At 65.3% G+C, this 47,702-nt stretch carries 50 protein-coding genes, 1 tRNA gene and 2 pseudogenes; 26 read left to right on the top strand and 27 right to left on the bottom strand.

Going from position 1 to position 47,702, the window contains the following annotated elements:
* Window positions 1–168 precede the first annotated feature (168 nt).
* From MMB92_RS28420 to MMB92_RS28440, 5 genes are all read right to left on the bottom strand, one after another.
* Complete coding sequence (locus MMB92_RS28420) at window positions 169–1,395, bottom strand: alpha/beta fold hydrolase (protein ID WP_080330750.1); 1,227 nt, start codon at window positions 1,393–1,395, stop codon at window positions 169–171.
* Window positions 1,392–1,805 carry a helix-turn-helix domain-containing protein gene (locus MMB92_RS28425; protein ID WP_212150781.1) on the bottom strand — a complete coding sequence of 138 codons (414 nt, stop codon included), beginning with the start codon at window positions 1,803–1,805 and terminating at the stop codon, window positions 1,392–1,394. The genes MMB92_RS28420 and MMB92_RS28425 overlap by 4 nt, the downstream gene beginning before the upstream one ends.
* 255 nt (window positions 1,806–2,060) lie before the next feature.
* Complete coding sequence (locus MMB92_RS28430) at window positions 2,061–3,365, bottom strand: MFS transporter (protein ID WP_006489648.1); 1,305 nt, start codon at window positions 3,363–3,365, stop codon at window positions 2,061–2,063.
* A gap of 145 nt (window positions 3,366–3,510) precedes the next feature.
* Entirely contained in the window at window positions 3,511–4,269 is a 759-nt protein-coding gene (locus MMB92_RS28435) for an SDR family oxidoreductase (protein WP_048985777.1), read from the bottom strand.
* Between the two features lie 87 nt (window positions 4,270–4,356).
* A complete protein-coding gene (locus MMB92_RS28440; protein WP_062911232.1) occupies window positions 4,357–5,796 on the bottom strand; it encodes an aldehyde dehydrogenase family protein in 1,440 nt (479 codons plus the stop codon).
* Between the two features lie 335 nt (window positions 5,797–6,131).
* On the opposite strand from MMB92_RS28440, the gene ppa reads away from it, so the two are divergent.
* Entirely contained in the window at window positions 6,132–6,659 is a 528-nt protein-coding gene (gene ppa / locus MMB92_RS28445; protein ID WP_006489643.1) for an inorganic diphosphatase, read from the top strand.
* A 54-nt stretch (window positions 6,660–6,713) separates the two neighbouring features.
* On the opposite strand, the gene MMB92_RS28450 is transcribed toward ppa, so the two are convergent.
* Together MMB92_RS28450 and MMB92_RS28455 are read right to left on the bottom strand one after the other, a co-directional pair.
* The gene (locus tag MMB92_RS28450) at window positions 6,714–7,571 is read right to left on the bottom strand and encodes a GIY-YIG nuclease family protein (RefSeq protein ID WP_277563104.1); all 858 of its coding nucleotides are present in this window, start codon (window positions 7,569–7,571) and stop codon (window positions 6,714–6,716) included.
* A gap of 49 nt (window positions 7,572–7,620) precedes the next feature.
* Complete coding sequence (locus MMB92_RS28455) at window positions 7,621–8,655, bottom strand: AraC family transcriptional regulator (RefSeq protein ID WP_062884379.1); 1,035 nt, start codon at window positions 8,653–8,655, stop codon at window positions 7,621–7,623.
* Window positions 8,656–8,806: 151 nt separating this feature from the next.
* Between MMB92_RS28455 and MMB92_RS28465 the strand changes: the two are divergent.
* Window positions 8,807–11,043 (top strand): annotated as a pseudogene (locus MMB92_RS28465) (glycoside hydrolase family 3 C-terminal domain-containing protein).
* A 71-nt stretch (window positions 11,044–11,114) separates the two neighbouring features.
* Here MMB92_RS28465 and MMB92_RS28470 read toward each other — a convergent pair.
* Window positions 11,115–12,293: a GNAT family N-acetyltransferase gene (locus MMB92_RS28470; RefSeq protein ID WP_006489664.1), complete on the bottom strand. Its 1,179-nt coding sequence runs from the start codon at window positions 12,291–12,293 to the stop codon at window positions 11,115–11,117.
* Window positions 12,294–12,402: 109 nt separating this feature from the next.
* On the opposite strand from MMB92_RS28470, the gene MMB92_RS28475 reads away from it, so the two are divergent.
* Together MMB92_RS28475 and MMB92_RS28480 are read left to right on the top strand one after the other, a co-directional pair.
* On the top strand, window positions 12,403–14,121 hold the full coding sequence (locus MMB92_RS28475) for an NAD+ synthase (RefSeq protein ID WP_006489649.1): 1,719 nt from the start codon (window positions 12,403–12,405) through the stop codon (window positions 14,119–14,121).
* 83 nt (window positions 14,122–14,204) lie between these two features.
* Window positions 14,205–14,543 (top strand): P-II family nitrogen regulator, encoded by a 339-nt coding sequence (locus MMB92_RS28480; RefSeq protein ID WP_006398637.1) that lies wholly within the window; start codon window positions 14,205–14,207, stop codon window positions 14,541–14,543.
* 145 nt (window positions 14,544–14,688) lie between these two features.
* Here MMB92_RS28480 and MMB92_RS28485 read toward each other — a convergent pair whose 3' ends face one another.
* Complete coding sequence (locus MMB92_RS28485; protein WP_006491862.1) at window positions 14,689–15,765, bottom strand: porin; 1,077 nt, start codon at window positions 15,763–15,765, stop codon at window positions 14,689–14,691.
* Between the two features lie 547 nt (window positions 15,766–16,312).
* A complete protein-coding gene (locus tag MMB92_RS28490) occupies window positions 16,313–17,239 on the bottom strand; it encodes a LysR family transcriptional regulator (protein ID WP_012492810.1) in 927 nt (308 codons plus the stop codon).
* 134 nt (window positions 17,240–17,373) lie between these two features.
* On the opposite strand from MMB92_RS28490, the gene MMB92_RS28495 reads away from it, so the two are divergent.
* The gene (locus tag MMB92_RS28495) at window positions 17,374–17,871 is read left to right on the top strand and encodes a GNAT family N-acetyltransferase (protein ID WP_006489651.1); all 498 of its coding nucleotides are present in this window, start codon (window positions 17,374–17,376) and stop codon (window positions 17,869–17,871) included.
* A 66-nt stretch (window positions 17,872–17,937) separates the two neighbouring features.
* Here MMB92_RS28495 and MMB92_RS28500 read toward each other — a convergent pair whose 3' ends face one another.
* From MMB92_RS28500 to MMB92_RS28515, 4 genes are all read right to left on the bottom strand, one after another.
* On the bottom strand, window positions 17,938–18,717 hold the full coding sequence (locus MMB92_RS28500) for an ABC transporter ATP-binding protein (protein WP_006489654.1): 780 nt from the start codon (window positions 18,715–18,717) through the stop codon (window positions 17,938–17,940).
* Window positions 18,718–18,735: 18 nt separating this feature from the next.
* Window positions 18,736–19,449 (bottom strand): ABC transporter permease, encoded by a 714-nt coding sequence (locus MMB92_RS28505; RefSeq protein WP_006489646.1) that lies wholly within the window; start codon window positions 19,447–19,449, stop codon window positions 18,736–18,738.
* Window positions 19,446–20,135, bottom strand: coding sequence for a histidine ABC transporter permease HisQ (gene hisQ / locus MMB92_RS28510; RefSeq protein WP_034201477.1), 690 nt, complete (start codon window positions 20,133–20,135; stop codon window positions 19,446–19,448). Before hisQ ends, MMB92_RS28505 begins: the two co-directional genes overlap by 4 nt.
* 229 nt (window positions 20,136–20,364) lie before the next feature.
* Window positions 20,365–21,147 (bottom strand): ABC transporter substrate-binding protein, encoded by a 783-nt coding sequence (locus MMB92_RS28515; RefSeq protein WP_012492809.1) that lies wholly within the window; start codon window positions 21,145–21,147, stop codon window positions 20,365–20,367.
* Between the two features lie 366 nt (window positions 21,148–21,513).
* Here MMB92_RS28515 and MMB92_RS28520 point away from each other — a divergent pair, with 366 nt between their 5' ends.
* On the top strand, window positions 21,514–22,218 hold the full coding sequence (locus MMB92_RS28520) for a pirin family protein (RefSeq protein ID WP_006497153.1): 705 nt from the start codon (window positions 21,514–21,516) through the stop codon (window positions 22,216–22,218).
* Window positions 22,219–22,287: 69 nt separating this feature from the next.
* On the opposite strand, the gene MMB92_RS28525 is transcribed toward MMB92_RS28520, so the two are convergent.
* Window positions 22,288–22,842, bottom strand: coding sequence for a periplasmic heavy metal sensor (locus tag MMB92_RS28525; RefSeq protein ID WP_277563107.1), 555 nt, complete (start codon window positions 22,840–22,842; stop codon window positions 22,288–22,290).
* A 224-nt stretch (window positions 22,843–23,066) separates the two neighbouring features.
* Between MMB92_RS28525 and MMB92_RS28530 the strand changes: the two genes are divergently transcribed.
* The gene (locus tag MMB92_RS28530; RefSeq protein WP_006493394.1) at window positions 23,067–23,792 is read left to right on the top strand and encodes a response regulator; all 726 of its coding nucleotides are present in this window, start codon (window positions 23,067–23,069) and stop codon (window positions 23,790–23,792) included.
* Window positions 23,776–25,092, top strand: coding sequence for an ATP-binding protein (locus MMB92_RS28535; protein WP_277563108.1), 1,317 nt, complete (start codon window positions 23,776–23,778; stop codon window positions 25,090–25,092). The genes MMB92_RS28530 and MMB92_RS28535 overlap by 17 nt, the downstream gene beginning before the upstream one ends.
* Window positions 25,093–25,134: 42 nt before the next feature.
* Here the strand turns inward: MMB92_RS28535 and MMB92_RS28540 are convergent, their stop codons facing one another.
* On the bottom strand, window positions 25,135–25,401 hold the full coding sequence (locus tag MMB92_RS28540; protein WP_011545926.1) for a hypothetical protein: 267 nt from the start codon (window positions 25,399–25,401) through the stop codon (window positions 25,135–25,137).
* Between the two features lie 502 nt (window positions 25,402–25,903).
* Here MMB92_RS28540 and MMB92_RS28545 point away from each other — a divergent pair.
* The gene (locus tag MMB92_RS28545; RefSeq protein WP_006497150.1) at window positions 25,904–27,661 is read left to right on the top strand and encodes an ABC transporter permease subunit; all 1,758 of its coding nucleotides are present in this window, start codon (window positions 25,904–25,906) and stop codon (window positions 27,659–27,661) included.
* Window positions 27,662–27,683: 22 nt separating this feature from the next.
* Window positions 27,684–29,021 (top strand): nitrate/sulfonate/bicarbonate ABC transporter ATP-binding protein, encoded by a 1,338-nt coding sequence (locus MMB92_RS28550; protein WP_277563109.1) that lies wholly within the window; start codon window positions 27,684–27,686, stop codon window positions 29,019–29,021.
* A 64-nt stretch (window positions 29,022–29,085) separates the two neighbouring features.
* Here the strand turns inward: MMB92_RS28550 and MMB92_RS28555 are convergent, their stop codons facing one another.
* Together MMB92_RS28555 and MMB92_RS28560 are read right to left on the bottom strand one after the other, a co-directional pair.
* The gene (locus MMB92_RS28555) at window positions 29,086–29,580 is read right to left on the bottom strand and encodes a hypothetical protein (RefSeq protein WP_058901690.1); all 495 of its coding nucleotides are present in this window, start codon (window positions 29,578–29,580) and stop codon (window positions 29,086–29,088) included.
* A complete protein-coding gene (locus MMB92_RS28560) occupies window positions 29,577–30,128 on the bottom strand; it encodes a hypothetical protein (protein ID WP_006497146.1) in 552 nt (183 codons plus the stop codon). The genes MMB92_RS28555 and MMB92_RS28560 overlap by 4 nt, the downstream gene beginning before the upstream one ends.
* A 288-nt stretch (window positions 30,129–30,416) precedes the next feature.
* Here MMB92_RS28560 and MMB92_RS28565 point away from each other — a divergent pair, with 288 nt between their 5' ends.
* The 3 genes from MMB92_RS28565 to MMB92_RS28575 all read left to right on the top strand — a co-directional run bounded on the left by MMB92_RS28565 (window position 30,417) and on the right by MMB92_RS28575 (window position 32,772).
* Window positions 30,417–30,626 (top strand): hypothetical protein, encoded by a 210-nt coding sequence (locus MMB92_RS28565; protein ID WP_006487640.1) that lies wholly within the window; start codon window positions 30,417–30,419, stop codon window positions 30,624–30,626.
* Between the two features lie 138 nt (window positions 30,627–30,764).
* Window positions 30,765–32,186 carry an alpha,alpha-trehalose-phosphate synthase (UDP-forming) gene (gene otsA / locus MMB92_RS28570; RefSeq protein WP_006497145.1) on the top strand — a complete coding sequence of 474 codons (1,422 nt, stop codon included), beginning with the start codon at window positions 30,765–30,767 and terminating at the stop codon, window positions 32,184–32,186.
* Window positions 32,179–32,772, top strand: a complete 594-nt coding sequence (locus MMB92_RS28575) for an AAA family ATPase (RefSeq protein WP_080330753.1) — start codon at window positions 32,179–32,181, stop codon at window positions 32,770–32,772. Before otsA ends, MMB92_RS28575 begins: the two co-directional genes overlap by 8 nt.
* Before the next feature lie 30 nt (window positions 32,773–32,802).
* Here the strand turns inward: MMB92_RS28575 and MMB92_RS28580 are convergent, their stop codons facing one another.
* The gene (locus MMB92_RS28580; protein ID WP_006487638.1) at window positions 32,803–34,170 is read right to left on the bottom strand and encodes an MFS transporter; all 1,368 of its coding nucleotides are present in this window, start codon (window positions 34,168–34,170) and stop codon (window positions 32,803–32,805) included.
* A gap of 185 nt (window positions 34,171–34,355) precedes the next feature.
* A complete protein-coding gene (locus MMB92_RS28585; protein ID WP_006487642.1) occupies window positions 34,356–34,736 on the bottom strand; it encodes a DUF5594 family protein in 381 nt (126 codons plus the stop codon).
* A gap of 117 nt (window positions 34,737–34,853) precedes the next feature.
* On the opposite strand from MMB92_RS28585, the gene MMB92_RS28590 reads away from it, so the two are divergent.
* Window positions 34,854–35,258 carry a hypothetical protein gene (locus MMB92_RS28590; RefSeq protein WP_043206388.1) on the top strand — a complete coding sequence of 135 codons (405 nt, stop codon included), beginning with the start codon at window positions 34,854–34,856 and terminating at the stop codon, window positions 35,256–35,258.
* A 198-nt stretch (window positions 35,259–35,456) separates the two neighbouring features.
* On the opposite strand, the gene MMB92_RS28595 is transcribed toward MMB92_RS28590, so the two are convergent.
* Window positions 35,457–35,783: a hypothetical protein gene (locus MMB92_RS28595; protein WP_006478153.1), complete on the bottom strand. Its 327-nt coding sequence runs from the start codon at window positions 35,781–35,783 to the stop codon at window positions 35,457–35,459.
* Between the two features lie 143 nt (window positions 35,784–35,926).
* Here MMB92_RS28595 and eco point away from each other — a divergent pair, with 143 nt between their 5' ends.
* Complete coding sequence (gene eco, locus MMB92_RS28600) at window positions 35,927–36,427, top strand: serine protease inhibitor ecotin (RefSeq protein ID WP_006497142.1); 501 nt, start codon at window positions 35,927–35,929, stop codon at window positions 36,425–36,427.
* A gap of 20 nt (window positions 36,428–36,447) precedes the next feature.
* On the opposite strand, the gene MMB92_RS28605 is transcribed toward eco, so the two are convergent.
* Entirely contained in the window at window positions 36,448–37,071 is a 624-nt protein-coding gene (locus MMB92_RS28605; protein WP_006487662.1) for a TetR/AcrR family transcriptional regulator, read from the bottom strand.
* Between the two features lie 115 nt (window positions 37,072–37,186).
* Here MMB92_RS28605 and MMB92_RS28610 point away from each other — a divergent pair, with 115 nt between their 5' ends.
* Window positions 37,187–37,927 (top strand): SDR family NAD(P)-dependent oxidoreductase, encoded by a 741-nt coding sequence (locus MMB92_RS28610; protein WP_006487647.1) that lies wholly within the window; start codon window positions 37,187–37,189, stop codon window positions 37,925–37,927.
* A gap of 53 nt (window positions 37,928–37,980) precedes the next feature.
* On the opposite strand, the gene MMB92_RS28615 is transcribed toward MMB92_RS28610, so the two are convergent.
* On the bottom strand, window positions 37,981–38,313 hold the full coding sequence (locus tag MMB92_RS28615; protein ID WP_006487649.1) for a hypothetical protein: 333 nt from the start codon (window positions 38,311–38,313) through the stop codon (window positions 37,981–37,983).
* A 224-nt stretch (window positions 38,314–38,537) separates the two neighbouring features.
* A tRNA-Met gene (locus MMB92_RS28620) sits at window positions 38,538–38,614 on the bottom strand.
* Window positions 38,615–38,788: 174 nt separating this feature from the next.
* Between MMB92_RS28620 and MMB92_RS28625 the strand changes: the two genes are divergently transcribed.
* From MMB92_RS28625 to MMB92_RS28655, 7 genes are all read left to right on the top strand, one after another.
* Window positions 38,789–39,370 carry a sigma-70 family RNA polymerase sigma factor gene (locus MMB92_RS28625; protein ID WP_006487651.1) on the top strand — a complete coding sequence of 194 codons (582 nt, stop codon included), beginning with the start codon at window positions 38,789–38,791 and terminating at the stop codon, window positions 39,368–39,370.
* 12 nt (window positions 39,371–39,382) lie between these two features.
* On the top strand, window positions 39,383–39,691 hold the full coding sequence (locus tag MMB92_RS28630; RefSeq protein WP_006487637.1) for a hypothetical protein: 309 nt from the start codon (window positions 39,383–39,385) through the stop codon (window positions 39,689–39,691).
* A gap of 2 nt (window positions 39,692–39,693) precedes the next feature.
* The gene (locus MMB92_RS28635) at window positions 39,694–39,990 is read left to right on the top strand and encodes a 4Fe-4S binding protein (RefSeq protein ID WP_077055717.1); all 297 of its coding nucleotides are present in this window, start codon (window positions 39,694–39,696) and stop codon (window positions 39,988–39,990) included.
* Window positions 39,991–40,096: 106 nt separating this feature from the next.
* Window positions 40,097–40,813 (top strand): class I SAM-dependent methyltransferase, encoded by a 717-nt coding sequence (locus tag MMB92_RS28640; protein WP_006487657.1) that lies wholly within the window; start codon window positions 40,097–40,099, stop codon window positions 40,811–40,813.
* A gap of 570 nt (window positions 40,814–41,383) precedes the next feature.
* Window positions 41,384–42,124 carry a TIGR04255 family protein gene (locus MMB92_RS28645; protein WP_208090275.1) on the top strand — a complete coding sequence of 247 codons (741 nt, stop codon included), beginning with the start codon at window positions 41,384–41,386 and terminating at the stop codon, window positions 42,122–42,124.
* Window positions 42,121–42,567 carry a hypothetical protein gene (locus MMB92_RS28650; RefSeq protein ID WP_154817281.1) on the top strand — a complete coding sequence of 149 codons (447 nt, stop codon included), beginning with the start codon at window positions 42,121–42,123 and terminating at the stop codon, window positions 42,565–42,567. Before MMB92_RS28645 ends, MMB92_RS28650 begins: the two co-directional genes overlap by 4 nt.
* Complete coding sequence (locus tag MMB92_RS28655) at window positions 42,497–43,030, top strand: hypothetical protein (protein WP_154817282.1); 534 nt, start codon at window positions 42,497–42,499, stop codon at window positions 43,028–43,030. Before MMB92_RS28650 ends, MMB92_RS28655 begins: the two co-directional genes overlap by 71 nt.
* A 433-nt stretch (window positions 43,031–43,463) precedes the next feature.
* On the opposite strand, the gene MMB92_RS28660 is transcribed toward MMB92_RS28655, so the two are convergent.
* Window positions 43,464–43,661: a hypothetical protein gene (locus MMB92_RS28660; protein WP_059696412.1), complete on the bottom strand. Its 198-nt coding sequence runs from the start codon at window positions 43,659–43,661 to the stop codon at window positions 43,464–43,466.
* A 72-nt stretch (window positions 43,662–43,733) separates the two neighbouring features.
* Window positions 43,734–43,970, bottom strand: coding sequence for a hypothetical protein (locus tag MMB92_RS28665; RefSeq protein ID WP_062884386.1), 237 nt, complete (start codon window positions 43,968–43,970; stop codon window positions 43,734–43,736).
* Window positions 43,971–44,225: 255 nt separating this feature from the next.
* Here MMB92_RS28665 and MMB92_RS28670 point away from each other — a divergent pair.
* The 3 genes and pseudogenes from MMB92_RS28670 to MMB92_RS28680 form a co-directional block, all read left to right on the top strand.
* Window positions 44,226–44,372 (top strand): annotated as a pseudogene (locus tag MMB92_RS28670) (DUF159 family protein); the annotation flags it as partial.
* Between the two features lie 279 nt (window positions 44,373–44,651).
* Complete coding sequence (locus MMB92_RS28675; protein ID WP_080465502.1) at window positions 44,652–46,391, top strand: retron Ec67 family RNA-directed DNA polymerase/endonuclease; 1,740 nt, start codon at window positions 44,652–44,654, stop codon at window positions 46,389–46,391.
* 321 nt (window positions 46,392–46,712) lie between these two features.
* Window positions 46,713–46,949, top strand: a complete 237-nt coding sequence (locus tag MMB92_RS28680) for an excisionase (RefSeq protein WP_062884757.1) — start codon at window positions 46,713–46,715, stop codon at window positions 46,947–46,949.
* Between the two features lie 36 nt (window positions 46,950–46,985).
* On the opposite strand, the gene MMB92_RS28685 is transcribed toward MMB92_RS28680, so the two are convergent.
* Window positions 46,986–47,702, bottom strand: a 717-nt coding sequence (locus tag MMB92_RS28685; RefSeq protein ID WP_208090896.1) for a hypothetical protein, incomplete at its 5' end; no start/stop codon positions are given.

The following is a 47,702-nucleotide window of genomic DNA, read 5'->3' on the forward strand; positions in this document are numbered from 1 at the left end:
TAGCCGGTCCAGCAGCCCAGTGCCTGAAGTGCCTTGCGATCGAGCAATTCTTCCTCCGACATCCTCAAAATCAGGTGTCAGATTATGCAATCGCTCGAAAACCCTCCACGGTTTCCTGCGATGAACCTTTTTTTTGCCCGTAGCGAGGCGCGGGCGGCCCGCGGCGCGTTACGCGCCGAGCCTGCGCAGCAGGTCGTCCTCGCTCGGGACGAACCAGACCGATTTTCCGCGATTGCACTCGCGAACGAGCGCGCGCAGCGCTTCGCTGCGCGCGAGCCGGCGGTCGATGTCGCCGACCACGCCGAGCCGGACGCCGTAGTTGGTCAGCTTTTGCAGCACGGCGCCGGCCAGCCCGCTGTCGAGCCGGTAGAAGTCGTCGTGCAGCATGTCCGCGGCGACCGCGATCCAGTCGGCTTCATGCTCGTGCGCGAGCGCGACGAGATCGAGCGCGTCGCTTTCCCGTTGCACGAGGCCGGCGGAAGGATCGCGGACCAGCACGCGGCTGCCGGCGGCCTGAACGATTCGATGGGGCATGTCGAGCGTGTCCGTCGATGAGAGAAAAGTGCGCAGGGTGTCGCGTTGCCCGCGGATGAAGTGAGGCTGTTCGGGAAGAAACCGCACCTGCGCGTGCGGCACGAGGCGCGTCAGGCGATCCCGCGTGTCGCGGGAATCGAGCATCACGTCGCGGCCTCCGACGATCGCCAGCACGGGCATCGACAACGTGCGGAGCATGGTGTCGTCGAATACCGGAACCGGCTCGATGCGCGGCCGAAAGCCGCGATCGATGGCGCGCATCAGGGCGAGCGCGTCCCGTTCGGCCGGCGTCGATGCGGGTGGCAGGCGACCCAGCACGCGCCGCCGCACGCATGCACGCCCGGCATCGCCGAGCAGCATCAGCGGCAGCGCCCACCACAGAAACGGCTTCTGCCTGCCGATGCCGGACGGGCAGAGCAGCGCGAGCCGGGTGACGCGCGGCGGCCGCCGCAACGCGAAGTCGAGCGCCGTTCGCGCACCGAGCGAGATGCCGACGAACGCGGCGCGCGACACCTGCAGGCCGTCGAGCACGTCGTCGAGCCACTGCGCATAGGCGTCGCCTGCGAGCGGCGGCCGCGCCGGCGCGCTCGGTCCCGCTTCGCCGATCACGTCGATCGCGTAGAGCCGGAAGTGCGTCGACCAGTCGGCCGCGTGATGCTGCCAGCTTGCCGCCGTCGTCTGTGCGCCGTGGATCAGCACGACCGGCGGCGCGTGTTCGGGGCCGCAGACGATGACGTGCGTCGCGCCATGACGCGTTTGCACGGTGACGCGCCGATGCCCGGCCGGCCAGTGCGACAGCGCGGCCGCGTACGCGGCGCGAATCGCACGGGCATGGCGGGGCGACTTGAAGATTGCGCTCATGTCCCGCTTTGCTGGAGCAGCATGTCGAGCGACGACATCAGCGCGGCCGTGTCCGCCGGTGTCGCGGTCACGATGATCTTGACCACGCTCGAGGCGGGATCGAACGTGACGTCGATTCGCACGGGGTCGACGTACGATGCGCGGCCTGACGCCATTGCGTGCAGCGACCGCGACAGGTACTGGTGCAGCGACTGCGACGCATCGGGAATGTCGACGATGCTGGTGACACGCACCGCACGCGGCGCGGGCGAGGCCGGCTCCGTCCGGGCGAACGCGGCGAGGTCCGCGTCGACGATGCGGTATGCACGGCCGACCCGCGTCGCGCGCAGCTTGCCGTCGCGAATGAACCGCAGGACGGTCTTCGGATGGACGCGCAGGCGGGCGGCGGTGTCTTCGACGGTGTGGAACATGAATTGTAGGGTAGGAGATTCCTTTGACTGTCTTTATTGTTCCATATAAAAAGGACTATAAGGGAACAATTTTGTCATTAATGGGATGTCGCCGGATGGGCGAGACGTTCAGCCGATCCGGGGTGTGCCTGTCCGGAATCGAAAACGCCCCGGCGACCGGCAATGCCGGACGGCGGGGCGTATCGGGGAAAAACGGGCCGGAAATCGGCCGGCGTGTTCGATCGATCCGGGCGCGCGTTTACGCGCCGCGCGTCGTCACTTGTCGACGAGCCGTTTCGGCACCGACAGCGCCAGCAGCCCGCCGAGCACGAGGAACCCGGCCAGCATGTACATGCCCGCATCGTTGGCGCCCGTCACCTGCTTGAGCCAGCCCATCAGGTACGGACTCAGGAAGCCGGCGAGGTTGCCGATCGAGTTGATCATCGCGATGCCGGCGGCGGCCGCCGCGCCGCCGAGGAACGCGGTCGGCAGGCTCCAGAACAGCGGTAGCGTCGTCAGGATGCCGATCGTCGCGAGCGTGAGGCCGAGCATCGCGAGCGCCGTCTGGTGCGCCCAGATCACCGACAGCACGAGGCCGATCGCGCCGATCGCGGCCGGAATCGCGAGGTGCCAGCGGCGTTCGCGGTGCTTGTCCGCGCTGCGCGCGATCAGGATCATCGCGACCACCGCGGCCGCATACGGAATCGCGGACAGCAGGCCGATCATGAACGTGTCGGTCACGCCCGTCGCCTTGATGATCGTCGGCAACCAGAAGCCGACGCCGTACAGTCCCATCACGAACGAGAAATAGATCAACGCCATCAGCCACACGCGCGGGCTCGACATCACGGCGCCGAGCGGCAGGTCCTCCTTGGTGGCTTCCTCCGCGTCGACGTTGCGGGCGAGCAGCGCCTTTTCTTCGTCGGTCAGCCACGTCGCCTTCGCGATCCGCTCGTCGAGCGTGAAGAACACGAGCACGCCGGCGAGCACCGACGGGATGCCTTCGAGCAGGAACAGCCATTGCCAGCCGTGCCAGCCGCTGACGCCGTCGAACGCCTTCAGGATGAAGCCCGAGATCGGCCCGCCGATCACGCCGGACAGCGCGACGGCCGTCATGAAGAACGTCGTCATCCGGCCGCGCCGGTGCGCGGGATACCAGTAGGTGAGATAGAGGATCACGCCGGGGAAGAAGCCCGCTTCGGCGACGCCGAGCAGGAAGCGCATCACGTAGAACATCGCGGGCGTCGTGACGAACATCGTCAGGATCGAGATCACGCCCCACGTCGCCATGATGCGGGCGATCCACACGCGGGCGCCCACCCGGTGCAGGATGATGTTGCTCGGCACCTCGAACAGGAAATAGCCGAAGAAGAAGATCCCCGCGCCGAGCCCGTACACGGTATCGCTCAGGTGCAGGTCGCTCGCCATCTGCAGCTTCGCGAACCCGACGTTCACGCGATCGAGATACGCGACCACGTAGCACAGCAGCAGGAGCGGCACGAGCCGCCACGACACCTTGCGGTAGGTTGCTTCCTCGAATGCGCCGGACGAGCCCGGCAGCGACTGCGTCGATGTTGCCATGTTGTCTCCTGTCGATCCGGGTGAGCGCTTGCGCGATTGCCTGGATCGGATGCACCGCTGTCCTTGTAGTGGCCGGATCGGGCGCGGTGATGCCCGATCCGGTTTCGTGCGAAGCAATACGGGGCGATCGTGCGGCCGGGTACGACTAGATGCAGCGTCCGCCGTCGACTTCGAGGCAGACGCCGGTGATGAATTCCGCTTCGTCGGATGCCAGGTAAAGCGCGGCGTTCGCGATGTCCTGCGGCGTCGAGAAGCGGCCGAGCGGGATCGTCGCGAGGAAGCGGCGGCGATTGTCCGGGGTGTCCTCGCAGCCCATGAACTCGGTCATCAGCGCGGTTTCGCCGAGCACCGGGTTGATGCAGTTCACGCGGATGCGGTCGGCGCCGAGCTCGGCCGCGAGCGATTTGCTCGCGGTGATCATCGCACCCTTCGTGCTGTTGTACCAGACGAGGCCCGGGCGCGGCCGCACGCCGGCCGTCGACGCGACGTTCACGAACACGCCGCCGCCCTGGGCGCGGAAATACGGGACGAAGGTTTGCACACACCAGAACAGGCTTTTCATGTTGACCGCGTACACGCGGTCGAATTCGGCTTCCGTCACGTCGAGCACGGGCTTGTTGCGGTGCGTGGTACCGGCGTTGTTCACGACGATCTGCACCGCGTGGAAATCGTCGAGCGCGGCCTGCAGCAGCGTGCGCCAGTCGTCCTCTTTCGACACGTCGCCGGCCACCGCGATCGCCTTGCCGCCCGCGAGCGCGATCTCGCTCGCGACGCGCTCGGCCGCCGCGCCGTTCAGGTCGTTGACGACGACGTTCGCGCCTTCGCGCGCGTATGTCTTCGCGATGCCTTCGCCGAACCCCGAGCCGCCGCCCGTGACGATGGCCGTCTTGCCGGTCAACCGCATGGTGTGTGTCTCCTGTGCAGGTAGTGCGAGTCGTCGTGTGTCGGCGGGCGGCCGGGTGCTAGCGGCCGCCCGTCGCGTGCCGTGCGTTCAGCCGTGCCGGATCGCGATCGTCTTCAGCGCGGTGAAGCCGTACAGCGCCTCGAAGCCTTTCTCGCGGCCATGGCCCGAATGGCCGACGCCGCCGAACGGCAGCTCGACGCCGCCGCCCGCGCCATAGTTGTTGATGAACACCTGACCCGCGCGCAGGCGCCGCGCAAGACGCATCTGGCGCGCGCCGTCGCGCGTCCAGATGCCCGCGACGAGGCCGTACGGCGTGCCGTTCGCGAGCGCGACGGCTTCGTCCTCGTCGACGAAACGCATCGCCGCGAGCACCGGGCCGAACACTTCCTCCTGCGCGAGCCGGTGCGACGGCGGCACGTCGCGCAACAGCGCGGGCGCCTGATAGAAGCCGCTTTCGGGCGCATCGGCGACGACCTGCCCGTGCGCGGCCATCGGAATGCCGTCGTGCTGCGCGTCGGACAGGAAATCCCACACGCGTTGCTGCTGCTTCGCGTTGATCAGCGGGCCGCAATCGAGATCGGCGCGGCTCGGGCCGACGCGCAGCCCGTTGAACGCGGTGGCGAGACGCTCGACGAGCGGCTCGTACACCGCGCGCTCGATCAGCACGCGGCTGCCGGCCGAGCAGGTCTGCCCGCCGTTCTGCACGATCGCGGACACGAGCACGGGCAGCGCGGCGTCGAGGTCGGCATCGGCGAACACGATTTGCGGCGACTTGCCACCGAGTTCGAGCGTGACCGGCACGTGGTTCTCGGCGGCCATCTGCGTGACCAGCTTGCCGGTGGCCGGCGAACCCGTAAACGAGATGTGGTCGATGCCCGGATGGCGGGCGAGCGCGGCGCCCGCTTCATGGCCGTAGCCGGTGACGATGTTGAGCGCGCCGGCCGGCAGCCCGGCCTCGACGGCGAGTTCGGCGACGCGTAGCACGGACAGGCACGCGTCCTCGGCCGGCTTGACCACGCACGCGTTGCCGGCCGCGAGCGCCGCGCCGACGCTGCGCCCGAAGATCTGCATCGGGTAGTTCCACGGCACGATGTGGCCCGTGACGCCGTGCGGTTCGCGCACCGTCAGCACCGTGTAGCCGGCCTGGTAGGGGAGGGTTTCGCCGTGCAGCTTGTCGGCCGCGCCCGCGTAGAACTCGAAGTAGCGTGCGAGCGCGGCTGCATCGGCGCGCGCCTGCTTCAGCGGCTTGCCGGTATCGCGCGCCTCGATCGCGGCGAGTTCCTCGATCGAATCGGTCACGCGCGCCGACAGCCGCATCAGCACGCGGCCGCGCTCGGCGGCGCTCGCGGCGCCCCACGGGCCTGCGAATGCGTCGCGGGCCGCGGCGACCGCGCGCTCGATGTCGGGCGCGGTGCCGCGCGCGATCGTCGCGAACGGCTGGCCGTCGGACGGATCGACGACCGGGATGGTTTCCAGTTGCGCGGGCAACGTCCATTCGCCCGCGATGAAATGCCTCGCTTCTTCCATGTCTCCTCCTGTCGACCCGAGTTAGCGCTTCAGCGGTTACTCGGGTCCCATGCATCGCGGTCGACCCGAGTTAGCGCTTCAGCGGTTACTCGGGTCCCATGCATCGCGGTCGACCCGAGTTAGCGCTTCAGCGCTTGCTCGGGTTCCATACCTTGTGATTGACGTGCAACGCAGCCGGCCCGACGCCCGGACATCCGGAACGATTATCGCGCCGATCGTCATCCGGACGCCACCGGTCGATTGGCTATAATGGCGCATTCCTTTTGGGGGACGCCCGCGGCGGCATCGGCCGCGGCGCCCTGTCCCGAATTCCCATCGACCTACAGAGAGTGCTCATGAGCTTCAATCATGTTCCGGCCGGCAAGGACCTGCCGCAAGATTTCAACGTGATCATCGAGATTCCCGCGCAAAGCGATCCGGTGAAGTACGAGGCGGACAAGGAACTGGGCCTCCTCGTCGTCGACCGCTTCATCGGCACGGGCATGCGCTACCCGGTGAACTACGGCTACATCCCGCAGACGCTGTCGGGCGACGGCGATCCGGTCGACGTGCTGGTGATCACGCCGTTCCCGCTGCTGGCCGGCTCGATCGTGCGTTCGCGCGTGCTCGGCATGCTGCAGATGACCGACGAGTCGGGCGTCGACGCGAAGCTGGTCGCGGTGCCGCACGACAAGATCTGCCCGATGACGGCGAACCTGAAGACGATCGACGACGTGCCCGAGTACCTGAAGGACCAGATCAAGCACTTCTTCGAGCAATACAAGGCGCTCGAGAAGGGCAAGTGGGTGAAGGTCGAAGGTTGGGCCGGCATCGAAGCCGCGCACAAGGAAATCACCGACGGCGCCGCGAACTACAAGAAGTAAGCGGCGTGCCGGCCGACGGCCGGTTCGTACGGAACGCAAACCGCGCGTGTCTCCTCAGGAGGCCGCGCGGTTTTGTTTTGCGCGTGCGGTTTTCCGGCGGGCCGGCGGGGACGCAGGCAGGGGCGGGGTGACCGGTGCATTCTTCGCGCGTTTCGCGCGCGGCGGGGCAACGGACGGAGCGCTCGCAGCGGCGGCTTTCTTGGCCGCTGGACGGCGCCGGGCCGGTGCGGAAGCGGCCTCGTCGCGTACGCTCGCGGTCGGCTTGCCGGCAGTGGCCGGTACCTTCCTTTTCGACGACGCGGAAGCGGGCGAGCCGGTTTTCTTTACCGGTGAGCCACGCGACGAGGTCTTTTTTGCAGCAGCGTTGCCGTCGGGTTTTGCACGTTTCGCGTCCGGTGCGGCTTGATTTGATTGCGTCGACTTCGACTTCGACTTCGACGCTGGTGTGCCCTTTGCGGGCTTCGCCGTCGTCGCGGCCGTTGCAGACCCTGCAACTTTCCCGGCCTTCGGCTTTTTCCCGGCGACCTGTTCCGTTGCCGCAGTCTTCGCCGCATCGTCGGTGTTTTCCGTCGGCTCTTTCTTCCGCCCGCGCGCCGTGGCCTTCGTCCCGGCCGTATCTCCGCGCTCGTCGAGTGCGACCGCCGCCGGCAACACCGATTCCAGCGTACGCAAACCCGCCGCCAGCTCGCGCTTTTTCGCGGGCGTGAGCCGCTTCACCCAGTATTCGGCGCGCGACGCGCTCGACCGGTCGGGCAGTGGAAACGACGCGAGCACCGCGCGCGGCTTGCGCGAGCGCGTGTAGCGCGCGCCCTTGCCGGACGCGTGTTCGTCGAAGCGCGCGGCGACATCGGTCGTGATGCCCGTGTAGACGCTGTCGTCGGCGCATTCGATCAGATACAGAAACCAGGACATGGCGGAGCGGCGGGATGCGAAGCCGCCAGTGTCTCAGAAAAAAACGGCGTCAACGCCACCGGTCGCCGTGCCCGTCGCGAAAGCGGCTCGGCGCCGCGCCGAGTTCGCGCGTGAAGAAGCGCGTGAACGCGCTCGTCGAACGGAAGCCGACGCGCACGCCGATCTCGCCGATCGGCAACTGCGTATTGAGCAGCAGGTCGCGCGCCTCGCCGAGCCGCGCCTGCGCGACGAGCGCATGGAACCCGACGGCTTCGCGATGCAGCCGCCGGCGCAGCGTCCAGCGCGACATCGCGAAGCGCGTGCACACGTGCTGCATCAGCGTATCGGTCGGCACGTCGGCGTCGTCGGCGGTGCGCAGCCAGTCGCGCACGCATTGCTCGACCGACGAGCCGAACGTCGAGCGGGCGCGCACGCGCTCGCGCGCGGCATCGGCGGCATGGCGCTGGATGCCGGCCAGCGGTGCGTTGTAGCGCTCGAACGGCGTGTCGATGTGCGCGGAGCGCAGCACGATGCGGTTGTGCGCGGCATCGAACGAGACCGGCGCACCGAGCATGTCGCGCAGCGCGGCAACGGGCGCGAACGCGCGGCCGGCGAATTCGGCGTCGTCGATGCGCACCTGCGGGTCGTACAGGCGCGCGAGCGCCGCGAGGATCGCGAGGTTCGCGAACGCGCTGCCCGCGTGCCGGCCGTCTCCTTCGTTCACGTACTCGAGCGCGATCGCGTCGCCGTTCTCGTGCGCGAACACCCAGTCGACGTTGCCGATCAGCTCGCGATAGCGCAGGTAGCCGTGCAACGCGTCGCGCAGCGTCGCCGCGTTGCAGGTGATGCCGGCGAGCTCGGGAAACGGCACGAGCCACGGCACGACCTCCGGCGGCGGGCGATGCCACGACAGCGGCCAGCCGCTCGTCAACTGCATCGCGGCCACGTGCCGGTCGCCCGCGATGCGGCGCGTGTCGTCGGCGAGTTCGGCCGGCCCGATGCCGAGCGTCTCGTAAAGCGGTGCGGGATCGATGCCGTTCGCACGCGCGTCTTCGCACAGCCAGCGGTAGATCCGGACCGATACCGATTTCTGTTGCAACTCCATGTCTGTCTCCCTGTCGTCATGCCGTTCGGGTTTGTCCCCGCTGCGAGAGGTCAACGCATGCTCCTGCCGGTCAAGCGTGGTGACCGGTTGATTTTTAGACTCGGACGCTGGAGTGAGGCGACAAGTACAACAGAACGATTCTGGAGGATCAATGAAAACTTCGCTGTTCCGGTGTTCGACGATTGCGTCCGCGTGCGCGCTCACGGTCCTGCTCGCGTCGTGCGGTGGCGACGACATCCATGCGCCGACCGACCCCGACGCGGCAGCCGACCAGCGCTCGTCGCGCAACTGACGACCGACGAGAAACTGCAGCTCGTGCATGGCACCGGCATGCCCGCGCTCAGCCTGGGCGGCCCGTTTCCGGCCGACGCACTGAACGGCGCGAGCTACATCCCGGGCGTGCCGCGGCTCGGCATTCCGGCCGTCAGCAGCGCCGATTCGGCAGGTGGCGTGAACGTGAAGAATGCGCGCGTGACCGCGCTGCCCGCGCCCGTCGCGCTCGCGGCGACGTGGGACCCGGCGCTCGCGGGCACCTACGGCACGCGCATCGCGCTCGAACTGCGCGCGCTCGGTTTCGCGGAAGGGCTCGGCGGCGGCGTGAACCTCGCGCGCGAGCCGCGCAACGGCCGCACCTTCGAATACATGGGCGAGGACCCGGTGCTCGCGGGCACGCTGAGCGCCGCGCGCACGCAGGCCACGCAGGCGCAGAAGGTGATCGCGACGATCAAGCATTTCGCGTTCAACGACCAGGAAACCAACCGGATGACGGTCGATTCGGTCGTCGACGAGCGGACCATGCGCGAGGCCGAGCTGCTCGCATTCGAGATCGGCGTGAAGGACGGCCAGCCGGGCAACGTGATGTGCGCGTACAACAAGCTGAACGGCGTGTATGCGTGCGAGAACCCGTATTTGCTGACGACGGTGCTGAAGAACGAGTGGGGCTTCAAGGGCGTCGTGCAGTCGGACTGGGGCGCGACGCATTCGACGGTCGCGGCCGTGCAGGCCGGGCTCGACGAGGAGCAGCCGGGCGCGGCCGACGACGGCAACGCGCCGCTCGGCTCGTATTTCAATTCGAAGCTGCGCGCGGCGCTGCAGGCCGGCAGCGTGTCGGTCGCGCGGCTGAACGACATGGTGCAGCGCAAGCTGCGCACGCTGATCCGCATCGGCGTGATGGATGCGCCGCCGAAGCCGGGCGGCGCGATCGACGAGGCTGCCGGCAATGCCGACGCGCTCGCGATCGCGCGGCAAGCGGCGGTGCTGCTGAAGAACGCGGCCGCGCCGGGCGACACGCAGCCGGTGCTGCCGCTGGCCGCCGGCACGCTCAAGTCGGTCGTCGTGATCGGCGGGCATGCGGACGCGGGCGTGCTGTCGGGCGGCGGCTCGGGTGCGGTGCCGGCGATCGACGGCAACGCGGTGACGACCTGCCAGCAACCGGCCGACACGCTGTTCGGCGGGTGCGCGACCTGGTACAAGTCCGCGCCGCTCGCGGCGATCCGCGCGAAGGCGCCGAATGCATCGGTCAGCTATCTCGACGGCACCGACGCGAACGCCGCGGCCAGCGCGGCCGCGCAGGCCGATGTCGCGATCGTGTTCGCCACGCAGTGGCAGACGGAGGGGCTCGACCTCGCGAGCCTGTCGCTGCCCGATGCGAAGGCGGACCCGTCCAACCAGCAATACGACCAGAACGCGCTGATCGCCGCGGTCGCCGCGAAGGCCAAGCGCGTGATCGTCGTGCTCGAGAACGGCAGCCCGGTGCTGATGCCGTGGCTCGCGAACGTGCACGGCGTGCTGGACGCGTGGTATCCGGGCGCGCAGGGCGGCCAGGCGATCGCCGACCTGCTGTTCGGCGACGCGAACCCGTCGGGCCGGCTGCCGCTGACGTTCCCGAAGCAGGAGGCCGACCTGCCGCAGCCGACGATCGATCCGTCGAACCTGCGGAACGTCTATGCGGAAGGGCTCGCGTACGGCTATCGCTGGTTCGACGCGAAGGCGATCGAGCCGCTGTTCCCGTTCGGCTACGGGCTGTCGTACACGACGTATGCGTTGTCGGCGATGTCCGCGCAGGCCGACGCAGCGGGCAACGTGACGGTCGGCGTGACGGTGACGAACACGGGCGCGCGCGCCGGTACGCAAACGGTGCAGATCTACGCGGCGCTGCCCGCGTCGCTCGGCGAGCCGCCGAAGCGGCTCGTCGGCTGGACCAAGGTCGCGCTGCAGCCGGGCGAGGCGCGCACGGTCAGCATCGCGGTGCCGGCGCAGCGCTTCGCGGTGTGGGATGCGAGCGCGCACGCATGGCGGATCGGCGCGGGCACGTATGGGCTGTCGGCGGCCGCGTCGTCGCGTGACCCGCAGGCGCTGTCGCAGACGGTGACGCTCGCCGCGCACTGAACCGGCGACGATCGTGCCGTATGCGGCGAGGCCATGCGTGGCTTCGCCGCATGCCGGCGCGCCGGATCGCGCTAGCCGGTGCTGCGCCGGAACGGATCGTGTTCGCGCAGTTCGTCGACGTATGCGTGGATATGCGCGGTCTCGCGTTCGAGAAAGCGCGCGACCGCGTCGGAAAACGCCGGATGCGCGAGCCAGTGCGCGGAATGCGTGACGGTCGGCAGGAAACCGCGCGCAAGCTTGTGCTCGCCCTGCGCGCCGCCCTCGAACGTGTCGAGCCCGGCCTCGATGCAGAATTCGAGCAACTGGTAATAGGCCGTTTCGAAATGCAGGCAGGGCACGTGCTCGATCGCGCCCCAGTAGCGTCCGTACAGCGTGCCGCCGCCGTGTTCGCCGCGCCGGTACACGGCAAGCGCGCTCGCGATCGGCTGGCCGTCGGCTTCCGCGATCACGAGCAGCAGGTTCTCGGGCATCGTCGCGCCGATCGTGCGGAAGAAGTCGAGGTTCAGGTACGGGCTCGAATAGTGCTCGCGGTAGGTCTGCCGGTAGCAGCGCGAGAAGAAGCGCCAGTCGGCATCGGTGATGCGGTCGCCGGTGAGCCGCCGGAAGGTCACGCCCGCGTCGTGCACCTTGCGCCGCTCCGCGCGGATGTTCTTGCGCTTCTTCTGCTCGAGCGTGCCGAGGAAATCATCGAAGTGCCGGTAGCCGTCGTTGAGCCAGTGGAATTGCACGCCCTCGCGCAGCATCATCCCCATCGATTCGAGCAGCCGCGCTTCGTCGCCGGTCGGGAACAGCACGTGCAACGACGACACGTCGCTCTGCTCGGCGAACGCGAGCAGCGTGGCCGCGAGCCGGCGGCGCGCGTCGTCGTCGGCCGCGAGCAGCCGCGTGCCCTGCACCGGCGTGAACGGCACCGCGCACAGCAGCTTCGGGTAATAGGGCAGGTCGTTGCGCTGGTACGCGTCGGCCCACGCCCAGTCGAACACGTATTCGCCGTACGAATGCTGTTTCGCGTAGACGGGCGCGGCGGCCGCGAGGCGGCCGGTGCCCGCGTCGGTCAGCGTGACGAAGTGCGGCGACCAGCCGGTGTCGTCCACCGCGCAGCGCGCGACGTGCAGCGCGTCGAGGAATTCGTGGCGCAGGAACGGCGTGGGCTGCGCGTCGCGCGCGAGCAGCGCGTTCCATTCGTCGGCCGGCACCTCGGCGGGGGACGACAGGATGCCCGTGCGATAATCGATGCGTTCGTGTTTCAAGCGTGAATCCGTACCGTTGGATGTTGCCGGATGCGGGCCGCCGTGGCCCGCGCCCGGATCGATTTCGTCAGCCGTTCAAGGCGCGCCGCCGGGTTGCGCCGCTCCCGCCATGAAGACCCGACTCGCTCTCGCCCAGATCAACGTCACCGTCGGCGATTTCGCCGGCAACGTCGCGCGGATCGTCGCGGCCGCACGCGCCGCGCACAACGATGGTGCGCAACTGATGGTCGCCCCCGAACTCGCGCTGTCCGGCTATCCGCCCGAAGACCTGCTGCTGCGGCCCGCGTTCTACGCGGCCGCCGCCGCCGCGCTCGACGCGCTCGCCGACGCGCTGAAGGCGTTCGACGGGCTCGCGGTGCTGGTCGGCCATCCGTTGCGCGGTGCGGGCAGCGGTGCGGGCAGCGGTCCGGGCGCGTCAGCCGTCGATGGTAATGCAAACCGCCCGATCGAGCGCGGCGTGCCGCCCACCGACACCTTCAACGCGGTGTCGCTGATCGTCGGCGGCGAGATCGTCGGCACCTACCGCAAGCAGGACCTGCCGAACGCCGAGGTGTTCGACGAGAAGCGCTACTTCGCGACCGACACCGAGCCGCTCGTGTTCGAGCTGAACGGCGTGAAATACGGCGTGATCATCTGCGAGGACGCGTGGCATGCGTCGGCCGCGCAGATCGCGAAGGCGGCCGGCGCGCAGGTGCTGCTGATCCCGAACGGCTCGCCGTATCACCTGAACAAGGAGGCGGTGCGCATCGACATCCTGCGCGCGCGGATTCGCGAGACCGGCTTGCCGATGGTGTACGTGAACCTCGTCGGCGGCCAGGACGAGCTCGTGTTCGACGGCGGGTCGTTCGTGCTCGACGGCGCGGGCGCGCTCGTCGCGAAGATGCCGCAGTTCGACGAAGGGCACGCGATCGTCGAATTCGACGGCGCGCGGCCGCTGCCCGGCGCGATCGCGCCCGAGCTGTCGACGGACGCGCAGGTGTATCGCGCGCTGGTGACCGGCGTGCGCGACTACATCGGCAAGAACGGTTTTCCCGGCGTGCTGATCGGGCTGTCGGGCGGCGTCGATTCGGCGCTGGTGCTGGCCGTCGCGTGCGATGCGCTCGGGCCCGAGCGCGTGCGCGCGGTGATGATGCCGTCGCGCTTCACGGCCGACATCTCGACGACGGACGCGGCGGAGATGGCGCGGCGCGTCGGCGTGCGCTACGACGAGATCGCGATCGCGCCGATGTTCGATGCGTTCCGCGCCGCGCTCGCCGGCGAATTCGCGGGCCGCGCGGAAGACGCGACGGAGGAGAACATCCAGGCGCGCATCCGCGGCACGCTGCTGATGGCGCTGTCGAACAAGTTCGGCTCGATCGTGCTGACGACCGGCAACAAGAGCGAGATGGCGGTCGGCTACTGCACGCTGTACGGCGACATGGCCGGCGGTTTCGCGGTGATCAAGGACATCGCGAAGACGCTCGTGTACCGGCTGTGCCGCTATCGCAACGCAACGGCCGACTACGGGCTGCGCGACGTGATTCCCGAGCGGATCCTGACGCGCGCGCCGTCGGCCGAGCTGCGCGAGAACCAGACCGACCAAGACAGCCTGCCGCCGTACGACGTGCTCGACGCGATCATGCGGATGTACATGGAAGAAGACCGGCCGCTCGCCGAGATCGTCGCGGCCGGTTACGCGCAGGCCGACGTCGAGCGTGTGACGCGGCTCATCAAGATCAACGAATACAAGCGCCGCCAGGCGCCGATCGGCATCCGCGTCACGCATCGCGCATTCGGGCGCGACTGGCGCTACCCGATCACGTCACGCTTCACCGAACGGCTCGATTGAGCGGTGCTGGGCCGGATGCGGCCCGCCGGCTTACAATCGGGATCGCGATTTTTCATCCAAACGAGCATTGAGGGACAACCATCATGAAACGCATCACCGCCATCATCAAGCCGTTCAAGCTGGACGAAGTCCGCGAAGCGCTCGCCGAAGTGGGTCTCACGGGCCTGACCGTGACGGAAGTGAAGGGCTTCGGCCGCCAGAAGGGCCATACCGAGCTGTATCGCGGCGCCGAATACGTCGTCGACTTCCTGCCGAAGATGAAGATCGAGGTGGTCGTCGCGGAAGCGCAGGTCGATCAGGTGATCGACGCGGTGATCGGTGCGGCGCGCACCGGCAAGATCGGCGACGGCAAGATCTTCGTGTCGGACGTCGAGCGCGTGATCCGCATTCGCACCGGCGAAGAGAACGAAGCGGCCGTCTGAGCGCCGCATTCGTCGATCGGCGCGGCAGGCCCGAGCCGGCCCGCCAAGAAAAAACGGTGCGGATACCCGTCTGGGTACCGCACCGATACGCGCCTCTCGCAGCAGCGTGGAAAGTGTTGTCGAATCGTTCTTTGACGGCGCCTGATCAGAACAGGTGCTGGATGCCGGCGTAGACGCCGGTCTGGCTGCCGCCCGGATGCGGGTTGCCGGTCGACACGGCCGTACCGGCGCCGTTCGCGTTCAGGCCGAAGTTGGCCGTCGAGCTGTTGCGCACCGTCGCGACCTGGACGTCGAACAGCGTGCGCTTCGAGATGTTGTACGAGCCGCCGACCGTGTAGATGTTCGCGTTGCCGCCGCCATGGTTCGCGTTCACGTGATACACGGCTGCGATCAGCGCCGCCGCCGGCGTGGCCTGCCACGTCACGCCGCCCCAGACCTGTTGCGTACCCGTCACGCCGGCGTTCACTGCGGGGCCGCCGCTGCCGTCGGCGCGCGATGCCTGGTAGGCCGCCTGGACCTTGAACTGGCCGAGGAACACGTTCACGCCCGCGAAGTATTCACGCGAGTAGTTGAACACGTCCGAGAAGCGGCCGTTGCTGTCGCGCGTTTCGTCATAGATACCGCGCAACTGGAACAGCGAATTCGTGTAGGTGACCTGACCGCCCATTGCACGGCCCGGTTGGCCGGCCGTCGTGTTGCCGTTGAAGCTGGTCGAGTTCGAGAACGAGAACTGGCCGTAGAAGTCGAGGCCGTACAGCGACGGCGACTGGTACGACACGTTGTTGCTGGTCTTGTTCCAGTTGCGGCCGCGTACCAGCGAGGCCGTCGACCAGGCCGACTGGCCGAACGGGTCGAAGTCCCACACGCCGTTGGCGATCGCGAGCTCGCGACCCAACAGCAGCGTACCGTAGCGGTCGTTCGAGATACCGACGGTCGCGAAACGATCCCAGATCGAGCCGCTGAAGCCGCCGTTCATCGTGTTGAACGCACCTTCGAGGTGGAACAGGATCTTGTTGCCGCCGCCGATGTCTTCGCTGCCCTTCAAGCCCCACAGGCTCGTGCCCCAGTCGCCGCTTTCCGCGCGCACTTGGTGGCCGTTTTGCAGGCCGTTCAGGTACTCAAGGCCTGCGTCCAGGCGGCCATACAGCGTGACGCTGCTCTGTGCGTGCGCCGTCACCACCCCAGCAGCCATCAGCGCGGCCGCGACCAAAGCTTTCTTCATCGTCTCCTCCATACCCTGTCAAAAAGTCAACCCAGAACTGCACGAGATGCCCGGCGCGGCACGCACCGGGCAAAAGCGGGATAACCAGGGAGACCTCGTGCAGGGCCGGTAAGCGCGGCACGCGGGCAAGCGGACGGAAAACCCGTTGAGCGGTCCCGCGCAGCCGGGTCGGCCTGCGGGTCTCCTTGTAGTGTCGTGAAGCTAAACTACATTTCACGAACTTCGTTTTGCTACTTTGGTTACTAATTTAGCAAAAATACAATTTTGTGGCGATGGAAATCGTTGTTTGACTAACCGCTGTCGCCAAATTGCCATGCAACACGGTGCGCGACAGCGGACCCAAGGGTTCCCGATTACCGGAAAACCCTTGTGCCACAAGGGAGACATGGATTCCGCGGGCGTGGGTCAAGGATTGCCACTATTGACGTTCCCAAGGCGCCGGCGTAAGCGCGAAAGTCGCGAAATTGGTAAGTATTTCGTAATGATTCGGGCGATTGCCGTCAGCGCCGATCGACGCTGGCGATGCCCGTCCCGCCACGCGCCGCGCTTAGTCGGGGCTCGGCCGCGCGTCGAGCAGCTGCGCGCGAATCCAGCGGTGCGCATCGGTGCGCGCATGCTTCGCGTGCGAGTAGATTTTCACCGTGTAGCGCGGGATCTCGAATGGTGCGGGGAAGATGCGGATCGGCGCTGCATGCCGCAGCGCCTGCGCGGCGCGGTTCGGCACGGTCATCAGGAGTGCCGACTCCGCGATCACGAACGGCGCGGCCAGCACGGTCGGCAACTGCACGGCCACGTGCCGTGCGAGGCCGAGCCGGTCGAGCACGTAGTCGACCACGCCGCGCGACTCGTTCCACGGCGTGACGACGACGTGGCGGGCCGCCAGATACTGGTCGAGCGTCAGCCGCCGGCGGATCTCCGGATGCGCGGCGCTCGCGATCACGACGTAGTCGTCGGAAAACCAGTCGAAATCCTCGATGCCGGGCGCGTCGGCGGCCGTTTCCTCGTGGTAGCCGAGCGCGAAGTCGATCCGGCCGGCCGCGAGCGCGTCGACGGAAATCTTGCGGTCCGAATGCACGACGCGGATCCGCAGGCGCGGCGCGACGTGCTGGATGCGGGCCAGGAACGCCGGCAGTACCGCGAACGCGGTGTAGTCGGTCGCGGCGAACACGAACGTCCGGTCGCTTTGCGCGGGATCGAAGCGGCGTGCGCGGGCGAGCCCCTTCGACATCGCGTCGAGCGCGTCGCCGGCCCACGTGGCGATGTCGTCGGCGCGCACGGTCGGCTGCATCTCGTTGCCGAGGCGCACGAACAGCGCATCGCCGATCGCGTCGCGCAGCCGTGCGAGCGCGTGGCTCAACGCCGACGGGCTCAACGCGAGCTCGTGCGCGGCCGCCGCGACCGACCGGTGGCGATACAGCGCGTCGAATACGAGCAGCAGGTTCAGGTCGAGGCGGCGCAGATCGGGATGCATCATGTTCAGGTCTGAATGAAGAAACTGCACTTCCTGCAGGCAGGACGTGAACGTAGCATGCTGGTTCGAACGGCGCCAGCGCGGGGGCGCGGCGCCGCTTTCCCGTTTCATATCCGGGCCGGAGGAGGGCTCAACCCGTGCAAATCGATATCCGTTCCGCCACCGTCGCCGACGTGCCGCTGATCCTGCGCTTCATCACCGAACTGGCCGTCTACGAGAAGGCCGAGCACGAAGTCGTCGCGACGCCCGCATCGCTCGAACGCAGCCTGTTCGGCGAAGGCTCGCCGGCGCGTGCGCTGATGTGCGAGGTCGATGGCGAGCCGGCCGGCTTCGCCGTGTATTTCTTCTCGTATTCGACGTGGCTCGCGCGGCAGGGGCTGTATCTGGAGGATCTGTACGTGTCGCCGCGTTTTCGCGGCGCCGGCGCGGGGCTGCGGCTGCTGAAGGCGCTCGCGCGGATCGCGGTCGAGTCGGGCTGCGGGCGTTTCGAATGGAGCGTGCTCGACTGGAACGAGCCGGCGATCCGCTTCTACGAGCGCGTCGGCGCGGCGCCGCAGAGCGAATGGGTGCGTTACCGGCTGGCGGGCGACGCACTGCGCGCGTTTGCCGACGGCACGCCGGTGAGCGCCGCGTAAACGCGAAACGGGCGCCGCGCGGCGAACCGCGAGGCGCCCGTTCGGGCGTCGTGCGTGACGGACGCGTTACTTGAGGCTGCCCGACAGGAACCCGCGCAGGCGCTCGCTCTTCGGATTGGCGAACACCTCGGCCGGCACGCCTTCTTCCTCGACGCGGCCCTGGTGCAGGAACATCACGTGGTTCGACACGTTGCGCGCGAAGCCCATCTCGTGCGTGACGACGATCATCGTGCGGCCTTCCTCGGCCAGCTTCTGCATCACCTTCAGCACTTCGCCGACGAGCTCCGGATCGAGCGCGGACGTCGGTTCGTCGAACAGCATCACGTCCGGATGCATCGCGAGCGCCCGCGCGATCGCCACGCGCTGCTGCTGGCCGCCCGACAGATGCGACGGATACTGCTTCTCGACGCGCGGCGCGAGGCCGACCTTCTCGAGATACTCGCGCGCACGGTCTTCCGCTTCCTTCTTCGGAATGCCGAGCACGTTCACCGGGGCTTCCATCACGTTCTCGATCACGTTCATGTGCGACCAGAGATTGAAGTGCTGGAACACCATCGACAGCTTGGTGCGCACGCGCTGCAGTTGCTTCGAGTCGGCCGCGCGCAGCGCGCCCGTCTTGTCGAGCGCGGTGCGTACTTCCTCGCCGTCGACGAAGATGCGGCCCGCGTTCGGTTGCTCGAGGAAGTTGATACAGCGCAGCATCGTGCTCTTGCCGGAGCCGGACGAGCCGATCACGCTGATCACGTCGCCCGAGTTCGCCTTCAGCGACACGCCTTTGAGCACCTCGTTGTCGCCGTACCGCTTGTGGAGATCGTCGACGAAAAGCTTCTGGGTCTGGGAATTCATCAATAGTCCTGCGAAAACTTACTTGCCTTGCGGGCGCAGATACGCGAGCCAGCGGCGCTCGGCCTGGCGGAACAGCCACACGAGCGTGAACGAGATCACGAGGTAGAGCAGGGCGGCGATGCCGAACGCGTGGAACGACATGTAGGTCGCCGAGTTCACGTCGCGCGCGATCTTCAGGATGTCCGGCACGGTCGCGGTGAAGGCCACCGTCGTCGCGTGCAGCATCAGGATCACTTCGTTGCTGTAGAGCGGCAGCGCGCGGCGCAGCGCCGACGGCAGGATCACGCGGCGATACATCGTGAACGTGGACATTCCGTATGCGCGCGCGGCTTCGATCTCGCCGTACGACGTCGCCTTGATGGCGCCCGCGAAGATTTCGGTGGTGTACGCGCAGGTGTTCAGCGTGAATGCGAGCAGCGTGCAGTGCATCCCGTCGCGGAAGAACGCGTCGAGCATCGGCGTGCCGCGCACGGCCTGCAGGCTGTAGAGGCCTGTGTAGCAGAGCAGCAATTGCACGTAGAGCGGCGTGCCGCGGAACACGTACGTGTACAGCCACACCGCGCCCGACAGCCACTTCCGCTTCGACACGCGCGCGACGGCGAGCGGCACCGACAGGCAGAAGCCGAGGCCGATCGACACGACCAGCAGCCACAGCGTGATCGCGACACCGGTGATGCGATAACCGTCGGTGTAGAGATAGTTGCGCCAGTATTCTTGGATGAGTTCGATCATAGGTCAGCCTTGCGGACACCGGTCGAGTAGCGCTTTTCGAGCCACATCAGCACGAAGTTCGAGATCGTCGTGATGGCGAGGTAGACCGCTCCCGCGATCAGCGTGAAGAAGAAGAACCGCAGCGTGCCCTTGCCGGCGTCCTGCGACGCCTTCACGACGTCCGCCAGGCCGATGATCGACACGAGTGCGGTCGACTTCACGAGCACCTGCCAGTTGTTGCCGATGCCCGGCAGCGCGAAGCGCATCATCTGCGGGAACATGATCCGCGTGAACACCTGCCAGTTCGTCATCCCGTACGCGCTGCCGGCCTCGAGCTGGCCGCGCGGCACGGACAGGAATGCGCCGCGGAACGTCTCGGTGAAGTACGCGCCGTAGATGAAGCCGAGCACGAGCACGCCGGCGAGGAACGGGTCGATGTCGATCTGGTCCCAACCGAGTGCATCGGTCGCCATGTTCAGCCAGATCTGCAGGCTGTAGAACAGCAGCAGCATCAGCACCAGATCGGGGACGCCCCGGATCAGCGTCGTGTAGATGGTGCCGACGCCGTTCGTCACGCGGTTGCGCGACAGCTTCGCGCCGGCGCCGAGCAGCCCCAGCAGGAACGACAGCGCAAGCGAAAGCACCGCCAGCTTGACGGTTTGCCAGGTGCCAGCGAGGATCAGCGGGCCGTAACCTTGTAGAAACATATGTGGTCCCTGGTGTGGTCCCTGAGGGCGCACGCAGTGCGCCGCGAAAGACGCGCCCGCCAAGCTGCGCGGAACGCCCCGTACGTATCATGACCGTCCGCCCCGGCAACGGTGCCGGGCCTGCCCGTCGCGCGAGCGGCGGGCAAGGGGGCGGGCGGCGCGTGGTTGACTGCCTGTACTGCGCGGCCGCGGGGCCGCCCCCGCATCCGCTGCTTCTCGTTGTCGGCGTTCAGCGGGCCGGCGCCGAATAGACGCTGAACGAGAAGTACTTGTGCGACAGCCGGTCGTACGTGCCGTCCTTGTGCATGTCGGCCAGCGCCCGGTTGATCTTGAGCTTCAGATCGGTATCTTCCTTGCGCAGGCCGATCGCGGTGCCGTCGCCGATCGTCTTCGGATCCTTCACTTCCGGGCCGGCGAACGCGAAACCCTTGCCGCGCGGCGTGCGCAGGAAGCCGTAGTCGGCCTGCAACTCGTCCTGCAGCGTCGCGTCGAGGCGGCCCGAGCCGAGATCGGCATAGACCTGGTCCTGGTTCTGGTAAGGAATGATCGTCACGCCCTGCGGTTCCCAGTACGCTTTCGCGAAGGTCTCCTGCGTCGAGCCCTGCTCGACGCCGACGCGCTTGCCTTTCAGCGACGCGACCGTCGGCAGCAGCGGCGAGCCGGTCTTCGCGATCATCCGCGCGGGCGCGTCGTACACCTTGTCGGAGAAGTCGATCTGTTCGCGGCGCTTGTCCGTGACGGTCAGCGACGACACGATGACGTCGTACTTCTTCGCCTTCAGCGCCGGAATGATCCCGTCGAGATCCTGCGCCACCCACACGCATTTCACGTTGATCCGCTTGCAGATTTCCTTGGTGAGATCCACGTCGAAACCGACGATCTCGCCGCTCGGTGCCGTCGACTCGAACGGCGGGTAGCTGGCATCGACGCCGATCCGCACGGTCTTCCACTCCTTCGCGAAGGCGCTGCCCGCCACGAGGGCGAGGGCGGCGCACAGGGCGGCCTTCTTCATTTCCATCCTTCTGTTGCTGACTTTCCGGGGGCGCTCGCGGCCGGTCGGACCGGGCGCCGCGGCGTATTCTAGACGGCCAAAAATCGCCGATCGGCGCTCTGGCGCTGGCGGCCGCCGGAACGGCGAACGCCAAAAGGGCGGTATTTTACCCGAACGCGATATCCGGAAAACGGCAATCCGGCGCGATCGACCGATTCCTCGATTCGGCTGTTGCGGCAATCGTGGTATTCGCAACGAATATTTTGGCAATTGTTTGCGCGGGTGCAACGATGCGGTGCGCCGGCGGCGGATTGTGGCGCTTTCGGTCTCCTCCTACAGTGGAGGTAAACCCGAACAGAACATCTGCGTCCCCGAGCGTCCTCCCCAATGTTCCAGATCCTGCGCGCCGAAGACCGCTGCCGCACGCGCCACGGCTGGCTCGAATCGAGTCACAGCTTTTCGTCCGCCTGCCACACCGAGCATGCGCCGGTACGTCCGCCCATTGGCGCGCTGTGCGTGTTGAGCGAGGACCTGATCGCACCGACGCGCGGCTTCGGGATGCAGCCGCGCCGCGACGTGGAGATCGTCACGTACGTGCTGGATGGCGCGCTCGCGCATCGCGACAGCCTCGGCTGCGGCGCGATCGTCCGGCCCGGCGGCATCCAGCGGATGAGCGCCGGCACGGGGCTCCAGCACAGCGAAACCAACGCATCGCGCGACCGGCCGCTGCATCTGCTGCAGATCTGGCTGCAGCCGGCCGAGCCGGGCGGGCGGCCCGGCTACGAGGAACGGCGCTTCGCCGACGACGAGAAGCGCGGCCGGCTCAGGCTCGTCGCGGCGCCCGACGGCGGCGACGGCGCGCTGTCGATGCGGGCCGACGCCCGCATCTTCGCGGGGCTGATCGACGGCGACGAGACGGCGGCGTTCGACGTGCCGGCCGGGCGCAGCGTCTATGTGCACGTGGCGCGCGGCGAGGTCGAGGTCAACGGCCGCGCGCTGGCCGCCGGCGACGGCGCGCGGATCGGCGGCGTGGACGCGGTGGCGTTCGCGCGCGGCCGGACCGCCGAGGTGCTGCTGTTCGACGTCGCCTGAAATGAAAAAGGGGACGCAGGCCGGTGCCTGCGTCCCCGTTCGAGGCCGCTGCGGGAGCGGCCCGCCGGCTTACTGCGCCGGCGCCGATGCGCCCTTGGCGGCCGCGCGGTGCTGTTCCCAGCGCTCCTTCATCTTCTCGTGGCGCTGTTCCATCTTCGCGAATTGCTGCTTGAGCGCCGTGCTGACTATCGTCTTCTGCGAGTCGTTCAGCCCGTTATAGAACGTGAGCCACGCGGCGGACGTCTGCTCGCGCAGTTGCGCGTTCTGCGCCTCCGCCTGCTGGCGCGCCGAATGCATCGCGCTCAGGTCGAGGATCGGCTGGTTCTGCTGTGCCTTGAACTGCTCGCGCATCTGCTCGTGGCTCTTGCGCATCGCGTCACGGTTCTGCTTCATCGTGTTGACGGCCGCCTGCCACTGCTGTTCCTGCGACGCGTTGAGCTTCAGCTGGTCGTGCAGTTTCATGATCGCGCCGAACGGGCCGCCTTCGTGCCCGCCGTGCATCCGGTGCATGCCGGGGCCGCCCGGCGGCGGCATGTCGTCGGGCTGCGCGGCATGCGCGGTGCCGAATGCGAGAGCGAGCACGGTGGCGGCCGCGATGGCCACGCGGGAAGTCTTCTTATACATTTCAGAAACTCCTTGTATCCAAAGGGTCCGGCGATGCGGCGCCGGGAAAGTCGGGTACCGCATCCGGTAAGACGCAGGTTAGCGATGCAGGCCCCGGCGGGTGTTACGCGGGGTGGCGGCCCGGTTACCGAGCATTACAGTTCCCTTGCGCGGTAACCCGCAGTAACCCTTTCGTCCCTTTGTTTCGTTCTTCGACTCCGCCCTCGCGCGGTAAACTTCGAGCCATGACTACCCAGATCCTCATCGTCGACGACGACCAAGAACTCCGAGACCTGCTGCGCGACTATCTCGTGCGCCAGGGGATGGAAGTGTCCGTGCTGCACGACGCGGCGACGCTCGAGAAGCGCCTCGAGCGCGAGCGGCCCGACCTGATCGTGCTGGACCTGATGATGCCGGGCGTGGACGGCCTGACCGCGCTGCGCCAGTTGCGCGCGGCCGGCGACGACATCCCCGTGATCATGCTGACCGCGCGGGCGGACGACGTCGACCGCATCGTCGGGCTCGAGCTCGGTGCGGACGACTACCTCGGCAAGCCGTTCAACCCGCGCGAGTTGCTCGCACGCGTGCAGGCCGTGCTGCGCCGCCGCCGCGCGACGCCGTCGGCGGCCGCGCCCGAGCAGCGCGAGCCGTTCGCGTTCGGCCGCTTCCTGCTCGACTTCCAGGCGCGCACGCTGTCGGTCGACGGCAAGCCGGCCACGCTGTCGAGCAGCGAATTCGCGCTGCTGAAGATCTTCGTGAACCATGCGCTGCGCACGCTCACGCGCGAGCGGCTGCTCGAGCTGCTACACGGGCCCGAGTACGACGGCACCGACCGCGGCATCGACGTCCAGGTGTGGCGCCTGCGCCGCATCCTCGAAACGGATCCGTCGACGCCGCGCTTCATCCAGACGGTCCGCGGGCGCGGCTACGTGTTCGTGCCCGACGGCGAGGCTCATGCGCAAACCCATTGATTCGCTGTTCGGGCGGCTGGCGCTGCTCGTCGTCGGTGTCCTGCTCCTGTCGCACTTCGCGTGGTTCTTCGCGATGCGGCTCGAGCGCAACCAGATGCAGACGCGTTACGCGGTCGAGGAGGCCGCGTTCCTCGTCGATGCGGTGCGCCAGCACGTCGAGCGCACGCCTGATCAGCCGTTGCCGTCGCGCGTGCGGCTCGTGGCGCCCGACAGCCCCGATGTGCCGAAGGGCGGCGATGCGGGGCTGCCGCCGCCGCTGAAGCGATTCCGCGACGACGTGAGCGAGCGCATGCCGCCCGGCACGCAGGTCGAGATCGGTACGCCCGGCCATCCGCCGGTGCTGTGGGTCAAGGAGCCGGCCGACCGTAACTGGATCGTGGTGCCGGTGCAGCCGCTGCGGCCGCCGCGCTCGCTCGACCGGATGCTGCTGTGGCTCGGCACGATTTTCTCGGCCGGCGTGATCGCCGCGCTGTTCGCGGCCTGGCAGTTGCAGCAGCCGCTGCGCTCGCTCGCACGTGCGGTCGCGCGTTTCGGCCGCGGGCAGCCGGTGCCGCCGCTGCGCGAACGCGGCCCGCGCGAGCTGCGCCAGCTCACGCACGGCTTCAACCAGATGGTGGAACAGGTGTCGCAGGCCGAAAGCGATCGCGCGGTGATGCTGGCCGGCGTCGCGCACGACCTGCGCACGCCGCTTGCGCGGATGCGCCTGCGCGCGGAAATGATGGACGACGCACGGCTGCGCGACGGCGTCGTGCGCGACGTCGACTCGATGTCGCACATCGTCGACCAGTTCCTGGTGTTTGCGCATGGCGGCGCCGACCGCAGCGAGCCGGTGCCGGTCGACCAGGCGTGCGAGCGGATCGCGCGCAGCTATCGTGCGGTCGCGCCGAACGCGCCGGCGGTCCAGACGCGGCTGGAGGCCGATCCCGGCTTCCGGCTGCCGACAGCGACGCTCGACCGGATCCTGTCGAACCTGCTGGACAACGCGCATGCGTACGGCGCGCCGCCGGTGCTCGTCGAGACGGCGCGCACGCCGACGGGCTACGTGTTGTCGGTCAGCGACAGCGGCGGCGGCATCGCACCGCGCGACCTCGCGGCCGCCACGCGGCCGTTCGTGCGGCTCGACCCGGCACGCGGCGGGAACGGCCACAGCGGGCTCGGGCTCGCGATCGTCGAGCGGCTGGTGCTCAGGCTGGGGGGCGCGTGCGACATCGGCAATCGCCCCGAAGGTGGCCTGCGGGTATCGATGACGTTTCCGTTCGAGGCCGTGCCGAAGGACGAACCCCACGCCGAGGCCGCCTGAGCGGCCGCGGCGCCTGCCCGGCCGGGCAGGCGCCGCGCGGCTTCATTCGCCGAACAGCGTGCCGAGCGTCTCGGCCGCGTTGCTGTCGATCGTGTTGTAGGTCACCGTGGTGGCCTCGAAGATATAGACGGTCGTATACCGGCCGAGGCGCTCCAGGATTTCCTCCTGCAGCGATTCCGGCACGACGTTCATGTTCAGGTACCACGCCGTAGACGACAGCCGCGTCTGGAACGACCCGTACTCCTGCATGAGTTCATAGAACGCGTCGGCATCCTGATCGCGACAGACGATCACCAAGTTTCCTGCCATTCCCTTCCTCCCGCTCGTCGGTCGATGCCCGGGGCCTGTATACAGAGGGCGCGTGCGCATGGCAGCGGCACCGCCGACACGAACCCGGGGGCTAGCCCCGATCATACCTGCTTCGTCGTATCCGGCTGCTGATGCCGGACACGGTTTGTGCCCGCGTGCGGCGGGCGGGTTCACGGCCGGGCCGGATCACGGCATAATTCGGGCCTGCGTGCCGGCCGCAGGACTGCGGCCGGGCTGTTCCGTACCGCGCGCCCGCCATCCGCCCACGCGCCGGGCACGATCCATGCGCTGCCTGCGCCGTCCCCGGACGGTTGTACCTGAAATACAGGTTGGTGTAGTGTCGTGCCGTCGCGGCCCGACTCGCCCGGCCGCGGCAGCGCATGCGCGCACGGCGCGCCGCGTGCGCGAGATCGCCAGTCAATCGAATTACCGCGCCCGTGCGCTTTGCCATGAATCAACATCGACTGCCGGCTTCGTTCGGCCTTACCGGGGAGGGCGCCTGATGAACGTCGGATTCTTCAATCCGAACCGGACCGCCAACGCATCCGCGTGGCGCGTGTTGCCGAACCGGTGGGACTTCATCGCATTTCCGCTGATCATCTGCCTGATCGCGATGGCGGTGGTCGGCTTTCACGAAACGATGGCGCCGATCGGCGTGCTGCAGACGCAGAAGATCTCGCTCGATCCGTCGAACCTGCCCGAATACGCGCTGCGCACCACGCTGCGAATGCTCGCCGCGATGGTCGCATCGCTCGCGTTCACGCTCGTCTACGGCACGCTCGCGGCCAAGAGCCGCCGCGCGGGCATGGTGCTGATCCCGATCCTCGACATCCTGCAGTCGGTGCCGGTGCTCGGCTTCATCTCGTTTACGGTCACGTTCTTCCTCGCGTTGTTCCCGAGCCGCGTGCTCGGCGCCGAGCTGGCCGCGATCTTCGCGATCTTCACGAGCCAGGCGTGGAACATGACGTTCAGCTTCTACCAGTCGCTGCGCACGGTGCCGCGCGACCTGGACGAAGTGTCGCGCGGCTTCCACCTGACGTCCTGGCAGCGCTTCTGGAAGCTCGAAGTGCCGTTTTCGATGCCGGGCCTGATCTGGAACATGATGATGTCGATGTCGGGCGGCTGGTTCTTCGTCGTCGCGTCGGAGGCGATCACCGTCGGCAACCAGACGATCACGCTGCCGGGCATCGGCGCGTATCTCGCGCAGGCCATCTCCGACAAGAACTTCGGCGCGATCGGCTGGGTGATCCTGACGATGACGGTCGTGATCCTCGCGTATGACCAGTTCCTGTTCCGCCCGCTCATCGCGTGGGCCGACAAGTTCCGGATGGAGAACACAGCGTCGGGCGATGCGCCGCAGTCGTGGCTGCTCGACCTCGTGCGCCGCACGCGGCTGATCCATCAGTTGCTCGTGCCGGCCGGCTGGTTCTTCGCGAAGGCCGCGCGGATCCCGCTGCGCCTGCCGCTGTCGGGCGCGATGCGTTTCACGCTGCCGAAAGTCGAGAAGAAGGCGTCGCGCACGGTCGACATCGCATGGGCCGGGCTCGTGCTGATCGGCACGGCCTACATCGTGTGGCGCGTCGTCAGCTTCGTCGCGACCGGCGTGACGATGGCCGAGGTGGGCCACGTGCTGGTGCTCGGCCTTATCACGCTGCTGCGCGTGGTCGTGCTGATCTCGATCGCGTCGGTGATCTGGGTGCCGATCGGCGTGTGGGTCGGGCTGCGCCCGAAGCTGGCCGAGAAGCTGCAACCGCTCGCGCAGTTCCTCGCCGCGTTCCCGGCCAACCTGCTGTTCCCGGTGTTCGTGATCGTGATCGCGCGCTTCCACCTGAACGCGGACATCTGGCTGTCGCCGCTGATCGTGCTCGGCACGCAGTGGTATATCCTGTTCAACGTGATCGCCGGCGCAACGTCCTACCCGAACGACTATCGCGAAGCGGCGACCAACTTCCGCATCCGCGGCTGGCAGTGGTGGCGCCAGGCGATCCTGCCCGGCATCTTCCCGTACTACGTGACGGGCGCGATCACCGCCTCGGGCGGCGCGTGGAACGCGAGCATCGTGTCGGAAGCCGTGCAGTGGGGCAGCACCAAGATCGAGGCGCACGGCCTCGGCGCCTACATCGCGCAGACCACCGCCGCCGGCGATTTTCCGAAGATCATCCTGGGCATCGCCGTGATGTCCCTGTTCGTCACCCTGTTCAACCGCCTGCTGTGGCGCCCGCTGTATGCCTTCGCCGAAGCGAAGCTGCGGCTCGACTGAGACCGATTGAGAGCGAAACGCGATGCACAATCCGAATGCTGTAAACGCCCCCGTCCAGACGTCCCAGCCCCCGCGCCTCGGTGAAGAAATCCTGCGCGTCGATCATGTCTGCCGCGGCTTCAACAAGACGCAGGGCGAACTGCTCGTGCTCGACGACGCGAACCTGTCGCTGCGCGAAGGCGAGATCGTCGGCCTGCTCGGCCGCTCGGGCTCGGGCAAATCGACGCTGTTGCGCATCATCGCCGGCCTGATCGAGCCGACCGGCGGCGAAGTGACCTACCTCGGCAAGCCGCTGCGCGGCCCGGCCGAAGGCGTCGCGATGGTGTTCCAGACCTTCGCGCTGTTCCCGTGGCTGACCGTGTTGCAGAACGTGGAAGCCGGGCTGGAAGCGCTCGGCGTCGGCGCACGCGAGCGGCGCGAGCGTGCGCTCGCCGCGATCGACCTGATCGGTCTCGATGGTTTCGAGAACGCGTATCCGCGCGAGCTGTCGGGCGGGATGCGCCAGCGCGTCGGTTTTGCGCGCGCGCTCGTCGTCGATCCGACCATTCTGCTGATGGACGAGCCGTTCTCCGCGCTCGACGTGCTGACGGCTGAAACGCTGCGCACCGATCTGCTCGATCTGTGGACGCAAGACCGGATGCCGATCAAGTCGGTGCTGATCGTCACGCACAACATCGAGGAAGCGGTGTTCATGTGCGACCGGATTCTCGTGCTGTCGTCGAACCCGGGGCGCGTGATCGCCGAAATCAAGGTGCCGTTCAAGCATCCGCGCAATCGTCTGGACCCCGCGTTCCGCAAGCTCGTCGACGACATCTACGCGAAGATGACCGCACGCCAGACCGGCGAAGCGACGAAGAAGGGACTCGAGCTCGGCAGCTGGCTGCCGCAGGTGTCGACCAACCTGATGGCCGGCCTGATCGAGACGCTCGCGATGGCGCCGTACCACGGTCGCGCCGACATGCCGGAAATCGCCCGCACGCTGCACCTCGAGGTCGACGACCTGTTCCCGATCGCGGAAGTGCTGCAGTACCTCGGCTTCGCGGACGTGCGCGAAGGTGACGTGTTCCTGACGCCGCCGGGGCGCGTGTTCGCGGAATTCGGTACGCAGGAGCGCAAGCTGATGTTCGCGGATCACCTGCTGAAGCACGTGCCGCTCGCCGCGCGGATCAAGAAGGTGCTGAACGAGCGTCCGGGGCACCGCGCGCCGCGCGTGCGCTTCGAGCAGGAGCTCGAGGACTTCCTGTCGGACGGCGCGGCCGAGGAAACGCTCGACGCGGTGATCGACTGGGGCCGTTACGGCGAGATCTTCTCGTACAACGACCAGACCGAAATCTTCAGCCTCGAGGACGTCGAGTCCTGATGCGGGTGGGGCGCTCGGTATAACCGCGCGGCGCAGAACGCCACGGGCGCGGCGCACCGCACCGTTACTGCAAACTCCCCCACCGATCAACGGCCGGTTCCGCCGACGCCCACTTCCAGTGCGTGCCTTGCTGGCACGCATTCGCGAAATACCAGTCGGCCTTGTCGCCGTCCTTCACCGAGAACGCGAATTCCTTGCACAGCGCGAGCGCCGACGCGTACGCGCGCGTGACGCGCACTTCGCCTTCGCCGTTCTCCAGCGGCAACGTGTTCTTCACCTTCCACGGCTTCACTTCGCCGACGGCGAGACTGCCGACCGTCTTCGCGATCGCGTCCTGCTGGTTCTGATGGAGCTGCTTCATCGTGCGGTTGACGGCTTCGTCGGTCGCCGCCTGTACGGCGATCCCGACGCCGACGCCCACTGCCGGGTTCGCGGTGACGAGGCCCGTCGCCGCGCCGGCCAGCGCGCCGCTCGCCGCGCCGACCGACCCGCAGCCCGACAGCGCGACCGTCGCCGCGCACAGCGCGCCGATCGCCGCGATACGGATCGCGACGCTCATTGCAGCGCGCCCCAGCGTTCGGTCGCCGGTTCGGCCGATGCCCATTTCCATACGGGCCCGTCGCGGCAGATGGTGGCGACGTAGAACGCCGATTGCGCGGCCTTGTCGGCCTTCGCCGGCGTGTCGACCGCGAACACGATTTCCTTGCAGTCGAGCGGACCGATGCTGATCATCCGGCTGACCGTCACGCGGCCCTGCTCGTCGTCCTCGATCGGGAACGAATGGTGCGTCGACCACGGCGCGACGCCGCCGACGTCGAGCGGGCCGGCCGCCTTCGCGATCTGCTCCTGCGTGTAGCGGTGCGCGACGCGTTGCGTGTACTGGACGCCAGCCCGCGCGCCGGCAACGGCGCCGAGGCCGATGCCGGTCGCGACGGCGGCGTTGTTGGTGACCTTGGAAGCGATCGCGGCGCCCGCGATACCGGCGCCGGCTGTCGCGCCTTCGCTGTACAACGAATTGCAGCCGGACAGCAGTGCGGCCGTGGCGATCACGGCCAGCACGACGCGCGCCGGCGTGGCCCGGCGCGGCGATTCGAAACGAATGTTCATCCCTGAGTGCAAGTCCTGTCTGGGTGAGCGGCGACGCATGCACGCCCTGATGCCGCGTCATTGTTTCGCAATTGTCATAGGAAAACTGCAAAGCTTTGACAAATCGCCGAGCGGCAGGCCGCGTGCGCGCGGGCGGCGTTATTGTCGGATAGATGATCGGAGCAGGGTCGAAACGTTACAAATTGAAGGTAATTGTTACCTTTGGGTGCGACGAAGCGACCTAGACTGTTTTGCTATGGAATGTTTCTACGACGGCCTCGAGCCGCGCCGCACATGAGACACCCAGCCATGCGCCGTTCGAAACGGTTGTCACACCGGCCGCCTGACGCGGCGGCCAGCCATCCGGAAGACCGCTCGCGTCCGCAGACCGACGCGCCATCGGCACCGCCCGCGGGCGCGCCGGACGAGACGCCGTCGGACGGCGATCACAACCAGGGTGGTGCTCGCCCGGAAGGGCTCGACTATCAACGCGACCTCGGTCAGGAGCAGGACGCTTGATACGGTCGTCGCCGCATTCCACCGCCGTATTTCATTGCAATTCTCGGAACTGAGTCGCCGCGCGGCCGCCTTCGGGCCGCCGCGCCTGCTTTGGCGTGCGTCGCGCGCCAGCCAATCGAATCGAGGAGGGGAAGTCGCATGAGCAGATTGATCGTGGTATCGAATCGTGTCGCCGCCGGCGAGGATACGCGCCCGAGCGCGGGCGGCCTGGCTGTCGGCGTGATGGACGCGCTGCGGGAAACGGGCGGCGTCTGGTTCGGCTGGAACGGCGAGATCGTCGGCGCGCCCGATGCCGAGCCCGCGATCCAGCGGGACGGCAACGTGACGTATGCGACGGTCGGGCTCACCCGGCGCGACTACGACCAGTACTACCGCGGCTTCTCGAACGCGACGCTGTGGCCGGTGTTCCACTACCGCGGCGATCTCGCGCGCTTCGATCGGCAGGAGTACGCCGGTTATCTGCGCGTGAACGCGATGCTCGCGAAGCAGCTCGCCGCGCTGCTGCGTCCGGACGACCTGATCTGGGTGCACGACTATCACCTGCTGCCGTTCGCGCACTGCCTGCGCGAGCTCGGCGTGAAGAACCCGATCGGCTTCTTCCTGCACATCCCGTTTCCGTCGCCCGACATGCTGCGCCTCGTGCCGCCGCACGAGGAACTCGTGAAGTTCATGTGCGCGTACGACGTCGCGGGCTTCCAGACCGAAGCCGACAAGCAGGCCTTCACCGACTACATCGAGCGGCGCGGCATCGGCGCGGCGAGCGACGACGGGATGCTGCATGCGCATGGCCGTGTCGTGAAGGTCGCCGCCTATCCGATCGGCGTGCATCCCGACGCGATCGCGCAGGCGGCCGTTCAGTACGGCACGCGCAAGCCGGTGAAGATGCTGCGCGAGGCGCTGGGCGACCGCAAGCTGGTAATGAGCGTCGATCGCCTCGATTACTCGAAGGGGCTCGTCGAACGCTTCCAGTCGTTCGAGCGGATGCTCGCGAATGCGCCGGGCTGGCAGGGGCGCGTGTCGCTCCTGCAGATCGCGCCGCCGACACGTTCCGACGTGCAGACCTATCAGCACATCCGCGAAACGCTCGAAGGCGAGGCCGGCCGCATCAACGGCCGCTTCTCGCAACTCGACTGGACGCCGATCCAGTACCTGAACCGCAAGTACGAGCGCAACCTGCTGATGGCGTTCTTCCGGATGTCGCAGGTCGGCTACGTGACGCCGTTGCGCGACGGGATGAATCTCGTCGCGAAGGAATACGTCGCGTCGCAGGATCCGGCCGATCCGGGCGTGCTCGTGCTGTCGGAGTTCGCGGGCGCGGCGGCCGAGCTGACCGGCGCGCTGCTCGTCAATCCGTACGACCTGTCGCAGATGGCCGAGGCGCTCGAACGTGCGCTGTCGATGCCGCTCGCGGAGCGGCAGGCGCGTCACGAGGAGAACCTCGCGCGGCTGCGCGAGAACGACCTGTCGGTCTGGCGCGACACGTTCGTCGCCGATTTGCGCAGTGTCGCGGCGGCGGCGTCGGTCACGCGGCGCGCGGGCCGGCGGGTGGCGCATGCGTGAGGGCGCGCCCGGCGCCGATAGCGACGACGAAGTGGCCGACGATCCCGCCGGCCGTTTCTTCGTCGTGACGGGCGGGCCGGGTTCGGGCAAGAGCACGCTGCTCGATGCGCTCGAACGTGCCGGCTACGCACGTTCGCAGGAAGCCGGGCGCGGCGTGATCCGCGACCAGATGGCCGTCGATGGCCAAGCGCTGCCGTGGCGCGACCCGGCAGCGTTCGCGGAGCTGATGCTGAGCTGGGAGATGCGGTCCTACCATCTCGCGCGGCAGGCGCGTGGACCGGTGTTCTTCGATCGCGGCGTGCCGGACGTGATCGGTTACCTGAAGCTGACCGGGTTGACGGTGCCCGCGCACGCGGAAGCCGCGGCGCGGCGGTTCCGCTATCACCGGCGCGTGTTCATCGCGCCGCCATGGCCCGACATCTATGCGCAGGACACCGAGCGCCGGCAGGATTTCGCGGAAGCGGTGCGGACCTATGACGCGATGGTCGATTGCTATACGTCGTATGGCTATCGGCTGATCGAATTGCCGCGTGTGAGCGTGAAGGCGCGCGTGCGCTTCGTGACGGACACGCTCGACGCCGCCTGACGCCCGCCGCGCGTACGGCGCGCGATGGTGTCAGGTCGCCGTGTCCGGCCGCGGCGATGCGATGCGCAGCAGGCTGACGACCGCGGCCACCGCCGCGAACACCGTGGCGACATAGAGCGCGATCGTCGGCCCGCGGTCGGGCGCGAGCCCGAAAATCAGCGCGACGAGCGCCGCGCCGAGCGTCTGGCCCGTCAGGCGCGCGGTGCTCAGCATGCCGCCGGCGCCGCCACTGCGCTCGCGCGGCGCCGACGACAGCATCGCGCGGTTGTTCGGCGACTGGAACAGCCCGAAGCCCGCGCCGCACAGCGCCATCCGCCACACGATGTCGACCGTGCCCGGGTGCGCGCCGATCGTCGCGAGCGACAGCAGGCCGGCGGCGAACAGTGCAAGCCCGATCCCGCCGAGAATGCCGGCCGAATAGCGGTCCGACAGCACGCCTGCGAGCGGCGCGGCGAACACGATCACGAGCGGCCACGGCGTCATGTAAAGGCCGGTTTCGACCTGCGAGAAACCGAGCGAATGCTGCAGCCAGAACGGTAGCGCGACGAACGCGAGCATCTGCGACGTGAACGACGCCGTCGACGTGTAGACCGACAGCGCGAACATCGGGATGCGCATCAGGTCGACCGGCAGGAGCGGCGCCGGCTGCGACAACTGACGCTTCACGAAGAAGTAGCCGACCACGAATGCGACGGCCAGTTCGGCCGCGACGTACGCATGACCTTCGCCGTGACCGAGCCCGTCGACGGCCGTGATCAGCAGGCCGAACACGCACGCGTTCATCAGCGCGCTCGGGAAGTCGTACGGCGCGTCGTGCAGCGGATTGGCCGGCAGCGCGCGCAGGCTGCCGAGCACGGCCGCGATGCCGATCGGCACGTTGACCGCGAAGAGCCACGGCCATGACGCGAACGACAGGATCGCGGACGCGACCGTCGGCCCGATCGCCGACGACAGCGCGACCACCATCGCGTTGATCGACAGACCGCGCCCGAGCAACGACGACGGGTAGATCATCCGCACGAGCGCCGCGTTGACGCTCATGATGCCGGCCGCGCCGAACCCCTGGATCACGCGCATCACGGCCAGCATCGGCAGCGAGCCGGCCAGTGCGCAGCCGAGCGACGCCGCGGTGAACAGCGCGAGCCCGGCGATGTAGATGCGGCGGTAGCCGATGCGCTCGCCGAGCGACGCGAGCGGCAGCAGCGTGATCGTGACCGCGAGCTGGTATGCGTTGACGATCCAGATCGACGCGGCGTCGGATGCATGCAGGTCGCGCGCGATGGTCGGCAATGCGACGTTCGCGATGGCGCCGTCGAGCACGGCGAGCGTGATGCCCAGGGCGACGCAGACGATCGCCCAGTAGCGTTGCGGAAGCGGCAGGCCGGTATCGGCGTTCATGACGGGAGCGAGAGCGTGGTTGTCCGCGTGCCAGCTTGCCGGTTGCGTGCGCAACCATGTGCGGGGGCGGAGGCGGCGATGAACGGCCCGGCCGGCATGGCGGCACCGGAACGGGGCCGGTCGAGTGTATCACCGGGCCGCATCGCGCGACGCCGAGCCGCGCGCCCGCCGATTGGCGCGCGCATTCAGCCTTCGAAGTCGAGACCGCCGAGCCGCACGAGCGGGTCGGCCTGCGTGCGCGACGCGAGATCGATGTCGCGCGCGCCCTGCCACGCGCCCAGCTTTCTCGGCAGTGCGGCCAGGTAGTGCTCGAAGCGCTGCGGGCCGTCGGGTTCCATCAGCCGCTCGATCTCGTCGGAGTCCCACGTCAGTTCGAGATTCAACGGATGCACGAAGCCGCTCACGTGCTCGTGCGGCGCGCTGCGGATCTGCACGCGCGTCGGGTGCCCGTGCCCGCCGTAGGGGACGACGTCGGTCTGCACGTGATCGGCGAAGAACGCGGCGATCGCCTGCGCGATGCGCGGCGCGAATTCGGTATCGAAACGGCGGGCGGTTTCGGGCTGCATGAAGGCGTCTCCTGTATGCCGAAAATCGTAGCACGGCGACGCCGCGTTTCGGCGGATGCGATACCGGTAATCGCGCGTTACCACTTGCTGCATCTATTACGGCCGCGCACCGCCACAATGCTTCGCATCCAGTACCACTTCGCGTGGGAGTCCATCATGAAAAAGATTGCCGCAGTGTGTGTCCTTGCCGGTTCGCTCGCGGTGGCGGGGCCGGCGTCCGCGCATGGCCGCGACGGCGGCGCCGTCATCGGCGCATTGATCGGCGGCGCGGTGCTGGGCGCGATCGTGACGTCGGCGATGAATCCGCCCGTCGCCTATCAGGCACCCGCGTACCAGGCGCCGGCCTATCAGCCGCCGACGTACTACCAGGCGCCCGCGTACCAGCAGCCAGCCTACCCGACCTATCAGCAGGCGCAGTACCAGGACGACGGTCCGAACTATTGCTACGACCGCTACCAGCGTGCGTACGTCTGCGGGGCGCCGGTGCAGCAGGGTGGCTACGTGCAGCCGGCCGGCTGGTAAGCGCCGGCGCGCGGCGTGCGCGCGGGGTGGGTGCCGGTCGGCCGGCACCCACCGACGATCGTTTCGCCGCGCCGAACGACGAAAGGCCCTCGCTCGATGCGAGGGCCTTCGTCTTTTTTGTGGTCGTCCGTACGCCTGCATGGCGCGCCGCCGGCCATCGGCGGGCCGTGTGTGGATACAAACGGTTGCAATTGCGCGTCAGTGGCGATGCCCGCCGCCGTCGCCGCGACCGTGTCCGCCACCGCCGCCTTCGTTCCAGTCGCCGCGGCGTCCGCCGCCGCGCCACCAGCCGTTGCCGCGGTTGCCGCGATCGCCGTCCCAGTGATGGTAGTCGCGTCGGCCGCGATCCCAGTCGCGTCCGCCGCCACCGCCCCAGATATTGACCGTGCCGTACACGGGGGACGGCGCGTACGCGTAGCCGGGATCGGAATAGTAGGGCTGCCCGTAGCCGTATCCGGCGTCCGGGGCGACGACGCAGCCGGCCAGCAGGGTGGCGACGCCGGCGGCAGCAATGAGCTTCAGCATGATGTTCTCCGTTGGTTGCGCTATAAGTACCGCGCCCGGGGATTGCCGGCTGTTTGCAATTGTGTCGCCAAATTACAGGCTCGTAAGGTCTTGCGACGAAAGTGTTAGCATCCGGGGCTCATTTGTTTTTCAGGAGCACATCGATGAAATTCGCGATCCGGGCCGCGCTGGCCGCTTTCTGCGTGACGACGGCCGCCGCCTGCGTGGCCGCGCCGGCCTCCGCGCCCGCCGTGCCGGCGGAGTCGATCAAGATGTTCCCGCAGGCCGCGGCCGGCCAGCAGCGCGTCGTGATCGCGCTGCCCGCGCTCGAGAACGAGGGCGATGCGCGCGTCGAGCTGATGATCGGCAAGACGCTGCAGACCGACTGCAACCAGCAGTGGTTCGGCGGCGAGCTGACCGCCGAGGACGTGAAGGGCTGGGGCTACACGTACTACCGGCTCACCGACGTGAAAGGGCCGGCATCGACGCTGATGGCATGCCCAGGCCAGGCGCCGCAGCAACGCTTCGTGCAGGTGCGCGGTGACGGCCAGCTGCTGCGCTACAACAGCCGCCTGCCGCTCGTCGTCTATGTGCCGGACGGCTTCGACGTGCGCTATCGCGTGTGGCATGCGTCGAAGGACGTGCAGCAAGCTGCGAAGCAGTAACCTTTCGGCGGCGCCTGCCGCTACGCACCGGCCGCGCCGCTCGTGCCGACGAGCGCCGGCCAGGCGGCCAGCGCGGCCTGCGCGATGGCCTCCAGATCGCGGCGGCTCGCGCCGTCGCGCGCCTGAATCGACATGCCCTGCTGAACCGTCACGTAGTAGCGGGCGATCGCGTCGAGATTCGCGTGCGCGGATATTTCGCCGGTCGCGACGCCTTGCGCGAGCCGCTCCCGCAGCGCGTCGACCGTGTGCTCGCGCATCGCGATCAACGTTTGCCGGACCGTATCGGAACGTTCGGCCGGATGCAGCGCCGACAGCACGATCAGGCAGCCGGCCGGCTTCGAGCGCCGCGTGAACACGCGCGCGGTATCCATCAGGTAGCGCTGCACGGCGTCGTGCGCACTGGCCGCCCGTTCGACGCCCCCCCAGATTTCCCGCCCCTCGGTTGCGCCGTAATGCTCGAGCGCTTGCCGGAACAACGCTTCCTTGCTGCCGAAGGCCGCATACAGGCTCGGCGACGCGATGCCCATCGCGGTCGTCAGGTCCGTCATCGACGCTCCTTCGTAGCCGAGACGCCAGAACACCTCCATCGCGCGATCCAGCGCCGCTTCCTTGTCGAAGCTTCTCGGTCGGCCTCGTTCAGCCATTGCGTCCGTTCCTTCGTCGATATCTGTATCGATCGATAAAATAAATCAATTGACTGTGCGGCGCAACTTGCCACATTCTGTGTCGGTCGTTACATAAATGAGGAAAGGAACCGACATGAACCGACTTCAGGGCAAGCGTGCACTCGTCACGGGCGGCAGCCGCGGCATCGGCGCGGCGATCGCGAAACGGCTGGCGGCCGATGGCGCGGACGTGGCGATCACGTATGAAAAATCGGCCGAGCGGGCGCAGGCCGTGGTCGCCGGCATCGAGGCGCTGGGCCGGCGCGCCATCGCGATCCAGGCCGACAGCGCCGATCCGGTCGCCGTGCGCAACGCGGTCGATCGTGTCGCGGAGGCATTCGGCGGACTCGACATCCTCGTCAACAACGCGGGGATTTTCCGGGCCGGATCGCTCGACGACCTCACGCTCGACGACATCGACGCGACGCTGAACGTGAACGTGCGCGCGGTGATCGTCGCGTCGCAGGCGGCGGCGCGGCATCTCGGCGAGGGCGGGCGCATCGTGTCGACCGGCAGTTGCCTCGCGACGCGCGTGCCCGATGCGGGGATGAGCCTCTATGCGGCGAGCAAGGCCGCGCTGATCGGCTGGACGCAGGGGCTCGCGCGCGATCTCGGCCCGCGCGGCATCACGGTCAACATCGTGCATCCGGGGTCGACCGATACCGACATGAACCCGGCCGATGGCGCGCATGCCGATGCGCAGCGTTCGCGGATGGCGATTCAGCAGTACGGCAAGGCCGACGACGTGGCCGCGCTCGTGGCGTTCGTCGTCGGACCGGAAGGGCGGTCGATCAACGGGACCGGATTGACGATCGACGGCGGCGCGAACGCGTAAAGGCCGCTGCCCGGCGCGGATTGGCCGGGTGGGGGCGGGTGCGGCGTTGTTCGTTACTGGCAGCCGAGGCGCTGGTGCTCGGCTTCCAGATCGGCCCGTTTGTCGTAGGCGCGCAGTTCGTTGCGTGGCTTGCCGTCCGGGCCCATCCCGCGCACGACCTTCTGGCCGCGGTCCGGTGAGTGCGTGACCGCGTCGATGCCGGCGGCCAGTTCCCGACAGCGGGCGTTGGAGGCGGTGCTTTCCGGGCGCGGGGCTGCCGAGGCAGTGACGTTGGCGATGCCCGGGCTGACGTAGCGTTGCTTGGTGGGGGCCGTGCCGGTGTCGGCGGCGTTGGCCACGGCGGTCATCGCCGAAAGCACGACGAGTGCCGCGATCGTTCGAATCATTCGAGAAGTCCGTGTGCTGAACCGAAGAAGGTTCGGAATTCTACGCAATGTTCGCTGCATGGCTGCGGCGAATGGACGAGCTGCGATTACGTGTCGCACGTCGTGGGGAACGCGCGATTGCATCGCCGTTCGCATACCTTAGTTGCGCTGCACGCGCAAGCCACATCCCCGGACCGCCGGACAGCAAAAAGCCCGCTTGCTTTCGCAAAGCGGGCTTCGGCATTTGGTTGCGGGGGTAGGATTTGAACCTACGACCTTCGGGTTATGAGCCCGACGAGCTGCCAGACTGCTCCACCCCGCGGCGCGAAGTGTACTTCGGGTTGATGCGGGGAGTCAATCGATTCCTGCGACGACGGGCTGATGCCATATCGGGCCTGTTCCTTGAAACGACTGCAGCGCAGTGCAGCCGACGCGTACAACCGAAAATTTTTCACGCTCGCCACAATATTCGCGCGCCTGAAACGTCTTCAGACGCATGGAACCGCCACCCACTTCGCAAACGATGACCGACCCAGACCGCGACATCACTGCGACGGTGATGCGTGAACGAACGAGGCTAGGGAATTTCATTCGGCGCCGGATCCGCGACCCGGACGATGCCGAGGACGTTCTGCAGGATGTGCTTCACGAATTCGTACAGGCCTATCGACTTCCCGCGCCAATCGAACAGGCGAGCGCGTGGCTGTTCCGTACCGCGCGCAACCGCATCATCGATCGTTTTCGCAAGAAGAAGGAGCAACCGCTGACCGATCTGCTCGATGCCGACGACGAAGCGGACAGCGAGTATCGCCTGGATCTGGCGCTGCCGGCGCACGATGCCGGCCCCGAGGCGCTCTACGCTCGCACGCTGTTGCTCAAGGCGTTGCAGGATGCGCTCGACGAGTTGCCGGCGAATCAGCGCGAGGTTTTCATCGCGCACGAGCTGGAAGGACAGTCCTTCAAGGAGATGGCCGCGCAAAGCGGTGTCACGCTCAATACGCTGCTCGCGCGCAAACGCTACGCGGTCCTGCATCTGCGTGCTCGACTGCAACCCATTTACGACGAACTGGATATCTAGAGGAGTCGACGGATGAATTTTCGAATCAGATGTGCGGGCAAGGCGCTGCTCGTGGTGGTGGCCATCGGCGTGCTCGGTGGGGTCGTGATGATGTTGTGGAACTGGGTGATGCCGGCGCTATTCGTCGGCGCCCGGACGATCGACTTCGCTCATGCGCTGGGCCTGCTCGTGTTGAGCCGCATCCTGTTCGGCGGATTCCGCGGACACCGCGGCTGGCACGGCCGGCGCCACTGGCGCAAGTGGGAAGCCATGACGCCGGAAGAGCGCGAGCAGTTCCGAGCCGCATGGCGGTCGCGCGGCAAGCGGCCCACGGAGGAGTGACCATGCGCGAGAAATCAGCGGCCGACTGCAAGCAGAAGGCGGGCGTGATTGCGCCGGTCATCGATCTGAAGCGTTGCGAGGGCAAGGGCGATTGCGTCACCGTTTGCCCCGAAAACGTGTTCGAGGTCCGGCGCATCGACGAGGCCGATTATCTCGACCTCGGTCTGATGCATCGCTTGAAGCTGCGCGTGCATGGAATGAAGGTCGCGTACACGCCGAATGCGCAAGCCTGTCGGTCATGCGGGCTTTGCGTGACGGCGTGTCCCGAGCGCGCGATCACGCTCGCGAGAAGGGCATAGCGTCGCCCGTGCTCGCCGATGATGGAGCGGTAGCGCCGCAGGCCTGATGGCGGATAGCAGTCGCTGGATACGCCGTCTACGTGATCAAACTCATCAAGGAACGCACTTGGTTTCTACCACCCACGCTCTTTTGCAACGGCTTCATGAAGAGAGCCAGCGCGAAATCATCGCCCGCGCCCGCGCGCAGTTCCAGGGGCCGAACGAGGCGTTTCCGACGCTCGTCGACGAATACGAAGCACTCGCCCCGAGGTTGCGAGGGCGGTTTCTCGAAACGTTCGGCCTGTTCACCGAAGATTTCGAATCGTCGGCGGGCAGTGCGCTATCGTTGGCCGTGTCGGCGGAAACGGGAAGGTTCTTGCGCAACATGGTGCTCGCGCAACGGCCGACCAGAATTCTCGAACTCGGCAGTTCCTGCGGTGTGTCGACCCTGTATTTCGCCGATGCGCTGCGGACGTTGGGCCGTGGCGTGGTCATCGCGACTGAATGCGATGCGCGCAAGTGCGCGCGTTTGCGCGACCACGTCGAAACTGCGGGCCTGGAGGCCTATGTCGACGTGCGGGAGGGCGATGTGTTCGACACGGTTGCTGAGCTGGACGGGACTGTCGACATGGTGTTTATCGACGTCTGGGCCGACGCCTATCTGAAGCTGTTCAAGCAGATCGAGCGCCTGCTGCGGCCGGGATCGGTCGTGCTGGCCGACAACATGTACACGGCCGAGGACGCCGTGCGACCGTACAAGCAATACCTCGACGAGGAGCCGCGGTTTTCGACCACGACGCTGGATTTTGAGTCGGGGGTTGAGTTTACGGTTGTCGTTGCTTGAGTGGGGAGTTCTTGTGAATCCGGGGAGGTATGGGGCTTGACTGGTCCCCCGACAGAATTCATGCGTCAATGATGACAGGTGGTTGTGGGGTGTTTTTCAGAATTTATACCCCCAAAAACACCCCTAAAAAATCGTAGTCGTGAATTCTACGGGTGCGGTTCCTAAGGCTCGCCGGGTCGACTGCTGCTTACTAATCTTTGTCTTCCATATGAAATTTTTTTAAAATCAAGGGTTTACGAAACTCGCAAACTGCAAAACCAAGGCTGCACAAGGTCAATCAAGGGTAATCCCGCCCGCCCAAGCTGCACTTAGCTGAACTCGTTGAAGCGTGCCGACGGCGCAGGTCTGCCCTATCGTCGTGCTGCGTGGCGCTGGCTGGACCGTACGGCAGTAGTATTGAGCACCGCTCAGTGCAACACTGTCCTATACTTACCCGTCAAGATGAGCTCGGATCTGCACATTGTTCCTTGGCTGAGGGGTTGCACGACGGGGGAAGCTCGTACTGGTGCAGCGTGAGATTCGGCCCGATGGGCCTGCATTTCGCAAATAACAATCGTCACAACACCTGACATGGCAGAAATTCGACACCTGAGCGACGCTCCGATCCGCGAAGCGATCATCGACATTCAATTCGGTCCCGAAGTCGCCTTTGAAACCATTGACAGCTTCGCTACGGATTTTGCCTCCTCAGACGACAAGATTTCAGATATTTGGACGTCGACGCTTCAGGTGAAAGTTGAGCCCACTGGGGTAAGGCAGTCTCAAGTTGGGGCACGCGTTGGCAAGCGCATCGACATGGACGAAGGGAAGCATGTAGTCCAGTTTCGGACTACCGGATTCACCTTCAGTCGTTTACGGCCTTATGACCGATGGGAAGTGATGAGCGAGGACGCCCTCGGCATATGGCAAAAGTATCATGACGCGATAAAACCTGCGGCAATTACCCGTCTGGCCACCAGATTCATCAATGCCATTGAAATTTCGCTACCGATAGTAGATTTCGCTGATTTCTTGATATATCCGCCTGAAGTGCCGAACTCGCTTCCGCAAGGCGTGATGAGCTTCCTAAATCGAGTGGCGTTTTCCGATCCGGGCACTCCCGACGTCACAACCGTTACCCAAATGCTGGAAGGGTTGTCGCCTGACCAAAAAAACGTGACAATTCTTCTGGACATTGATGCTGCCTGCATAGCGCCACCAACGGATACAGATATACGGCAAATCGCCCTAACTCTGGGCCGACTACGCGAAACGAAAAACAAAGCGTTTTTTGGATATCTCAAAGAAAGCGCATTGGAGCGATATCTATGACCGCCCTCGCACCTTGTAATTATGATCTCCCATGGGGAGGCACCCCTGGCGCCTCGTCGGAAGCCAAAAGTGTCGAGAGAGCGCGATTCAAGGGAATTTACCAATTGAAAGAAAAACTGTCCGGTACATCTGCAATTCGCGATGAGCTTTTCAGTCTTGCGTATGAGAATGGCGACGTGTCAGAATCGACGCTAAGCAAGGCGTACCATTTTGCTATCGCACTGCCATCTTATGTCGAGCAACCGGAACTCTCGGTCGATACGGATGGGGAAATCGCGTTTGACTGGGCTGACGAACAGAATATTTTGTCAATAAGCGTCGGCGGTTCGGGGAGAGTTACGTATGCAGGAAAATTTAAAGAAGCCACGACTCATGGCACGCTTTATTTATCTGATCGAGTCATTCCTGAATTGGCTAACGCACTCAAACACTTCAGACGATAGCGTCACTTCTCATGCGGCTGACGTTGCGCTGGAGACCGCCAACGACGCAAAAATCGCCCCGCCGTCCCCTATCTCTCGCTTTATTTACGACTCGGGGAAATATTTTAAGCAAAACAATCGACCGAAACCAGGCGCATTTATGCCTGAGGAATACGAAAACAGATGGGAAACGTCGGTTTGTCGAATGGACAAATGCGGCGACGACCGCGTTTGGCACTTGGGGCGGACGCGCCGTGCCGATCGAACTCTCCGCGCCCGAATCGACTTCGACGTCCAGCATGTCGTCGACAATGCCCTCGCATGCCATACGGCGCCGCAAGACGGGTTTGACGAGCACGCGGTGGTTGTGGAGTGGCCCTCCGACAAAGCGGAGCAGAAGTTGATCGCTGTAAAGCTTGCCGATGCCGTGGGGGCCTGCAAAATGGCTCCGCCTGTCGCCGAGGGTAACGCGACCGTCCATTGACGAAGTCAGGTAGTAGCGTGTATCCGACGAGAGTTTCTCAAGGTGTGACGTTCGTGCATAACCATGACGCATAAATCCGCATAACGAAATCTCGCATTCGGAGCAGCGGTGCGGCCACGCCAGCTGGACCTGGACGGCGATTGCATGCGCGCATAAAAATCGTTCGTTTTTACGGGCAGGTGGGGCTGGGTTACACCTGCGCACCGAGCGGTTCGCCACACCGGCTGCGCCATCGAATGTCTTTTATTGCTGCCGAACCTGCTGCAAAGCGTGTGAGCCTCTTCCTTAGGCTCGCCTTACGGGAGATTGTTAACAGCTTCGAACGAGGCTGGCCCGTCACCGCATCCCAGGCCGCCTCATCTCCTCGCGCAGCAGATGCATCAGCCGATGTTGCGGTAGTTGTATCGGTGGAGAGAGGCGGACGCCCAATCGCCTAGTATCGCCGCCCGTAGCCCTCGCGATACAGCGTTGCGCCGATCGATGTCAGCAACGCGATGTCTTCTTCTCCCAATGTGTCCCAGGCGCCCGCCAGCCAACCAGCGAAGCCGGCACAAGCGTGGTCCAGATCGACCGCTGCCCGTCCTTCGGCATTTAGCCGCTCGAAGATCGTGATTACGTCGTGTGGGGTCATGGTTTGCTCCCGGCGATAATCAAAGCATAGGTGTTCGAGGCCGTACGCTCGGAAAAGGTGAAGGAGCGCGTCCTACTTCCGGCTGCGCGGATCGTGGATCAATGCGAGGCGGCCTAAAAGTTCGTCCACTTGGATTTCGAAGACCCTGTGTCGCACGGGTTGCGCGCGGAGCTTGTTGAGCTTGTCTCTCCAATACGCCGGGTCGTTCACCGACGACTTGTTGACGAACGCATGTTGCGCTTGCTCAAGTAGTCCGATCGCTCGCCTGATATGTACCAATTCGCGTTCCGCTTCGCAGTACCAGCTCATGTTTGCCGCCTTCTGATGATTTTTATCGTGACTTGCCGTACCGCGAGAGCCTGGAGCTACTCAAAGGCAACGCGCGAGCCGATCTCGGACCGTGCTGCTGCACGGCGCGATGGGTGTAGGGTGGGGGCAAATGTGGTGCGCAAGCAGAGCGCGACGCAGACTTGGGGAGGGGCGAGCGGCCAATCTACAATTGGCTACTCGGTTCAACTCATCATACGCGCTTCGCTGATCAGGCAGCTGCTTTATTTCGTCCGCGACGAGAGGCGCGCGCCCGTCGTGATCTTGCGGCCGGACGACCGGGAGGAATGGCTGACGACGTCGAATGTGGAGGCTGCTCGATCACTGCGCCAGCTTTTTCCTGAATGTGACATGACGGCCGAGTCGAGGAATTCAGCTAACTGATTGATTTTTCGCGACTAGCGGAGCGCATGTCGATCGCTCTGAATCGGCAGATGTACGTTGGCGTCAGCCATTCGGGCAAGTAGTTGTATCAATTTGTAAGTGGATGGTATGATGAGGATGGACTTGCGGATAGATTTTTTGTCATGTTTCGTGACACGTGAAATAAATGGTGGAGAGATTGCTATCCATTATCCGCTTTGCAATTACTATGCATAATGCACATACTGCATAGGAGTATCCGCAGGTCCATTCCCTCTTGCTCAAAAAATCACTAAATATATGTCAAGGCTGGCGAAGCTGCGGGAAGCTACGGGACTTGAAGAACTTGCGAAGCTGCTTGGATTCAAGCCAAAGTCAATCTCGTATGTTCTGTATATCAAAGATTCCGAAAAGAAATACGCAAAATTTGAGATCCCAAAGCGGTCTGGCGGGATGCGGCAAATAAGTGCACCGTGTTCGGAGTTGATGGGTCTGCAGCGTAGGTTGGCTGAGTTGTTGCAGGAGTGCATTGCCGAGATAAATGAGGAGCGTGGTGTTAAGACGGTTCTCTCCCATGGTTTCCGAAGAAAACATTGTATTAAGACAAACGCATGGGCGCATCGAAATAAGCGTTATGTGTTGAACGTTGATCTTCAGGATTTTTTTGGCTCAATTAATTTTGGGCGGGTTCGTGGATTTTTTATATCAAACAGAAATTTTCAATTGAAGGAGAAGGTGGCAACGCTAATTGCGCAAATTGCGTGCCACGACAATGCTCTCCCTCAAGGAAGTCCGTGTTCTCCAGTTATATCCAATCTCATCGGGCATCTGCTGGATATTCGTCTTGCGGAATTGGCCAAACAGAGTGGGTGTACGTATTCTCGATATGCCGACGATATAACATTTTCTACGAACAAGCCTCAATTTCCAAAAAATGTCGCGGTGCAGAGAGATGAAGATGACCACTGTTGGGTTGCTGGGGCGGATTTGGCGAAAATAATCAGCAGGGCGGGATTTAAGGTTAACGATAAAAAGACCAGGCTTCAATATCATGGGTCGCGTCAAGAGGTGACCGGGCTCGTCGTTAATACGAAGTTAAATGCGCGTTCGGAGTATCGTCATGTGGCTCGGGCAATGGTTCATCGATTGATGAAGACCGGGTCGTTTACGCGCAAAGGCTACGTGCTGGATAAGGAAGGAAAGGGGTCGATTCAGGAGGTCGAAGGGACGGTCGAGAGCCTTAGTGGAGTTCTCAGTTTTATAGATTCGGTCGATTTGTATAATCGAATGAGCAAGATAAAGAAGGCCGATCGAGAAAAGCCGCTGGTAACCTTGCAAGATAAGACGGCGACAGAGCGATGCTACGGGGATTTTTTGTTCTACAAGAATTTTCTTGCGAATGAAAAGCCAGTCGTCTTGGGGGAAGGGAAGACGGACAATGTTTACATCCAATGTGCGCTGCGATCGATGTTTGCGCAGTATCCGTATTTGATTAAGAAGAATGCGGACAAATTTGATTTTCAGTTTTCGTTTTTTAATAGAACAAGCACCACCGATCGCGTGACTTCATTAAGTGGTGGTTCGGAGCAGTTCAAGACATTTGTAAAAGAATATCTTGCCTATAGACGTAAATTCCCAATTAAGGAAAAGGCGCCTCCTATCGTAATTGTGGCCGATAGTGATAATGGTGTAAAGCAATTGAATGGGTATATTAGGAGTGTGACTGGCTCGGCTGTTGATATGAATGCCGATTTCACGTACATCAAGGAAAATTTGTACGTGGTTTATACGCCTATCGCCGCAGATGGAAAGGGGGCGCCAATTGAGAATCTCTTCGAAAAAAATGTGCTTGAGAAGGAGCTCAACGGAAAAAAATTCAATCCGTCTAACTCTGGGATAAATCCTGCCAAAGAGTATGGGAAGGCATATTTTGCGCAACACGTTGTCAAAGCGGATGCCGATTCGATTGATTTTAGTGGCTTCAAGGTACTTCTTGATCGAATTGCAAAGGCGATCGCCCACGGAAGTGCGAAGGTCTGACTAGGGTGTCGCGATCGTCCTCATCGAGCCTTGACCAAATCTTGACCTCGATGGACGGAAGTCGACCGAAATAGAGGCGGATGCGCAGCCGTTCATATGATAGCTATGGCTGCAAGTCGTTGATTTGACTGCGCTTCCGTTGGCATTGCTTTGCAAGATGCTGGACTTCTAAACCGTAAGTCATAGGTGTGAATCGTTGTCGTGAATCGCCGGTAAAGACGCCGAGGTCGCTACTCGCCAATCCACTTCCTTCCATGAAAGGCCTCGTACTCGTTGACGGCGGTGGTACGCTACTTGTCGCTGAACGCAGTGAGGTCCGAAATGAAAATCAGACTGAACCTTTGGCTCGAGCGCGAGTTCTTTCCGCCGCCGGCGATGCGAACGGCCTCGCGATGGATCAAGCAGGGGAAGATTTACCCGCCGCCGATCAAGGTCGGTAACGCGTACTACGTCGAAGAGAAAGCCATCTACCAGGAAGGGAATCGGCCGTTGAGGTTGGCAGAACGCCTGAGACTCGAAGAAATCGAAGAGCACAGCAAGTCCAAACGAGCCAAATGATCATGCCGGCTGTGTCGCCGGCATGCGGCATTTCTATCAAGTCATGCTCGCGAAAAGACTGGCGGCCGCTCGCTTTACCAGGTAGCTTTGCAACGTCGTAGCCTCGATGCTTGATAGGGAAAACTGGATTGTCCCTTCGCGCATCAGTACCAGGCTCCCGTCGTTCGTCACGGCGCATGCGAATCCCGCGGGCCCGACCTTCGGGATCGGCGTCGTAGCGTGAGGAGCGGCATGGGGTGCTGCTGGGGCTCGCTTCGCGACGCGCGGCTTGCGTTTCGTTTTCGGTCGCTTAGTGTCGAACACGCTGGAACGTGCATCGTCCGATTTAGCGATCGGAATGACGTTCTTCGCGTCGACGATTTTTTGCTGAATGCGTTCCACGGCGTCCGGCGGCACATCATCCGACAGGTAATGGGCGTTCATCGTTGTGCCATCGCGGACGATGCGTTCTACCAGGACCTGACCGGCTTTGACCGATGGCCAAATTGCCGTCGACACCTTTGTGGAATTTTCAAGGTTCAACTTCCTGGCCAGCTCCGCGGATGTGATCCCCGGCTGACGTTTGATCAGTTCTACGATCTGCAGGCGACGGCTAATCTGCTCCTTCTTCGACTTCATCATCGTGGCTATATGAACGCGTCCCGTTTGCAACAGTTTTCGTGTGTTCAGACAGACAGGATGGGCTGCAGCTCTATATCCGGCCTTGTTGCAGCCAGTACTGCCGCTGCGGGCCCCTATGAAATTCGCTGACTC

It is taken from the genome of Burkholderia sp. IO2 (genome assembly GCF_029522185.1).
In the GTDB taxonomy this organism is placed as follows: Bacteria; Pseudomonadota; Gammaproteobacteria; order Burkholderiales; family Burkholderiaceae; genus Burkholderia; species Burkholderia cenocepacia.

Excerpts from the sequence above, each read along its gene's own strand:
- MMB92_RS28425 (WP_212150781.1), bottom strand. The coding sequence starts at position 1,805 with ATGTTCCACACCGTCGAAGACACCGCCGCCCGCCTGCGCGTCCATCCG.
- MMB92_RS28655 (WP_154817282.1), top strand. The coding sequence starts at position 42,497 with ATGGCACGCTTTATTTATCTGATCGAGTCATTCCTGAATTGGCTAACG.
- MMB92_RS28590 (WP_043206388.1), top strand. The coding sequence starts at position 34,854 with ATGCTTCGCATCCAGTACCACTTCGCGTGGGAGTCCATCATGAAAAAG.
- MMB92_RS28560 (WP_006497146.1), bottom strand. The coding sequence starts at position 30,128 with ATGAACATTCGTTTCGAATCGCCGCGCCGGGCCACGCCGGCGCGCGTC.
- MMB92_RS28535 (WP_277563108.1), top strand. The coding sequence starts at position 23,776 with ATGCGCAAACCCATTGATTCGCTGTTCGGGCGGCTGGCGCTGCTCGTC.
- MMB92_RS28475 (WP_006489649.1), top strand. The coding sequence starts at position 12,403 with ATGAAGACCCGACTCGCTCTCGCCCAGATCAACGTCACCGTCGGCGAT.
- MMB92_RS28505 (WP_006489646.1), bottom strand. The coding sequence starts at position 19,449 with ATGATCGAACTCATCCAAGAATACTGGCGCAACTATCTCTACACCGAC.
- MMB92_RS28420 (WP_080330750.1), bottom strand. The coding sequence starts at position 1,395 with ATGAGCGCAATCTTCAAGTCGCCCCGCCATGCCCGTGCGATTCGCGCC.
- MMB92_RS28580 (WP_006487638.1), bottom strand. The coding sequence starts at position 34,170 with ATGAACGCCGATACCGGCCTGCCGCTTCCGCAACGCTACTGGGCGATC.
- MMB92_RS28430 (WP_006489648.1), bottom strand. The coding sequence starts at position 3,365 with ATGGCAACATCGACGCAGTCGCTGCCGGGCTCGTCCGGCGCATTCGAG.
- MMB92_RS28630 (WP_006487637.1), top strand. The coding sequence starts at position 39,383 with ATGAATTTTCGAATCAGATGTGCGGGCAAGGCGCTGCTCGTGGTGGTG.
- MMB92_RS28555 (WP_058901690.1), bottom strand. The coding sequence starts at position 29,580 with ATGAGCGTCGCGATCCGTATCGCGGCGATCGGCGCGCTGTGCGCGGCG.
- MMB92_RS28625 (WP_006487651.1), top strand. The coding sequence starts at position 38,789 with ATGGAACCGCCACCCACTTCGCAAACGATGACCGACCCAGACCGCGAC.
- MMB92_RS28545 (WP_006497150.1), top strand. The coding sequence starts at position 25,904 with ATGAACGTCGGATTCTTCAATCCGAACCGGACCGCCAACGCATCCGCG.
- MMB92_RS28660 (WP_059696412.1), bottom strand. The coding sequence starts at position 43,661 with ATGACCCCACACGACGTAATCACGATCTTCGAGCGGCTAAATGCCGAA.
- MMB92_RS28565 (WP_006487640.1), top strand. The coding sequence starts at position 30,417 with ATGCGCCGTTCGAAACGGTTGTCACACCGGCCGCCTGACGCGGCGGCC.
- MMB92_RS28440 (WP_062911232.1), bottom strand. The coding sequence starts at position 5,796 with ATGGAAGAAGCGAGGCATTTCATCGCGGGCGAATGGACGTTGCCCGCG.
- MMB92_RS28520 (WP_006497153.1), top strand. The coding sequence starts at position 21,514 with ATGTTCCAGATCCTGCGCGCCGAAGACCGCTGCCGCACGCGCCACGGC.
- MMB92_RS28650 (WP_154817281.1), top strand. The coding sequence starts at position 42,121 with ATGACCGCCCTCGCACCTTGTAATTATGATCTCCCATGGGGAGGCACC.
- MMB92_RS28645 (WP_208090275.1), top strand. The coding sequence starts at position 41,384 with ATGGCAGAAATTCGACACCTGAGCGACGCTCCGATCCGCGAAGCGATC.
- MMB92_RS28680 (WP_062884757.1), top strand. The coding sequence starts at position 46,713 with ATGAAAATCAGACTGAACCTTTGGCTCGAGCGCGAGTTCTTTCCGCCG.
- MMB92_RS28450 (WP_277563104.1), bottom strand. The coding sequence starts at position 7,571 with ATGTCCTGGTTTCTGTATCTGATCGAATGCGCCGACGACAGCGTCTAC.
- MMB92_RS28490 (WP_012492810.1), bottom strand. The coding sequence starts at position 17,239 with ATGATGCATCCCGATCTGCGCCGCCTCGACCTGAACCTGCTGCTCGTA.
- MMB92_RS28585 (WP_006487642.1), bottom strand. The coding sequence starts at position 34,736 with ATGCAGCCCGAAACCGCCCGCCGTTTCGATACCGAATTCGCGCCGCGC.
- MMB92_RS28525 (WP_277563107.1), bottom strand. The coding sequence starts at position 22,842 with ATGTATAAGAAGACTTCCCGCGTGGCCATCGCGGCCGCCACCGTGCTC.
- MMB92_RS28605 (WP_006487662.1), bottom strand. The coding sequence starts at position 37,071 with ATGGCTGAACGAGGCCGACCGAGAAGCTTCGACAAGGAAGCGGCGCTG.
- MMB92_RS28665 (WP_062884386.1), bottom strand. The coding sequence starts at position 43,970 with ATGAGCTGGTACTGCGAAGCGGAACGCGAATTGGTACATATCAGGCGA.
- MMB92_RS28575 (WP_080330753.1), top strand. The coding sequence starts at position 32,179 with ATGCGTGAGGGCGCGCCCGGCGCCGATAGCGACGACGAAGTGGCCGAC.
- MMB92_RS28615 (WP_006487649.1), bottom strand. The coding sequence starts at position 38,313 with ATGATTCGAACGATCGCGGCACTCGTCGTGCTTTCGGCGATGACCGCC.
- ppa (WP_006489643.1), top strand. The coding sequence starts at position 6,132 with ATGAGCTTCAATCATGTTCCGGCCGGCAAGGACCTGCCGCAAGATTTC.
- otsA (WP_006497145.1), top strand. The coding sequence starts at position 30,765 with ATGAGCAGATTGATCGTGGTATCGAATCGTGTCGCCGCCGGCGAGGAT.
- MMB92_RS28610 (WP_006487647.1), top strand. The coding sequence starts at position 37,187 with ATGAACCGACTTCAGGGCAAGCGTGCACTCGTCACGGGCGGCAGCCGC.
- MMB92_RS28500 (WP_006489654.1), bottom strand. The coding sequence starts at position 18,717 with ATGAATTCCCAGACCCAGAAGCTTTTCGTCGACGATCTCCACAAGCGG.
- MMB92_RS28675 (WP_080465502.1), top strand. The coding sequence starts at position 44,652 with ATGTCAAGGCTGGCGAAGCTGCGGGAAGCTACGGGACTTGAAGAACTT.
- eco (WP_006497142.1), top strand. The coding sequence starts at position 35,927 with ATGAAATTCGCGATCCGGGCCGCGCTGGCCGCTTTCTGCGTGACGACG.
- MMB92_RS28455 (WP_062884379.1), bottom strand. The coding sequence starts at position 8,655 with ATGGAGTTGCAACAGAAATCGGTATCGGTCCGGATCTACCGCTGGCTG.
- MMB92_RS28635 (WP_077055717.1), top strand. The coding sequence starts at position 39,694 with ATGCGCGAGAAATCAGCGGCCGACTGCAAGCAGAAGGCGGGCGTGATT.
- MMB92_RS28540 (WP_011545926.1), bottom strand. The coding sequence starts at position 25,401 with ATGGCAGGAAACTTGGTGATCGTCTGTCGCGATCAGGATGCCGACGCG.
- MMB92_RS28435 (WP_048985777.1), bottom strand. The coding sequence starts at position 4,269 with ATGCGGTTGACCGGCAAGACGGCCATCGTCACGGGCGGCGGCTCGGGG.
- MMB92_RS28515 (WP_012492809.1), bottom strand. The coding sequence starts at position 21,147 with ATGAAGAAGGCCGCCCTGTGCGCCGCCCTCGCCCTCGTGGCGGGCAGC.
- MMB92_RS28530 (WP_006493394.1), top strand. The coding sequence starts at position 23,067 with ATGACTACCCAGATCCTCATCGTCGACGACGACCAAGAACTCCGAGAC.
- MMB92_RS28480 (WP_006398637.1), top strand. The coding sequence starts at position 14,205 with ATGAAACGCATCACCGCCATCATCAAGCCGTTCAAGCTGGACGAAGTC.
- MMB92_RS28595 (WP_006478153.1), bottom strand. The coding sequence starts at position 35,783 with ATGCTGAAGCTCATTGCTGCCGCCGGCGTCGCCACCCTGCTGGCCGGC.
- MMB92_RS28550 (WP_277563109.1), top strand. The coding sequence starts at position 27,684 with ATGCACAATCCGAATGCTGTAAACGCCCCCGTCCAGACGTCCCAGCCC.
- MMB92_RS28485 (WP_006491862.1), bottom strand. The coding sequence starts at position 15,765 with ATGAAGAAAGCTTTGGTCGCGGCCGCGCTGATGGCTGCTGGGGTGGTG.
- hisQ (WP_034201477.1), bottom strand. The coding sequence starts at position 20,135 with ATGTTTCTACAAGGTTACGGCCCGCTGATCCTCGCTGGCACCTGGCAA.